General features: G+C 70.8%; 54 protein-coding genes, 3 pseudogenes and 1 riboswitch (1 of these 58 cut by a window edge). Of the genes and pseudogenes, 32 read left to right on the top strand and 25 right to left on the bottom strand.

The features are described from left to right. On the top strand, positions 1-419 hold the 3' portion of the coding sequence (locus ACFY9E_RS35390) for a TetR family transcriptional regulator (protein WP_390991371.1). The gene continues 193 nt to the left of window position 1, outside the view; the window shows 419 of its 612 coding nt (coding positions 194-612); its start codon lies beyond the left edge, outside the window; the stop codon is at positions 417-419. Between the two features lie 7 nt (positions 420-426). Here ACFY9E_RS35390 and ACFY9E_RS35385 read toward each other — a convergent pair whose 3' ends face one another. The 4 genes from ACFY9E_RS35385 to ACFY9E_RS35370 form a co-directional block, all read right to left on the bottom strand. Beyond that, complete coding sequence (locus ACFY9E_RS35385) at positions 427-750, bottom strand: SMR family transporter (protein ID WP_390991368.1); 324 nt, start codon at positions 748-750, stop codon at positions 427-429. Between the two features lie 155 nt (positions 751-905). Further along, positions 906-1,916, bottom strand: a complete 1,011-nt coding sequence (rsgA, locus tag ACFY9E_RS35380) for a ribosome small subunit-dependent GTPase A (RefSeq protein ID WP_390991365.1) — start codon at positions 1,914-1,916, stop codon at positions 906-908. A gap of 17 nt (positions 1,917-1,933) precedes the next feature. Beyond that, entirely contained in the window at positions 1,934-3,250 is a 1,317-nt protein-coding gene (gene aroA, locus ACFY9E_RS35375) for a 3-phosphoshikimate 1-carboxyvinyltransferase (protein WP_390991362.1), read from the bottom strand. A gap of 110 nt (positions 3,251-3,360) precedes the next feature. Beyond that, the gene (locus tag ACFY9E_RS35370; protein WP_390991359.1) at positions 3,361-4,083 is read right to left on the bottom strand and encodes a M50 family metallopeptidase; all 723 of its coding nucleotides are present in this window, start codon (positions 4,081-4,083) and stop codon (positions 3,361-3,363) included. Positions 4,084-4,133: 50 nt separating this feature from the next. On the opposite strand from ACFY9E_RS35370, the gene ACFY9E_RS35365 reads away from it, so the two are divergent. From ACFY9E_RS35365 to ACFY9E_RS35320, 10 genes are all read left to right on the top strand, one after another. Then, a complete protein-coding gene (locus tag ACFY9E_RS35365) occupies positions 4,134-4,949 on the top strand; it encodes an SOS response-associated peptidase family protein (protein WP_390991356.1) in 816 nt (271 codons plus the stop codon). A 10-nt stretch (positions 4,950-4,959) separates the two neighbouring features. Next, complete coding sequence (locus tag ACFY9E_RS35360; RefSeq protein WP_390991492.1) at positions 4,960-5,607, top strand: alpha/beta family hydrolase; 648 nt, start codon at positions 4,960-4,962, stop codon at positions 5,605-5,607. 256 nt (positions 5,608-5,863) lie between these two features. Further along, complete coding sequence (sigR, locus tag ACFY9E_RS35355; protein WP_142166727.1) at positions 5,864-6,550, top strand: RNA polymerase sigma factor SigR; 687 nt, start codon at positions 5,864-5,866, stop codon at positions 6,548-6,550. Then, positions 6,547-6,858 (top strand): mycothiol system anti-sigma-R factor, encoded by a 312-nt coding sequence (gene rsrA / locus ACFY9E_RS35350; RefSeq protein WP_390991353.1) that lies wholly within the window; start codon positions 6,547-6,549, stop codon positions 6,856-6,858. The genes sigR and rsrA overlap by 4 nt, the downstream gene beginning before the upstream one ends. Before the next feature lie 154 nt (positions 6,859-7,012). Beyond that, entirely contained in the window at positions 7,013-8,350 is a 1,338-nt protein-coding gene (locus ACFY9E_RS35345) for an HD domain-containing phosphohydrolase (protein ID WP_390991350.1), read from the top strand. After that, positions 8,347-9,594 (top strand): HD domain-containing protein, encoded by a 1,248-nt coding sequence (locus ACFY9E_RS35340; RefSeq protein ID WP_390991347.1) that lies wholly within the window; start codon positions 8,347-8,349, stop codon positions 9,592-9,594. The genes ACFY9E_RS35345 and ACFY9E_RS35340 overlap by 4 nt, the downstream gene beginning before the upstream one ends. 117 nt (positions 9,595-9,711) lie before the next feature. Then, positions 9,712-10,692 carry a tetratricopeptide repeat protein gene (locus ACFY9E_RS35335; protein ID WP_390991489.1) on the top strand — a complete coding sequence of 327 codons (981 nt, stop codon included), beginning with the start codon at positions 9,712-9,714 and terminating at the stop codon, positions 10,690-10,692. A 132-nt stretch (positions 10,693-10,824) separates the two neighbouring features. Next, a complete protein-coding gene (def, locus tag ACFY9E_RS35330; RefSeq protein WP_390991344.1) occupies positions 10,825-11,475 on the top strand; it encodes a peptide deformylase in 651 nt (216 codons plus the stop codon). A 295-nt stretch (positions 11,476-11,770) separates the two neighbouring features. Further along, positions 11,771-12,856, top strand: a complete 1,086-nt coding sequence (gene cyc1 / locus ACFY9E_RS35325) for an epi-isozizaene synthase (RefSeq protein ID WP_390991341.1) — start codon at positions 11,771-11,773, stop codon at positions 12,854-12,856. Next, entirely contained in the window at positions 12,853-14,223 is a 1,371-nt protein-coding gene (locus ACFY9E_RS35320) for a cytochrome P450 (RefSeq protein ID WP_390991338.1), read from the top strand. The genes cyc1 and ACFY9E_RS35320 overlap by 4 nt, the downstream gene beginning before the upstream one ends. A 12-nt stretch (positions 14,224-14,235) precedes the next feature. Here ACFY9E_RS35320 and ACFY9E_RS35315 read toward each other — a convergent pair whose 3' ends face one another. The 6 genes from ACFY9E_RS35315 to ACFY9E_RS35290 all read right to left on the bottom strand — a co-directional run bounded on the left by ACFY9E_RS35315 (position 14,236) and on the right by ACFY9E_RS35290 (position 22,066). Beyond that, positions 14,236-15,198: a helix-turn-helix domain-containing protein gene (locus ACFY9E_RS35315; protein WP_390991335.1), complete on the bottom strand. Its 963-nt coding sequence runs from the start codon at positions 15,196-15,198 to the stop codon at positions 14,236-14,238. 248 nt (positions 15,199-15,446) lie between these two features. Further along, on the bottom strand, positions 15,447-16,454 hold the full coding sequence (locus ACFY9E_RS35310) for a ribonucleotide-diphosphate reductase subunit beta (protein ID WP_390991332.1): 1,008 nt from the start codon (positions 16,452-16,454) through the stop codon (positions 15,447-15,449). Next, positions 16,454-18,805, bottom strand: a complete 2,352-nt coding sequence (locus ACFY9E_RS35305; protein ID WP_390991329.1) for a ribonucleoside-diphosphate reductase subunit alpha — start codon at positions 18,803-18,805, stop codon at positions 16,454-16,456. The genes ACFY9E_RS35310 and ACFY9E_RS35305 overlap by 1 nt, the downstream gene beginning before the upstream one ends. A gap of 123 nt (positions 18,806-18,928) precedes the next feature. Further along, positions 18,929-19,062, bottom strand: a riboswitch (cobalamin riboswitch). Positions 19,063-19,251: 189 nt separating this feature from the next. Then, a complete protein-coding gene (gene mctP / locus ACFY9E_RS35300; protein ID WP_390991326.1) occupies positions 19,252-20,880 on the bottom strand; it encodes a monocarboxylate uptake permease MctP in 1,629 nt (542 codons plus the stop codon). Further along, a complete protein-coding gene (locus ACFY9E_RS35295) occupies positions 20,877-21,143 on the bottom strand; it encodes a DUF3311 domain-containing protein (RefSeq protein ID WP_107455520.1) in 267 nt (88 codons plus the stop codon). The genes mctP and ACFY9E_RS35295 overlap by 4 nt, the downstream gene beginning before the upstream one ends. Positions 21,144-21,301: 158 nt before the next feature. Next, positions 21,302-22,066 (bottom strand): GntR family transcriptional regulator, encoded by a 765-nt coding sequence (locus ACFY9E_RS35290; RefSeq protein ID WP_363117207.1) that lies wholly within the window; start codon positions 22,064-22,066, stop codon positions 21,302-21,304. 312 nt (positions 22,067-22,378) lie between these two features. Here ACFY9E_RS35290 and ACFY9E_RS35285 point away from each other — a divergent pair, with 312 nt between their 5' ends. The 6 genes from ACFY9E_RS35285 to ACFY9E_RS35260 all read left to right on the top strand — a co-directional run bounded on the left by ACFY9E_RS35285 (position 22,379) and on the right by ACFY9E_RS35260 (position 28,301). Next, on the top strand, positions 22,379-23,659 hold the full coding sequence (locus ACFY9E_RS35285; RefSeq protein WP_390991322.1) for an extracellular solute-binding protein: 1,281 nt from the start codon (positions 22,379-22,381) through the stop codon (positions 23,657-23,659). Positions 23,660-23,746: 87 nt separating this feature from the next. Next, on the top strand, positions 23,747-24,736 hold the full coding sequence (locus tag ACFY9E_RS35280; RefSeq protein WP_390991319.1) for an ABC transporter permease subunit: 990 nt from the start codon (positions 23,747-23,749) through the stop codon (positions 24,734-24,736). Further along, entirely contained in the window at positions 24,733-25,578 is an 846-nt protein-coding gene (locus ACFY9E_RS35275; RefSeq protein ID WP_390991316.1) for an ABC transporter permease subunit, read from the top strand. The genes ACFY9E_RS35280 and ACFY9E_RS35275 overlap by 4 nt, the downstream gene beginning before the upstream one ends. Before the next feature lie 9 nt (positions 25,579-25,587). Beyond that, positions 25,588-27,126, top strand: coding sequence for a glycoside hydrolase family 3 N-terminal domain-containing protein (locus ACFY9E_RS35270; protein ID WP_390991313.1), 1,539 nt, complete (start codon positions 25,588-25,590; stop codon positions 27,124-27,126). Positions 27,127-27,510: 384 nt separating this feature from the next. After that, positions 27,511-27,759 carry a helix-turn-helix transcriptional regulator gene (locus tag ACFY9E_RS35265; protein ID WP_030851643.1) on the top strand — a complete coding sequence of 83 codons (249 nt, stop codon included), beginning with the start codon at positions 27,511-27,513 and terminating at the stop codon, positions 27,757-27,759. Next, positions 27,756-28,301 (top strand): hypothetical protein, encoded by a 546-nt coding sequence (locus ACFY9E_RS35260; RefSeq protein WP_390991310.1) that lies wholly within the window; start codon positions 27,756-27,758, stop codon positions 28,299-28,301. The genes ACFY9E_RS35265 and ACFY9E_RS35260 overlap by 4 nt, the downstream gene beginning before the upstream one ends. Before the next feature lie 76 nt (positions 28,302-28,377). On the opposite strand, the gene nagB is transcribed toward ACFY9E_RS35260, so the two are convergent. Next, positions 28,378-29,163: a glucosamine-6-phosphate deaminase gene (gene nagB, locus ACFY9E_RS35255; RefSeq protein ID WP_390991307.1), complete on the bottom strand. Its 786-nt coding sequence runs from the start codon at positions 29,161-29,163 to the stop codon at positions 28,378-28,380. A 321-nt stretch (positions 29,164-29,484) separates the two neighbouring features. Here nagB and ACFY9E_RS35250 point away from each other — a divergent pair, with 321 nt between their 5' ends. Beyond that, positions 29,485-30,555, top strand: coding sequence for an SIS domain-containing protein (locus ACFY9E_RS35250; protein WP_390991304.1), 1,071 nt, complete (start codon positions 29,485-29,487; stop codon positions 30,553-30,555). Between the two features lie 112 nt (positions 30,556-30,667). On the opposite strand, the gene ACFY9E_RS35245 is transcribed toward ACFY9E_RS35250, so the two are convergent. Then, the gene (locus ACFY9E_RS35245; RefSeq protein ID WP_390991301.1) at positions 30,668-31,420 is read right to left on the bottom strand and encodes an SDR family oxidoreductase; all 753 of its coding nucleotides are present in this window, start codon (positions 31,418-31,420) and stop codon (positions 30,668-30,670) included. 96 nt (positions 31,421-31,516) lie between these two features. Here ACFY9E_RS35245 and ACFY9E_RS35240 point away from each other — a divergent pair, with 96 nt between their 5' ends. Further along, the gene (locus ACFY9E_RS35240; RefSeq protein ID WP_390991298.1) at positions 31,517-32,203 is read left to right on the top strand and encodes a TetR family transcriptional regulator; all 687 of its coding nucleotides are present in this window, start codon (positions 31,517-31,519) and stop codon (positions 32,201-32,203) included. A gap of 351 nt (positions 32,204-32,554) precedes the next feature. After that, positions 32,555-34,021, top strand: a complete 1,467-nt coding sequence (locus ACFY9E_RS35235) for a histidine kinase N-terminal domain-containing protein (protein ID WP_390991487.1) — start codon at positions 32,555-32,557, stop codon at positions 34,019-34,021. 204 nt (positions 34,022-34,225) lie between these two features. Here the strand turns inward: ACFY9E_RS35235 and ACFY9E_RS35230 are convergent, their stop codons facing one another. Together ACFY9E_RS35230 and ACFY9E_RS35225 are read right to left on the bottom strand one after the other, a co-directional pair. After that, entirely contained in the window at positions 34,226-34,483 is a 258-nt protein-coding gene (locus ACFY9E_RS35230; RefSeq protein WP_003992873.1) for a WhiB family transcriptional regulator, read from the bottom strand. Positions 34,484-34,805: 322 nt separating this feature from the next. Next, positions 34,806-35,774 carry a diacylglycerol kinase family protein gene (locus tag ACFY9E_RS35225; protein ID WP_390991295.1) on the bottom strand — a complete coding sequence of 323 codons (969 nt, stop codon included), beginning with the start codon at positions 35,772-35,774 and terminating at the stop codon, positions 34,806-34,808. 116 nt (positions 35,775-35,890) lie between these two features. Here ACFY9E_RS35225 and ACFY9E_RS35220 point away from each other — a divergent pair, with 116 nt between their 5' ends. Beyond that, the gene (locus tag ACFY9E_RS35220; RefSeq protein ID WP_390991292.1) at positions 35,891-36,340 is read left to right on the top strand and encodes a hypothetical protein; all 450 of its coding nucleotides are present in this window, start codon (positions 35,891-35,893) and stop codon (positions 36,338-36,340) included. A 3-nt stretch (positions 36,341-36,343) separates the two neighbouring features. Here ACFY9E_RS35220 and ACFY9E_RS35215 read toward each other — a convergent pair whose 3' ends face one another. The 3 genes from ACFY9E_RS35215 to ACFY9E_RS35205 form a co-directional block, all read right to left on the bottom strand. Then, positions 36,344-37,477 (bottom strand): SigB/SigF/SigG family RNA polymerase sigma factor, encoded by a 1,134-nt coding sequence (locus ACFY9E_RS35215; RefSeq protein WP_390991290.1) that lies wholly within the window; start codon positions 37,475-37,477, stop codon positions 36,344-36,346. Between the two features lie 17 nt (positions 37,478-37,494). Beyond that, entirely contained in the window at positions 37,495-37,908 is a 414-nt protein-coding gene (locus ACFY9E_RS35210; RefSeq protein ID WP_003992877.1) for a hypothetical protein, read from the bottom strand. 259 nt (positions 37,909-38,167) lie between these two features. Beyond that, positions 38,168-38,428, bottom strand: a complete 261-nt coding sequence (locus ACFY9E_RS35205) for a UBP-type zinc finger domain-containing protein (protein WP_078615354.1) — start codon at positions 38,426-38,428, stop codon at positions 38,168-38,170. A gap of 62 nt (positions 38,429-38,490) precedes the next feature. On the opposite strand from ACFY9E_RS35205, the gene ACFY9E_RS35200 reads away from it, so the two are divergent. After that, positions 38,491-40,089, top strand: coding sequence for a Na+/H+ antiporter (locus tag ACFY9E_RS35200; protein ID WP_390991287.1), 1,599 nt, complete (start codon positions 38,491-38,493; stop codon positions 40,087-40,089). Between the two features lie 15 nt (positions 40,090-40,104). Here ACFY9E_RS35200 and ACFY9E_RS35195 read toward each other — a convergent pair whose 3' ends face one another. Then, entirely contained in the window at positions 40,105-41,013 is a 909-nt protein-coding gene (locus ACFY9E_RS35195) for a pyridoxal-phosphate dependent enzyme (RefSeq protein WP_390991285.1), read from the bottom strand. A 256-nt stretch (positions 41,014-41,269) separates the two neighbouring features. Between ACFY9E_RS35195 and ACFY9E_RS35190 the strand changes: the two genes are divergently transcribed. The 3 genes from ACFY9E_RS35190 (at position 41,270) to ACFY9E_RS35180 (ending at position 44,937) form a co-directional block, all read left to right on the top strand. Further along, positions 41,270-42,676 carry a family 2B encapsulin nanocompartment shell protein gene (locus ACFY9E_RS35190; RefSeq protein WP_390991282.1) on the top strand — a complete coding sequence of 469 codons (1,407 nt, stop codon included), beginning with the start codon at positions 41,270-41,272 and terminating at the stop codon, positions 42,674-42,676. 111 nt (positions 42,677-42,787) lie between these two features. Beyond that, complete coding sequence (locus ACFY9E_RS35185) at positions 42,788-43,957, top strand: family 2 encapsulin nanocompartment cargo protein polyprenyl transferase (protein WP_390991279.1); 1,170 nt, start codon at positions 42,788-42,790, stop codon at positions 43,955-43,957. Between the two features lie 365 nt (positions 43,958-44,322). After that, positions 44,323-44,937: a GNAT family N-acetyltransferase gene (locus tag ACFY9E_RS35180; RefSeq protein ID WP_390991277.1), complete on the top strand. Its 615-nt coding sequence runs from the start codon at positions 44,323-44,325 to the stop codon at positions 44,935-44,937. Positions 44,938-45,076: 139 nt separating this feature from the next. On the opposite strand, the pseudogene ACFY9E_RS35175 reads toward ACFY9E_RS35180, so the two are convergent. Continuing rightward, positions 45,077-45,515: pseudogene (locus ACFY9E_RS35175) on the bottom strand (TetR/AcrR family transcriptional regulator); the annotation flags it as partial. Positions 45,516-45,989: 474 nt separating this feature from the next. On the opposite strand from ACFY9E_RS35175, the gene ACFY9E_RS35170 reads away from it, so the two are divergent. From ACFY9E_RS35170 to ACFY9E_RS35160, 3 genes are read left to right on the top strand one after another with little or no spacing between them, the layout of a single operon-like run. After that, positions 45,990-46,403 carry a YciI family protein gene (locus ACFY9E_RS35170; RefSeq protein WP_390991274.1) on the top strand — a complete coding sequence of 138 codons (414 nt, stop codon included), beginning with the start codon at positions 45,990-45,992 and terminating at the stop codon, positions 46,401-46,403. A 29-nt stretch (positions 46,404-46,432) separates the two neighbouring features. Then, on the top strand, positions 46,433-47,653 hold the full coding sequence (locus ACFY9E_RS35165) for a sigma-70 family RNA polymerase sigma factor (protein WP_390991272.1): 1,221 nt from the start codon (positions 46,433-46,435) through the stop codon (positions 47,651-47,653). A gap of 10 nt (positions 47,654-47,663) precedes the next feature. Beyond that, positions 47,664-47,900 carry a hypothetical protein gene (locus tag ACFY9E_RS35160; RefSeq protein WP_390991269.1) on the top strand — a complete coding sequence of 79 codons (237 nt, stop codon included), beginning with the start codon at positions 47,664-47,666 and terminating at the stop codon, positions 47,898-47,900. On the opposite strand, the gene ACFY9E_RS35155 is transcribed toward ACFY9E_RS35160, so the two are convergent. Then, on the bottom strand, positions 47,897-48,631 hold the full coding sequence (locus ACFY9E_RS35155) for a VOC family protein (RefSeq protein ID WP_390991266.1): 735 nt from the start codon (positions 48,629-48,631) through the stop codon (positions 47,897-47,899). The two genes, ACFY9E_RS35160 and ACFY9E_RS35155, sit on opposite strands and share 4 nt — an antisense overlap. Before the next feature lie 104 nt (positions 48,632-48,735). On the opposite strand from ACFY9E_RS35155, the gene ACFY9E_RS35150 reads away from it, so the two are divergent. Both ACFY9E_RS35150 and ACFY9E_RS35145 read left to right on the top strand, forming a co-directional pair. Beyond that, positions 48,736-49,890 (top strand): inorganic phosphate transporter, encoded by a 1,155-nt coding sequence (locus ACFY9E_RS35150; RefSeq protein ID WP_390991264.1) that lies wholly within the window; start codon positions 48,736-48,738, stop codon positions 49,888-49,890. 17 nt (positions 49,891-49,907) lie between these two features. Next, positions 49,908-50,135 (top strand): hypothetical protein, encoded by a 228-nt coding sequence (locus ACFY9E_RS35145; protein WP_390991261.1) that lies wholly within the window; start codon positions 49,908-49,910, stop codon positions 50,133-50,135. Between the two features lie 62 nt (positions 50,136-50,197). On the opposite strand, the gene sodN is transcribed toward ACFY9E_RS35145, so the two are convergent. After that, positions 50,198-50,593 (bottom strand): superoxide dismutase, Ni, encoded by a 396-nt coding sequence (sodN, locus tag ACFY9E_RS35140; protein ID WP_020136639.1) that lies wholly within the window; start codon positions 50,591-50,593, stop codon positions 50,198-50,200. On the opposite strand from sodN, the pseudogene sodX reads away from it, so the two are divergent. Then, positions 50,505-50,987, top strand: a pseudogene (gene sodX, locus ACFY9E_RS35135) (nickel-type superoxide dismutase maturation protease); the annotation flags it as partial. The gene sodN and the pseudogene sodX sit on opposite strands and share 89 nt — an antisense overlap. A 65-nt stretch (positions 50,988-51,052) precedes the next feature. Here sodX and ACFY9E_RS35130 read toward each other — a convergent pair. Beyond that, positions 51,053-51,712: an ABATE domain-containing protein gene (locus tag ACFY9E_RS35130; protein WP_390991258.1), complete on the bottom strand. Its 660-nt coding sequence runs from the start codon at positions 51,710-51,712 to the stop codon at positions 51,053-51,055. 224 nt (positions 51,713-51,936) lie between these two features. On the opposite strand from ACFY9E_RS35130, the pseudogene ACFY9E_RS35125 reads away from it, so the two are divergent. Further along, positions 51,937-52,225: pseudogene (locus tag ACFY9E_RS35125) on the top strand (SAM-dependent methyltransferase); the annotation flags it as partial. 113 nt (positions 52,226-52,338) lie between these two features. Here ACFY9E_RS35125 and ACFY9E_RS35120 read toward each other — a convergent pair. From ACFY9E_RS35120 to ACFY9E_RS35110, 3 genes are read right to left on the bottom strand one after another with little or no spacing between them, the layout of a single operon-like run. Then, positions 52,339-53,100, bottom strand: a complete 762-nt coding sequence (locus ACFY9E_RS35120; RefSeq protein ID WP_390991255.1) for an ATP-binding cassette domain-containing protein — start codon at positions 53,098-53,100, stop codon at positions 52,339-52,341. Further along, the gene (locus tag ACFY9E_RS35115; RefSeq protein WP_390991252.1) at positions 53,097-54,038 is read right to left on the bottom strand and encodes an ABC transporter permease subunit; all 942 of its coding nucleotides are present in this window, start codon (positions 54,036-54,038) and stop codon (positions 53,097-53,099) included. The genes ACFY9E_RS35120 and ACFY9E_RS35115 overlap by 4 nt, the downstream gene beginning before the upstream one ends. Before the next feature lie 32 nt (positions 54,039-54,070). After that, a complete protein-coding gene (locus ACFY9E_RS35110) occupies positions 54,071-55,021 on the bottom strand; it encodes a transporter substrate-binding domain-containing protein (protein ID WP_390991250.1) in 951 nt (316 codons plus the stop codon). Positions 55,022-55,097 lie beyond the last annotated feature (76 nt).

The following is a 55,097-nucleotide window of genomic DNA, read 5'->3' as shown; positions in this document are numbered from 1 at the left end:
CCGGGGTGGACCGCGCTCTCGCCGGGTACAGCGATCCCCGCGACCGGCTCACCGCCACCGCCGAGTGGACCACCTCCGCGGCCCGGGACAACCTCCTCGTCCGCGCCATGCTCACCGGCTGCTGGAGCGAGCGGCTGCCCGCCCCCGCCCTGGTGTCCGTGCCGACCACCTCCGCCGTACCGGCCCAGCGCCGCGCCGACGGGCCGCTGCCCTCACCAGGCGACTTCGTCGCCCTCGTGCGCGACCGGGCGGTCACCGTCCTGGCCGGCCCCGGCACGCCCCAGTCCGACGCCGCCGACCTGGCCCGCACCTGTGAACTCGCCGTCCGGCTCGCCCTGTCCTGCGTGGCAGCACCACCGGGCGAGGGCGGCGTGGCCGAACTGGTCCGCGGCGCCCTTCAGCGGCAGCAGCCGGGCTGACAGGCAGTCAGTGCGCCGACCCCGACAACTGGAGCCCGATCACGCCGACGATGACGAGACTGATCGACACGAGCTTCAGCGTCGAGACCAGGTCACCCAGGAAGACCATGCCGTAGATCGCCGTCCCCGCCGCCCCGATGCCGGTCCACACCGCGTACGCGGGGCCCACGTCGAGTTTCCTCAGCGCGAGCGTCAGCAGCCCGAAGCTGCCGAGCGCGAAGACGCAGAACGCGACCGTCGGCCAGAGCCGGGTGAAGCCGTGCGAGAGCTTCAGACACACCGCGAAGCCGGTCTCGAGCAATCCGGCCACGATGACCAGCAGCCACGCCATGAGTCGTCCTCCCGTATCCCACGTTCAGTGACCGCTTCGTCAGTTTCACCGCGTGCACAGCGATATGACGCCCGTCCGGCTCCGGCCGGCCCCGCATCCGGCTTGGGTGCGATTATGCACTTACCGTCCGCGCGCCAGGACAAACAACGCGGAGGTCAGTCGCCTTCCGTCCGCTCCCGCGTGGCCAGCAGCCGCCGCAGCGAGTACAGGCGCGCCGGATCCGCGTGCCCCGCGGCCACCCACGCGTCCAACGCGCAGTCCTGCTCGTCGTGGCTGCACGCGCGCGGGCAGCCCTCGGTGCCCGGCTCCAGATCGGGGAAGGCGTGGATCACCTGGGACGGATCCACGTGGTGCAGTCCGAAGGACCGCAGGCCCGGGGTGTCGATCACCCAGCCGTCACCGCCCGACAGCGGTAGCGCCAGCGCCGAGGTGGTGGTGTGCCGGCCCCGGCCCGTCACCGCGTTCACGTGTCCCGTCGTACGTCGTCGTTCCTCCGGGACGAGTGCGTTGACCAGGGTCGTCTTGCCGACACCGGAGTGGCCGATGAACGCGGTGATCTTGCCGTCGAGCTGCTCGCGCACCCGGGCGACGGCGCTGCCGTTCTGCAGTTCCTCGCGGCTGGTGACGACGTGGGGGATGTCGAGGTGGCCGTACAGCTCCAGGAGCTTGTCGGGCGGGGCGAGGTCCGACTTGGTCAGGACCAGCAGCGGGTCCAGGCCGCCGGCGTAGGCCGCGACCAGGCAGCGGTCGATCAGCCGGGGGCGGGGCTCCGGGTCGGCCAGGGCGGTGACGATCGCCAGCTGGTCGGCGTTGGCGACGATCACGCGCTCGTACGGGTCGTCGTCGTCCGCCGTGCGGCGCAGGACCGAGCTCCGCTCCTCGATGCGCACGATCCGCGCGAGCGTGTCCTTCTTGCCCGACATGTCACCCACGAGGGCCACCCGGTCGCCGACCACGGCCGCCTTGCGGCCCAGCTCGCGGGCCTTCATCGCCATGACCACGCGGTCCTCGACGAGGCAGGTCAGGCGGCCCCGGTCGACGGTGAGGACGAGGCCCTCGGCGGCGTCGTCGTGCTTGGGGCGAAGGTTCGTCCGGGGCCGGGTGTTGCGGCGGCCGGGACGGGTGCGGATGTCGTCCTCGTCGGTGTGCTTGCCATAGCGGCGCATGACGTGATCCCTGCGTCCTACGCCCCGAGCATCCCGGTCCACAGGTCGGGGAAGTCCGGCAAGGTCTTGGCCGTCGTCGCCACGTTCTCGATCTGCACGCCCTCGACCGCGAGGCCGATGATCGCGCCGGCCGTGGCCATGCGGTGATCGTCGTAGGTGTGGAAGATCCCGCCGTGCAGCCGGCGCGGGCGGATGTGCAGACCGTCGGCGGTCTCCGTCACGTCGCCGCCGAGTTCGTTGATCTCCTTCGTCAGCGCGGCCAGCCGGTCCGTCTCGTGCAGCCGCAGATGGGCCACGCCGCGCAGGGTCGACGGCGAGTCCGCGAGGGCCGCGACCGCGGCGATGCCCGGCGTCAGCTCGCCGACCTCGCTCAGGTCGACGTCGATGCCGTGCACCGAGCCGGAGCCGGTGAACGCCAGACCGTACTCCGTCAGTTCGCAGGAGCCGCCCATCTCGGTGAAGATCTCGCGCAGCCGGTCACCGGGCTGCGTGGTGCGGGAGGGCCAGTCCGGGACCACGACCTTGCCTCCGGTCACCAGCGCCGCCGCCAGGAACGGCTGGGCGTTCGACAGGTCCGGCTCGATGACCAGGTCCCGGCCGAGCAGGGCACCCGGCGAGACCCGCCAGACGTTCGGTTCGCCGCCCGACTCGGGCGTGTCCACCTGGGCGCCGACCGCACGCAGCATGTCGACGGTCATGCGGATGTGCGGCATGGACGGCAGCGTGGCGCCGGTGTGGCGGACCTCGACACCCTGGTTGAAGCGCGGGCCGGACAGCAGCAGGGCGCTCACGAACTGCGAGGAGGAGGAGGCGTCGATGGCGACCGTGCCGCCGTCCAGGGCGCCGCTGCCGTGCACGGTCATCGGCAGCGCGCCGCGGCCGTCGTCGTCGATGCGGGCGCCGAGCTGACGCAGCGCGTCGATGACGCCGTTCAGCGGACGCTCGTAGGAACGGGGGTCGCCGTCGAACCGGACGGAGCCGTCGGCCAGCGCGGCGACCGGCGGCAGGAATCGCATCACCGTGCCGGCGTTGCCGACGTCGACCCGGGCCGGGCCGCGCAGGCCCGTGGGGAGCACCCGCCAGGCCTCGCCGGTGCCGTCGGGGCCCACGCCTTCCTCGATCTCGATGCCCATCGCGCGCAGCGCCCCCGCCATCAGCAGGGTGTCGCGGGAGCGCAGGGGCCGGCGCAGCCAGCCGGGCTCGGAGGCCAGCGAGGCGAGGACCAAGGCGCGGTTGGTGACGGACTTGGACCCGGGCACGTGGACCGTCGCGTCGACGGCTCCGCTCGCGTGCGGGGCGGGCCAGAGGGCGGTGTCTGCGGTGTTCGGGGCCATGCCTTTACTTTATAAGCAGGCCGTGGTCCGAGTGCGGCGCCGTCGGGGCCGGTGGCGCCGCGAGCGCGCAGCCGCGCACGAGGGCGGCCCCGCATCCCTCGGGCCGGCTGTCACAGACCGAGGAGCCAGCGCCCGCCACCGAGCAGCGAGCACAGCGACACCGCGTGGAACAGGAAGAACCACAGCGCCGCCGGTACGTGCGTCAACCGCGACAACTGGTCCGCGTCCGAGTCTCCGGCCCCGCCCCGGGCGCGCTTCGCCTGGAGTTCGAAGGCCGGGCGGACCCCGCCGAGCAGCAGGAACCACACCACCGCGTACGCGAACGCCGCCTGCACCTGCGGGCCGGCCAGCCAGGACACCATCACGAACAGGCCGCCGGTGACGAGCATGGTCAGGGCGCCGTAGGCGTTGCGGATCATCACCAGCATGGCGAGCAGCAGCGCCGTGGCCAGCCACAGCAGGAGCGTGATGCGGCCGGAGCCGAGCAGGGCGGCACCGCCGAGGCCCAGCAGGGGCGGGGCGGTGTAGCCGGCGGCGGCGGTGAGGATCATGCCGATGCCGTGCGGCTTGCCGCGGCTGACCGTCAGGCCACTGGTGTCCGAGTGCAGCCGTATGCCGGTGAGGGTGCGCCCGGTGAGCAGGGCCACGAGCCCGTGGCCGCCCTCGTGGGCGATGGTGATGGCGTTGCGGGAGATGCGCCACAGGCCGTGCGGGATCACCACGGCGAGCGCGGCGCCCAGGGTCGCGATCACCACCCACAGATCGGGGTCGGGCTGCGTGCCGGACACCTCGTCCCAGAGGGAGGGGAGCGAGGCGATTGCGGTGCTGTCCATGTGGGGCGTCGGCTCCCTGTGGTCGGATGGAATCTGGCAGTGTGGCACGTATGTGCGGACGGTATTCAGCGAGTCGTAGGCCAGAGGATCTCGCAGGAATCTTTGAGGTCGAGAAGTGGGAGCCCGAGGAGACCCTCGAGCCGGACTACAACGTGGCGCCCACCAAAGAGGTCTACGCCGTCCTCGACCGCCCCCTGAAAGACGCGGACGACCCGCGGCCGGTTCGGCAGCTGCGCACGCTGAAGTGGGGACTCGTCCCGTCCTGGTCGAAGACCCCCGAGGGCGGCGCCCGGATGATCAACGCCCGCGCGGAGACCGTCCACGAGAAGCCGTCCTACCGTCGGGCCTTCACCTCCCGGCGCTGCATCCTGCCCGCCGACGGCTACTACGAGTGGGTCACCGGCAGCCAGGAGCGCGAGCTGGAGGTCGAGGGCAAGAAGAAGCGCCCCCGCAAGCAGCCGTACTTCGTGACGCCGGCGGACGGGTCGGTCTTCGCCATGGCCGGGCTGTACGAGTTCTGGCGGGACGAGACGCTGCCGGACGACCACCCGCGGGCCTGGTGGGTGACGTGCTCGGTCATCACCACGGAGGCCGAGCGGAGCCCGCTCGCGGTGTCCCCGGCCGACGGGCCGCGGGCGCTGGCCGACATCCACCCGCGGATGCCGCTGATGCTGACGCCCGACCGCTGGGACGCCTGGCTGGACCCGTCCCGCACGGACGCCGGCGAGCTGCGCGACCTGCTCGCCCCGCCGCCCGCCGGGCTGATGCGCGCCTACCCGGTCGCCACGGCCGTCAGCAACGTCCGCAACAACGGGCCGGAGCTGCTGAAGGAGCTGGAAGGCCCGGAAGAGGGCACACTCTTCTGACGTGACGAACGTGACGAAGGCGGCCGGTGAGACGACCGGGACCGTCGAGACCGAGGCCGGAACCGCCCGCATCACCTGGCACCCGGCCAGGAAGGCCCGGCTGGTCCTCGCGGTCGGCCACGGCGCGGGCGGCGGCATCGAGGCCCGTGACCTGAAAGCCCTGGCCGAGGTCCTGCCCGCGCACGGTGTGACCGTGGCCCGGGTGGAGCAGCCCTGGCGGGTGGCCGGGAAGAAGCTGGCACCCGCCCCCAGGACCCTGGACACCGGCTGGCGCGGCATCTGGCCCGCGCTGGCCGCTCCCGGGCTGCCGGTCGTCGCCGGCGGGCGCAGCGCCGGGGCCCGGGTCGCCTGCCGTACCGCCACCGAGCTGGGGGCCCACGCCGTGCTCGCGCTCAGCTTCCCGCTCCATCCGCCGGGCAAGCCGGAGAAGTCCCGCGCCGACGAGTTGCTGGGCTCCGGGGTGCCCACCCTGGTCGTGCAGGGCGGCAACGACCCGTTCGGGAAGCCGGAGGAGTTTCCCGAGGGGGCCTACGAACTCGTGGAGATCCCGTACGGAGATCACGGCTTCGCCGTGCCGAAGCGTGCGGAGATCTCGCAGGACGCGGCCGTGGCCCTCATCACGGACGCGGTCGTGCAGTGGACCGGGTCACTCGGGTAAAGCTTCGGGAATGCCGGGGCGGCCGCCACTGTTGTGCGGGGCGTACGTGCTGGAGACCAGCACCGACGCCGTAGGAGAGGAAGTCCGCCGCATGGGTTCGACCATCTGCCCGACCCGCAGCAGCCGCGCCGACCTGGACTGGACGGTGCTGCACGCGGCCAGGACCGCCCCTATTCGGGCGGCGGGCGGACCGGATCGTCGTCTATCCTCCGATTCGGGTGAGACCGGTCTCGGTCTCACGAGAACACTCGAGGAGGTGGGTCCGGTCACTGGGACCGACGCAGGGACCGAAAACGGCCAGGCGGAGCAGCCCGAGGGCCAGGGCGGCACGGGCGCGGAGACGGCCGCGGAGCGCAGTGCGCGCTTCGAGCGGGACGCGCTCGAGTTCCTCGACCAGATGTACTCGGCCGCGCTGCGCATGACGCGCAACCCGGCCGACGCCGAGGACCTGGTGCAGGAGACGTACGCCAAGGCGTACGCGTCCTTCCACCAGTTCCGCGAGGGCACCAACCTCAAGGCGTGGCTGTACCGGATCCTCACCAACACCTTCATCAACTCGTACCGCAAGAAGCAGCGTGAACCTCAGCGCTCCGCGGCCGAGGAGATCGAGGACTGGCAGCTCGCCCGCGCCGAGTCGCACATGTCGACGGGCTTGCGCTCCGCGGAGTCGCAGGCGCTCGACCACCTGCCCGACTCGGACGTGAAGCAGGCGCTCCAGGCCATCCCCGAGGAGTTCCGCATCGCCGTGTATCTCGCGGACGTCGAGGGGTTTGCCTACAAGGAGATCGCCGACATCATGGGGACGCCCATCGGTACGGTGATGTCCCGGCTGCACCGGGGCCGCCGTCAGCTGCGCGGCATGCTGGAGGACTACGCCCGTGACCGCGGGATGGTTCCGGCCGGTGCCGGAGAGTCGAACGAAGCGAAAGGCTCGGGGTCATGAGCTGCGGAGAGCCGCACGAGACGGATTGCAGCGAAATCCTCGATCATCTCTACGAGTTCCTCGACCGTGAGATGCCGGACTCGGACTGCGTGAAGTTCGAGCACCACTTCGAGGAGTGCTCGCCCTGCCTCGAGAAGTACGGGCTCGAGCAGGCTGTGAAGAAGCTCGTCAAGCGCTGCTGCGGGCATGACGACGTGCCGGGCGACCTGCGGGACAAGGTCATGGGGCGGATCGAGCTGATCCGCTCCGGCCAGGCCGTCCCCGACCAGGACGTCACGGCCTCGCCCGCCGCGTCCCAGGAGTCCTGACACTCCTGCGCTTTTCAACTACCCACCCTCCGAGCGGGGTAGTCCCCTCGAACACGTCACTCGAACGTGCTAACCCGCGGGCTATCCGCCCGCGGACCCCCCTGCCGCCGCCCTAGGCTCCGGGCCTGACGGGACATGGCCGGGGGAGGGGCTCATGAAAGCGGTACCGGCACGGGCACGTGTCTACATCGCCTGTGTCGTGATGGCCGCGCTGCTCTGTCTGCTGCCGCCGCCGGGCGTGCGCACGCCCTGGTGGGTGGTCGCGCTGCTCGCCGCGCTGTACGCCGGCTGCGAGCGCGTCGCCCGGTCCCGGTTCGTGGGGCTCTCCCATCCGGCCGGGACCTTCTACCCCGTGCTGCTCGCCGGTGCCTTCCTGCTGCCGGCACCCGCCGCTGCGCTGGTGGCCGTCCCCGGGGCGCTGCTCTCGCAGGTCGGGCAGCGGCCCGTGGCGCTGCGGCGCATCTGGCGGGCCGCCCAGCTCGTCCTGGGGGTGTGGGCCGCGGGCACGACGCACCGGCTGCTCGGCGGGCGGGACGCGGTCGTCGCGGGCGACGTCCCCTACGCCCTCGGGCCCGCCGGGGCGGCCGTGCTGATGTTCTGCCTGGTGCTGGCGCTGCTGGACGGCGGGATCCTGGCCGTGGCGGAGCGGGTGCCGCTGCGGCGGGCCTGGCGGGGACTGGTGGCGCGCTCCCTCGCGCCGATCGCCGTGCACGGCCTCGCCGGGCTGATGATGGCCGTCCTGTGGCGCAGCCCGTACGGTCCCGTCGCCGCGCTGCTCGTGCTGCTGCCCATGTGCGTCTCGTGGTGGGCGTTCGCGCAGTACCACCGGGAACGTGCCGCCCACCAGGCGACCATCCGGGCGCTGGTCCAGGCCGTCGACATCAAGGACGGGTACACCCGCGGGCACAGCGAGCGTGTCGGCCAGGCCTCCATGATGATCGCGCGCGAGCTGGGCATGGACGACGAGCGCGTCGAGGTGCTCCGCTTCGCCGGGATCCTGCACGACGTGGGGAAGCTGGGCGTGCCCACCCGGCTGCTCAGGAAGGACGGGCCGCTGACGCCCGAGGAGCGGCGGGTGATCGAACTGCACCCCGAGTACGGGCACGAGATGGTGCGCGGCATCGGCTTCCTCGGCGAGGCCCGCGCCGCCGTGCTGCACCACCACGAGCGACTGGACGGCAGCGGCTACCCGTACGGTCTGGTGGGGCGTCAGATCCCCGAGTCCGCACGGGTCGTGGCCGTCGCGGACGCCTTCGACGCCATGACCTCCACCCGGAGCTACAGCAGGGCCCGGCCCGTCGCCGTGGCCCTGGCGGAACTGGAGCGGTGCGCGGGCAGCCAGTTCGACCCGGTGATGGTCACGGCCCTCGTCGAGGCCGTCGGGCGCACGGGATGGCACCCCGCCGTGACCGCCGACGACGAGGAGACCCGCCCGGCCCGGGTGCCCCCGCCCGGCGCGCCCCTGTCCAGCCGGCCGGGGGCACACCGATGAGCGCGGACCGGCCGCCACCGCTCCTCACCCTCGTCCACGCCTGCGCCGCCCTCCTCGCGGCCGCCTCCCTCGCCGCCACCCTCCACCAGGGGCTGGAGGAACGCCGGGTCGCCCTCGCCTTCGGCGTCCTCGTCACCGTCGGCGAGCTCACCCGCCGCAACGGCGCGCAGGTACGGGAGCCGGCACCGCTCGGCGCCGCCGCGGCCCTGTCCTACGCGCTGCTCGGGGAGGCCGGTGGGCGGGCCACGCACCACGGCCCGGCCCAGGTCGTCGCCGTCGTGCTGGCCGCCTCGCTGCTCGGCAGCGTGCCGCACATCGCTCGCGGGCAGGGGCCCACGCTCGACCACCTGGCGCGCCGCGTGCTCACCGCCGGGTTCGTCTCCCTGTGCTTCCAGCCCCCCTACAACCGGGGCATGTTCGACGACTGGGGCGGCCCCGCCTACGCGCTGCTGCTGCTCGCGCTGCTGTCCCTGACCGCGCTGTGCGACGCGGTGCTCGCCGCCGCCCTGGCCCACACCCGCACCGGCTGGCCCTTCGGACCGGTGCTGCGGGACGAGCTGCGGGGCGTCTGCGGCATCGGGTCCGCCGTCATCGCCACCGGGGCGGTGATGGCGCTGGCGGTCGCCGTCGTGGGGCTGTGGGCACTGCCCGTCTTCTCCGTGCCGCTGCTGCTCGCCCAGATGTCGTTCCGGCGCTACGCCGCGGTCCGGGCGACCTACCGGCAGACCATCGCCTCCCTCGCCCGGGCCACCGAGGTCGCCGGCTACACCCCGGCCGGGCACGCCCGGCGCGTCGCCGCGCTCAGCCAGGCCGTGGGGCGGGACCTGGGGCTGACCGAGCCCGAGCTGGACGTGCTGGAGTACGCCGCGCTCATGCACGACATCGGCCAGCTGAGCCTCGTCGATCCGGTGCCGGCGGGCGCCACCGCCGCGCTGCCCGCCGCCGAGCAGCGGCGGATCGCGCTGCTCGGCGGGGCCGTCGTACGGCAGACGGGCGTCGACGAAGCGGTGGCCGTGGTGGTGGAGCGGCAGGCCGACCCCTACACCGAGCAGCCGCTCGCCGCGCGAATCGTCCGGGCCGTGAATGCGTACGAGGAGAAGTCTCGGGAAGGAGGGCCCGGCGGGCCGCTGACGGCGCTGGAGGAACTCCGGCTCGCCACCGCCGGGACATACGCCCCGGAGGTGGTGGAATCACTGGCCCGGGTACTGGCAAGGAGCAGTCTGACCCTGCCCGTGGCTGGGTAACCCATGGGTAATGAGCGCCCTCGAGGCCGTACGTGGTTGGATGCGAAGGAGAAGGTGTCCGGGGGCTCGAAACACAGCTACGGCCAGCCCACCGCACGGAACTGGCAGGCGGGAATCGTGAGGATCTTCGGCAAGGGACGGCACCGGCCCTCCGCCTCCTGGCGGCAGGCCACAGACCGGGCGTTCACCCTCATCGGCGACGGCCGGTACGAGGACGCAGGCGCACTGCTGACACGTGCCGCCGATCTGGAGCCCTGGCTTTCGGAGTCCTGGTTCAACCTCGCGCTGCTGCACAAGTTCCGGCACGACTGGGAGCAGGCGCGGGCGGCCGGACTGCGGGCCGTGGCGCTGCTCGACCGGGACGCCGGCGCGCCCGACTGGTGGAACGTGGGCATCGCCGCGACCGCGCTCCAGGACTGGCCGCTGGCCCGGCGCGCCTGGCAGGCCTACGGGCTGCGGGTGCCGGGAGCGGCCAACGACTCCGGTGAGCCCGTCGGCATGGACCTCGGCAGCGCGGCCGTACGGCTCTCCCCGGAGGGGGAGGCCGAGGTCGTGTGGGGACGGCGGCTGGATCCCGCCCGGATCGAGGTGCTGTCCATTCCGCTGCCCTCGTCGGGGCGGCGCTGGGGCGAGGTCGTCCTGCACGACGGTGTGCCCCACGGGGAGCGGACCACGGCCGTCGGGCACACGTACCCGGTGTTCGACGAGATCGAGCTGTGGGCGCCGTCGCCCGTGCCGACGTGGGTGGTACTCCTGGAGGCCGCGACGGAGGCGGACAGGGACGCTCTGGAGCAGCTCGCCGGGGACGCCGGGTTCGCGGCGGAGGACTGGTCCTCTTCGGTGCGGTTGCTGTGCCGGATGTGTTCGGAGTCCCGCATGCCCTCCGACGAGGGCGACGGGGAGCACCTCGATCCGCACGATCACAGTGAGCCGGGGCACCCCGGGCCGCTGGGGCACCGGACGGACGGGCAGCTGTGGGTGCCGGAGCGGGAGTGCGGGTTGGCTGCGCCGGCTTCGCTGGTTCGGGGGTTGCTGGACGGGTGGGTGGCCGACAGTCCGGATTCTCGGGATTGGCGGGATTTGGAAGAGGTGTGCTAGCGCCGTCGTCGGGTGCGGCTGTGCCGCGGTGGCTCGCGCAGTTCCCCGCGTCCCTGAAAGCGGGGCGTTTCACCCGCGTACCCTGTATCAGCATCTCAGCCCGGTCAGTTTCAGGAAGGCGTACGTAACGTCATGGCTCAGCAGGACACCGATCAGCAGCGCTCGGGCGTGCTCCCCGTCGATGACGAGGGGTACGTGATCGACACGGAGGACTGCGAGGAGCGCGAGGCGGCCTGGCGGGAGCGGGGGACCTCGCGGCCGATCACAGTGGTCGGGAACCCGGTGCTGCACAAGGAGTGCAAGGACGTCACCGACTTCGGCGACGACTTCCAGCAGCTCGTCGCGGACATGTTCGCCAGCCAGCGGACCGCCGAGGGCGTGGGCCTCGCCGCCAACCAGATCGGGGTCGACGCGAAGGTCTTCGTCTACGACTGCCCCGACGACGAGGGCGTCCGGCACACCGGTGTGGTCTGCAATCCCAAGCTCGTCGAACTGCCCGCCGACAAGCGCCGGCTGGACGACAGCAACGAGGGCTGCCTGTCGGTGCCGACCGCGTACGCGCCGCTCGCGCGGCCCGACTACGCCGAGGTGACCGGGCAGGACGAGAAGGGCAACCCGATCAAGGTGCGCGGCACCGGATACTTCGCACGGTGTTTGCAGCACGAGACGGACCACCTGTACGGCTACCTGTACATCGACCGGCTGTCCAAGCGCGAGCGTAAGGACGCGCTGCGGCAGATGGCCGAGAACGAGCCCCGCTACCCCGTGGTGGCCAACGACTGAGACCTCAGCCTCACCAGGCGCACGGCGTCTGTTCGGGTTTCCCACCCCGAACAGGCGCCGTTCGTCTGTGTCGTTCGCCTGTCCGTCGCACGTTCGATCGCCTCTGCTCTCCTGGCGATCCACCGGTAGTCACTCAACGGGGGGTTCCCGGCACTGTTGGGTAGTGAATGAAGCAAATACGTTCCCAGAACGGTCAGTTGTAGTGCTGAATGGGATGAGCGGGGTATGCAACGGCGCACGCCCGGCACGAAGGGAGGGGCGCCCGCGCCAACTGGCGGCTGAGAGGGGTTAGTTCGTGCATGCTTTGACACACGGCACCACACCGGCACCGGCCACGATCGCAGTTCCACCGTCGCTCTCTCTCCCGGTGATCGAGGCGGCGTTTCCCCGGCAACTCCACCCGTATTGGCCGAAGTGCCAGGAGAAGACCCGGGCCTGGCTGCTCGAAAAGCGGCTCATGCCCGCGGACAAGGTGGAGGAATATGCCGACGGTCTTTGCTACACCGACCTCATGGCCGGGTACTACATCGGCGCCCCCGATGAGGTCATGCAGGCGATCGCCGACTACAGCGCATGGTTCTTCGTCTGGGACGACCGTCACGACCGCGACATCGTGCACGGCCGTCCTGCCGCCTGGCGGCTGCTGCGGGACCGGCTGCACTCGGCCCTCGACTCCCCGGGGGAGCACCTGCACCACGAGGACTCACTGGTCGCCGGGTTCGCGGACAGCGTGCTGCGGCTGTACGGGTTCCTGCCCCAGACGTGGAACCTCCGGTTCGCCCGGCACTTCCACGCGGTGATCGACGCGTACGACCAGGAGTTCCACAATCGCACCCAGGGGATCGTGCCGACGGTCGAGGAATACCTCCGGTTGCGCCGGCTCACCTTCGCGCACTGGATATGGACGGACCTGCTGGAGCCGACCGCCGGCTGTGAACTTCCCGAAGCCGTCCGGAAACACCCGGCATATCGACGGGCGGCATTGCTGAGCCAGGAATTCGCCGCCTGGTACAACGATCTGTGCTCGCTCCCGAAGGAGATAGCGGGCGACGAGGTGCACAATCTCGGAATCAGTCTCATCACCCATGAGGGGCTGACTCTGGAACAGGCGGTCGTGGATGTGAGGGGCCGCGTAGAGAAAAGCATCACCGATTTCATCGATGCCGAGCAGGAAGCCTTACGGTTCGCCGAAGACCTCGCCGACGGCACCGCGCGCGGCAAAGAGCTGAACGCCGCCGTGCGGGCCTGCCTGAGCAATATGCGGAACTGGTTCAGCTCCGTCTACTGGTTCCACCACGAGTCCGGCCGGTACATGGTCGACAGCTGGGACGACCGGTCCACGCCCCCGTACGTCAACAACGAAGCGGCAGGTGAGAAATGACCGTCGAGTCCGTGAAGCCCGAGACCCCGTCGGCGCTGGAGCTGCGGGAGCCGCCCCGGGCGGGTGGTGGAGTCCCCGTCCTCGGCCACGGCTGGAGGCTGGCGCGCGACCCGCTGGCGTTCATGTCCCGGCTGCGCGACCACGGCGACGTCGTACGGCTGAAGATCGGGCCGAAGACGGTGTACGCGGTCACCACCCCGGACCTGACCGGCGCCCTGGCGCTGAGCAACGACTTCATCATCGCCGGACCGCTGTGGGAGTCCCTGGAGGGCCTGCTCGGCAAGGAGGGCGTGGCCACGGCCAACGGCCCGCGGCACCGGCGCCAGCGGCGCACCATCCAGCCCGCCTTCCGGCTCGACGCCATCCCCGCCTACGGCCCGATCATGGAGGAGGAGGCGCACGCGCTCACCGAGCGCTGGAAGCCCGGCGAGACGATCGACTGCACCTCCGAGTCCTTCCGGGTGGCCGTGCGCATCGCGGCGCGCTGCCTGCTGCGAGGCGACTTCATGGACGAGCGGGCGGAGCGGCTGTGCGTCGCCCTCGCCACCGTCTTCCGCGGGATGTACCGGCGGATGGTGGTCCCGCTGGGGCCGCTCTACAACCTGCCGCTCCCGGCCAACCGCGAATTCAACCGGGCCTTGGCCGATTTGCATCTCCTGGTCGACGAGATCGTTGCCGAGCGCCGGGCATCCGGTCAAAAGCCGGACGATTTGCTGACGGCATTGCTGGAGGCGACGGACGAGAATGGCGACCCGATCGGGGAACAGGAGATCCATGATCAGGTCGTCGCCATCCTCACCCCCGGCAGCGAAACCATCGCCTCCACGATCATGTGGCTGTTGCATATGCTCGCGGAGCACCCGGAACACGCCGACCGTGTGCGTGACGAAGTACAGGCCGTCACCGGTGGAAGGCCGGTGGCATTCGCAGACGTCCGAGGACTCAGGCACACCAACAATGTCGTCGTCGAGTCCATGCGTTTGAGTCCGGCCGTCTGGATTCTCACGCGCCGGGCGGTACGGGACACGGAACTCGGTGGATACCGTATTCCGTCCGGGGCGGACATCATCTACAGCCCGTACGCGATCCAGCGCGACCCGGAGTCGTACGAGCGGCACCTGGAGTTCGACCCCGACCGCTGGCTTCCTGACCGGGTGAAGGACATCCCCAAGCACGCCATGAGCCCCTTCAGCGTGGGCAACCGCAAGTGCCCGAGCGACCACTTCTCGATGGCCCAGCTGACGCTGGTCACGGCGGCGCTGGCGACCAGGTACCGCTTCGAGCAGGTGGCGGGGTCGAGGGACGACACACGGGTGGGGATCACGCTGCGGCCGCACGACCTGCGGGTGCGGCCGGTGGCGAGGTGACGGCCCCCGGCCTCAGGCCGCCTCGGGGCCCCTGAACGTCCGCCGGTAGGCGTTCGGTGTGGTCCCGACCGTCCGGACGAAGTGGTGGCGCAGTGTGGCCGCGTTGCCGAACCCCGTTCGGCCGGCGATCGCGTCCATGGTCTCGTCCGTCGCTTCCAGCAGCCGCTGGGCCAGCAGCACGCGCTGGCGCAGGATCCAGCGGTAGGGAGTCGTACCCGTCTCCTGCTGGAAGCGGCGGGCGAACGTCCGGGGGGACATGTGGGCGCGCTCGGCCAGCTGCTCGACGGTGACCTCCTCGTCCAGGTGCCGTTCCATCCAGGCCAGGACCTCGCCGATCGTGTCGGCCTCGGAGTGCGGCAGCGGGCGCTCGATGTACTGGGCCTGGCCGCCGTCGCGGTGCGGCGGCACCACCATCCGCCGGGCGATCTTGTTGGCGACCTCGGAGCCCTGCTCCTTGCGCACCAGGTGCAGGCAGGCGTCGATCCCGGCGGCCGTGCCGGCGGAGGTGATCACCGGGTCCTCGTCGACGTAGAGCACGTCCGGCTCGACGGCCACCCGCGGGTACTGACGGGCGAGGTCCTTCGCGTGCTTCCAGTGCACGGCGCAGCGGCGGTCGTCCAGCAGACCGGCAGCGGCCAGCACGAAGGCGCCGGAGCACACGCTGAGCACCCGGGCGCCGCGGTCGACCCCGCGCCGCAGGGCGTCCAGCAGCTCGGGTGGGAACTCACGGGACGCATAGCTCTGCCCGGCCGGCACGGCGATCAGGTCGGCCCTCTCCAGCCGCTCCAGACCGTGTTCGACGTGCAGCGAGAAGCCCGAGTTCATGCGCAGGACCGGGCCCTCGGCCGAGGCGACGGCGAAGTCGTACACCGGCAGGCCGTCGTCACTGCGGTCGGTGCCGAAGACCTCGCACACCACACCGAGTTCGAAGGGGTTCACGCCGTCGAGCAGGGCGACGGCCACGTTCTGCAGCATGCGTCCAGTGTGCCTCGCCGGTGGCAGTAATTCGAGGGTCTACGGCAGTACTGCCACTGACGGTAAGGAGTATTCAGCGCGACAGTGGTGTCCATGGACACGAACCAGACGCAGACACTCATCGCAATGATCTTCGTACTCGGGACGCTGGTCCTCCTGGTCCTCCCGTCAGTGATCGGCCTGGTGCGCGAGCGGCGCATCGACCGTCAGATCCGGGAGGCCCAGGAGGCCCGGGAGAGCGAACCGGCTCAGAAGTCCTCGTCCAGGTCGACGGTCCCCTCGACCGCCACCTGGTACGCGGAGGGCCGCCGCTCGAAGAAGTTGGTCAGCTCCTGAACCCCCTGGAGCTCCATGAAGGAGAAGGGGTTCTCGGAGCCGTACACCGGAGCGAAGCCCAGGCGGGTGAGCCGCTGGTCGGCGACGCACTCCAGGTACTGCCGCATCGACTCGGTGTTCATGCCCGGGAGACCGTCCCCGCACAGGTCGCGCGCGAACTGCAGCTCGGCCTCGACGGCCTCCCGGAGCATGTCCGTCACCTCCTGCTGGAGCCGGTCGTCGAACAGGTCCGGCTCCTCCTTGCGGACGGTGTCGACCACGTCGAAGGCGAAGGACATGTGCATCGTCTCGTCGCGGAACACCCAGTTGGTGCCGGTGGCCAGGCCGTGCAGCAGGCCCCGGCTGCGGAACCAGTACACGTAGGCGAAGGCGCCGTAGAAGAACAGGCCTTCGATGCACGCGGCGAAGCAGATCAGGTTGAGCAGGAAACGCCGGCGGTCGGACCGGGTCTCCAGCCGGTCCATCTTCTCCACCGAGTCCATCCACTTGAAGCAGAACGAGGCCTTCTCGCGGATGGACGGGATGTTCTCCACCGCCGCGAAGGCCGCCGCACGGTCCTCCGGGTCGGGCAGATAGGTGTCGAGCAGGGTCAGATAGAACTGGACGTGCACGGCCTCCTCGAAGAGCTGCCGGCTCAGATACAGCCGCGCCTCGGGGGAGTTGATGTGCTTGTACAGCGTGAGCACCAGGTTGTTCGCGACGATCGAGTCACCCGTCGCGAAGAAGGCGACCAGGCGGCCGATCAGGTGCTGCTCCGCCGGTGACAGCTTGGCGAGGTCGGCGACGTCCGAGTGGAGGTCGACCTCCTCCACCGTCCAGGTGTTCTTGATGGCGTCCCGGTAGCGCTCGTAGAAGTCCGGGTAGCGCATGGGGCGCAGGGTGAGCTCGAAGCCGGGATCGAGAAGGTTCTGGGTGCTCATTACTGGCAGGCCTCGCAGGACTCGGGGTTTTCCAGGGAGCAGGCGACCGCTTCGGGATCCGGGGTGGCCTGCACGGGGACGGTGGCCTGGGCGGCGCGGGCGATCCGGGTCGCCGGGCGCGAGCGCAGGTAGTACGTCGTCTTCAGCCCGGACTTCCAGGCGTAGGCGTACATCGAGGAGAGCTTGCCGATGGTCGGCGTCTCCAGGAAGAGGTTCAGGGACTGGGACTGGTCCAGGAACGGGGTCCTGGCCGCCGCCATGTCGATCAGGCCGCGCTGCGGGATCTCCCAGGCCGTGCGGTAGAGGGCGCGGACGTCCTCGGGGATCCAGGCGAAGTCCTGCACCGAGCCGTTGGCCTCGCGCAGGGCCTCCCGGCTGCGGGCGTCCCACACGCCGAGCCGCTTCAACTCGTCCACCAGGTAGGAGTTGACCTGGAGGAACTCACCCGACAGCGTCTCGCGCTTGAACAGGTTGGACACCTGCGGCTCGATGCACTCGTACACGCCCGCGATGGAGGCGATCGTGGCCGTGGGCGCGATGGCGAGGAGCAGGGAGTTGCGCATGCCGGTCGTCGCGATCCGCTCGCGCAGGGCCGCCCAGCGCTCGGGCCAGGCCAGTTCCACGTCGTAGTGGTCGGGGTGCAGCACGCCCCGGGCCGTACGGGTCTTCTCCCAGGCCGGCAGCGGGCCGCTCCGCTCGGCGAGGTCGGCCGAAGCCTCGTAGGCGGCGAGCATGATGCGCTCGGCGACACGGGTGGACAGCGCCTTGGCCTCGGGCGAGTCGAAGGGCAGGCGCAGCTTGAAGAAGACGTCCTGCAGGCCCATGGCGCCGAGGCCGACCGGACGCCAGCGGGCGTTGGAGCGGCCCGCCTGCTCGGTCGGGTAGAAGTTGATGTCGACGACCCGGTCGAGGAAGGTCACGGCCGTGCGGACGGTCTCGTCCAGGCGCTCCCAGTCGAGGTCCCCGTCGCTCACGAAGGCACCGAGGTTGACCGAGCCCAGGTTGCAGACCGCCGTCTCCCCGTCGTCGGTCACCTCCAGGATCTCCGTGCAGAGGTTGGAGGAGTGGACGACGTGGCCAGGCTCGGCCGTCTGGTTGGCGGTGCGGTTGGCGGCGTCCTTGAAGGTCATCCAGCCGTTGCCGGTCTGCGCGAGGGTGCGCATCATCCGGCCGTACAGCTCGCGTGCGGGCAGCGTCTTCTTCGCCAGCCCCTTCGCCTCGGCCGCCCGGTAGGCGGCGTCGAACTCCTCGCCCCAGAGGTCGACCAGCTCGGGCACGTCCGAGGGGGAGAACAGCGACCACTGCGCGTCGGCGTTCACACGCCGCATGAACTCGTCCGGCACCCAGTGCGCGAGGTTCAGGTTGTGCGTACGGCGGGCGTCCTCACCGGTGTTGTCACGCAGCTCCAGGAACTCCTCGATGTCGGAGTGCCAGGTCTCCAGGTAGACGGCGGCGGCGCCCTTGCGACGGCCTCCCTGGTTCACGGCGGCGACCGAGGCGTCGAGGGTCTTCAGGAACGGGACGATGCCGTTGGAGTGCCCGTTGGTGCCGCGGATCAGCGAACCGCGGGCGCGGATGCGGGAGTAGGCGAGTCCGATGCCGCCGGCGTGCTTCGACAGCCGGGCCACCTGGTGGTAGCGGTCGTAGATGGAGTCCAGCTCGTCCTTGGGGGAGTCGAGGAGGTAGCAGGACGACATCTGCGGGTGCCGGGTGCCCGAGTTGAAGAGGGTGGGGGAGGAGGGGAGGTAGTCGAGGCGGCTCATGAGCGCGTAGAGCGCGGCGACTTCGTCCACCGAGCGGCTGGTGTCGTCCTCGGCCAGACCGGCGGCGACGCGCAGCATGAAGTGCTGCGGCGTCTCGACGACCTTGCGGGTGATCGGGTGCCGGAGCAGGTAGCGGCTGTGCAGGGTGCGCAGGCCGAAGTAGCCGAAGCGGTCGTCGGCGCCGGTGTCGATGAGCGCGTCGAGCCGGGCGGCGTGCAGCCGCACGAACTCGGCGGTGCGGTCGGCGATGAGGCCCTCGCGGTGGCCGACCGCGACGGACTCGGTGAAGGAGGTGACGCCCTGCGAGGCGGCCTCGTCGCGGATGCCGATGGTCAGCAGCCGGGCGGCCAGCCGGGAGTAAGCGGGGTCCTCGGAGATCAGACCGGCCGCGGCCTCCGTCGCCAGCTCCCGCAACTCCGTCTCGTCCGCCCGGGCGGACCGGCCGCGCAGTGCGGCGGCGGCGACCCGGCCGGGGTCGGTGTCGGGGAGGTCGGCGGTCAGCTCGGTCAGGGTCCGCAGCAACGCGGCTCCGGGAGCGTCCTGCACTTCTTCGGCGGCTGAGACCGGTTCGGCTGGCGCGATGGTCACGTGGGGCTCTCCCTCGCTCGGCACGGGGGCCTCGTCGAGGGCAGGGGGCAGCACGCGAACGCACACGGCGCCGCGTCCACCGGCCCATTCCACGAGGCCCGGACGTCAGGGCACACCGGCCGGGTGGCCGGGTGCGCTGTCGGCAGGTCCTCGGACTGACTCCTGTGCACGAAACATGCACAAGTACACCGTTGCGGGACAGTTCCGGATTCGCACCGGATTCCCCTGCGGCGACAGCGAGCATGAGCATACATCTTGTGCCAGGCGCGCATGGCACCCCCAGATGTTGTGTCGCGCTGGTTTCAGAGCGTCAACTGGTAGGTCACCAGAGTGATGTCCGGGAGCCGCGTGAGAGACCCCGGGCATCACATACGACAGCGGGCCACCGTGACGGTCGGTCACGGTGGCCCGCTGCGGGTGGTGTGCGCTGGTTGGTGCCCCTGACGTCAGTGGGCCGAACCGGCGGTGGCGGGCGGGAGTTCCACCTGGACCCCGGGGTCGCCCGCGTCCGCCGTGTAGTCCTCCGGCTCGGTCTCGTCGATGCCGTCGGGAGCCTTCACGGCCCTCAGGACGAAGGTCAGGACGACGGTGACGACGACGTTCAGGACGAACGCCGTGAGGCCGATGTAGCCGATCTCCCCGATGCCGGGGATCTCCTTCGCGGAGCCGCCGAAGTGCTTCTGGGTCGGGGAGGCCACACCGTACGCGGCGACCGTGCCGTAGATCATGCCGACCGCCCAGCCCGCGAGCAGCGCCCAGCGGTGGAACCAGCGGGTGAACAGGCCGCCGACCAGGGCCGGGAAGGTCTGCAGGATCCAGATGCCGCCCAGGAGCTGGAAGTTGATGGCGACCGTCTTGTCCATGGTGAGGACGAAGGCCAGGGCGCCCACCTTCACCAGCAGGGAGACCAGCTTGGAGACCTTGGTCTCCTGCGCCGGTGTGGCGTCCGGCTTGATGAAGTCCTTGTAGATGTTGCGGGTGAAGAGGTTCGCGGCCGCGATGGACATGATGGCCGCGGGCACCAGCGCGCCGATGCCGATCGCCGCGAACGCCACGCCCGCGAACCAGTCCGGGAACATCGTCTCGAACAGCTGCGGAATGGCCAGCTGCCCGTTCTGCACCTTGATGCCGGCCGCGATCGCCATGAACCCGAGCAGCGCGAGCAGCCCCAGCATCAGGGAGTACAGCGGCAGGATCGTGGTGTTGCGGCGGATCACCTCACGGCTCTTCGAGGACAGCGTCGCCGTGATCGAGTGCGGGTACATGAAGAGGGCCAGGGCGGAGCCCAGCGCCAGAGTGGCGTACGTCCACTGGCCCGCCTCCGCCGGCACCAGCGCGCCGCGCGGCGCACCCGTGGCCGGGTTGGTCTGGCTGTAGGCCTCGCCGGCCTTGGCGAAGATCTCGTCGAAGCCGCCCAGCTTGATCGGGATGTAGATGATCGCCACCGCGATGACGATGTAGATCAGCGTGTCCTTCACGAACGCGATGAGCGCGGGGGCCCGCAGACCCGACGAGTACGTGTACGCCGCCAGCACGCCGAACGCGATCAGCAGCGGCAGGTCCTTGATGAACCAGTTGGTGTTCTCGCCGCCGCCGACACCCATCACGTCCAGCACGGCCTGGATGCCGACCAGTTGGAGCGCGATGTACGGCATCGTCGCCAGGATGCCGGTCACGGCCACCGCGAGCGACAGGCCCTTCGAGCCGAAGCGGCCGCGCACGAAGTCGGACGTCGTGACGTACCCGTGCTTGTGGGAGACCGACCACAGGCGGGGGAGGAAGGTGAAGATCAGCGGGTACACCAGGATCGTGTACGGCACCGCGAAGAAACCGGCCGCGCCCGCCGCGTAGATCGCGGCCGGGACGGCGACGAAGGTGTACGCCGTGTACAGGTCGCCGCCCAGCAGGAACCACGTGATCCAGGTGCCGAACGAGCGGCCGCCCAGGCCCCATTCGTCGAGGCTGTGCTCGTTCTCGGCCTTGCGCCAGCGCGCGGCCAGGAAGCCCATGACCGTCACGGCCAGGAAGAAGAAGATGAAGACGCCGAGTGCGACGCCGTTCACGCCGTCCTTCACTGCGACGCACCGCCCTTCGCGGCCGAGCGGGCGCGCTGGTCACGCTGCCACAGCTTGTAGGCGATCATCGTCAGGACGGTGGAGATGAGCACCCACGCCATCTGGTACCAGTAGAAGAACGGGATCCCGATGAAGGCCGGGTCGGTCTTCGCGTACGAACCGACCCACAGCATGGCCACGAACGGCGCTATGAGGCAGACGGCGATGACGACGCGCATGGGCGTCACCACCGGCCCTCTGCTGACTTCTGGGGCTTGCGACATCAGGCGGCTCCGTCCCCTTGGTGATCACCTGTGTAATGCGCAGGCAATCTAGGTCAGGGTGTGGCGATAACGGAACCCCTCGTCCGCAATGCGGTACCCAACCGAAACCAGGCCCCGGCAGCAGCCCTCAGCAGCGGCGAAACCCCTGCCCGGGGCCCCTAGTCGGCGGGCCGCTTCAGCCGGGCCACGAACTTGTACCGGTCGCCCCGATACACCGACCGCACCCACTCCACCGGCCGGCCGTCCCGGTCCAGCGAGTGCCGGGAGAGCATCAGCATCGGCAGGCCGACGTCCGTGCCGAGCAGGCCGGCCTCGCGCGGGGTGGCCAGGGACGTCTCGATGGTCTCCTCGGCCTCGGCGAGACGGACGTCGTAGACCTCGGCGAGCGCGGTGTACAGGGACGTGTACTTCACCAGGGAGCGGCGCAGGGCGGGGAAGCGTTTGGCGCTCAGGTGGGTGGTCTCGATGGCCATCGGCTCGCCATTGGCCATGCGCAGCCGCTCGATGCGCAGCACGCGCCCGCCGGGCGTGATGTCGAGCAGCCCGGCCAGACGGTCGTCGGCGGTGATGTAGCCGATGTCCAGCAGCTGCGAGGTGGGTTCGAGGCCTTGGGCGCGCATGTCCTCGGTGTACGAGGTCAGTTGCAGCGCCTGCGAGACCTTCGGCTTGGCGACGAACGTGCCCTTGCCCTGGATGCGCTCCAGCCGGCCTTCGACGACCAGCTCCTGCAACGCCTGGCGCACGGTCGTGCGTGAGGTGTCGAACTCCGCCGCCAGTGTGCGCTCGGGCGGGACCGGTGTGCCGGGCGCCTGGGTTTCCGTCATGTCGAGCAGGTGCTTCTTCAGGCGGTAGTACTTGGGCACGCGCGCGGTACGGACGGGCACCCCGTTCTCGTTCTCCGCACTGCTGACGTCGGTGCTCATGCTCCGCCTTCCCGGCTCGGTCTGCCGACACGATCCCACTTGTATACCGTCGGCGCCTCTTTTGGTCTAGTCCACCATTCCCTGTGGTCTACCCGCAGTATGCCGTGTCCACCCGGGTTTCCGCTGGCTTCTTACTTAAAGGTTCCTGCATATGTAGGTCGCATAACGGCTGGTCAGGGCTGTATCGGGAGCCTTGACAGGCCTGCTGGTCTGGTCCAAGCTCCCCGTACTGGTCTACACCATTGGTCCAGGCCCGGCCCCACGTTCACTGCGGGGAGCCAGGGGGGTTGTGGGATCCCTGAGGAGGGTGGCGTGAAGCGCAAGCTGACAGCCGCGATCGGTATCGCGGGCATGATGGTCTCCATCGCGGCGTGCGGCGGCGAGGGCGGCGGGGGTTCCGACAAGGGCGCTGACGCCAAGGAGCTGACCGTCTGGCTCACCGTCGACGCCCAGAACAACTGGCCGGAACTGGTGAAGGCCGCCGACGCGGCGGTGAAGAAGAAGCACCCCGGCGTCAAGATCAACCACGAGTACTACGGCTGGCCCGACAAGAACGCCAAGCTCGACGCCGTCCTCGCCACCGACAAGGCCCCCGACGTGGTCGAGATGGGCAACACCGAGATGCTCGGCTACATGGTCAAGGGTGCCTTCGCCCCCCTCGACCAGGGCACGTTCGACAACGCGGATGCCTGGCTGGACGGCCTCAAGGCCTCGGTGACCTACGAGGGCAAAACGTACGGCGTCCCGTACTACGCCGGCGGCCGCGTCGCCAACTGGCGCAAGGACGTCGCCGCCTCGGTGGGGGTGAAGTCCACGCCGAAGACCTACAAGGAACTGACCGGCGCCCTGGACAAGATCCAGAAGAAGCAGGGCGACAAATACAACGCCTGGTACCAGCCCACCCGCGACTGGTACGCGGCCATGTCCTTCGTCTACGACGCCGGCGGCGCCATCGCCACCGAGTCGGGCGGCCAGTGGAAGGCCTCCCTCTCCTCACCCGAGTCCCTCAAGGGCCTCACCGAGTTCAAGAACGTCGTCGACCGCTACATGCACGGCGACAAGACCAAGGACGAGTCCGACCGCTACATCGTCTACGGCCAGGGCAAGTCCGCCATGATCTTCGCGGCCGCCTGGGAGGGCGCCACCGCCGAGGACCCGAAGAACGACAAGACCGGCAAGCTCAAGGGCAACCTCGAGAACTTCGTGATGCCCGGCCCGTCCGGCAAGAACATGCCCGTCTTCCTCGGCGGCTCCGACCTCGCCGTGCCGGTGAAGTCCGACGCGCAGGCCCTGGCCGCCGAGTGGATCAACGCGTTCACCGGCTCCTCCGGGCAGAAGGGCCTGATGGCCAAGGGCAACCTGCCCAACAACAAGACCGACCTCGCGACGCTCAAGAACGACCCGAAGACGGCGGTGCCCGCCACCGCGGCCGAGTCCAACTGGTTCGTCCCGATGGCCCCCGGCTGGGGCCAGGTCGAGAAGGCCCAGATCCTGCAGACCATGCTGCAGAGCATCGGCACCGGCAAGAAGTCCGTCGAGGCCGCCGCCAAGGACGCGGACGCGGCGATCGACAAGGTCATCAACACCAAGTGACCTGAGCACAGGGCCCCGTCGCCTCCCCGCAGTCCGGGACGGGGCCCTGATTCTCGTACGACCTGAGGGACCGCCAAGGAGCGCGCGATGAGTGCCGCAGACACCACCACCCCCGCCAAGGTGCCGCCACCGCGGCAGGCACCGCCGCCGCCCTTGAAGGACCGGCGGCCCCGCGGGCAGCGCACGTCGGGCGGGGCCTTCGCCCCCTGGCTGCTGCTCGCGCCCTGCCTGCTGATCCTCGCCCTGGTCATGGGCTATCCGCTGGTCCGGCTGGTCACCCTGTCCTTCCAGAACTTCGGGCAGTCCCAGCTGTGGGGCTTCCAGCCGGCCGAGACGGTCGGGTTCGACAACTTCGCCAAGGTGCTGGGCGACGGCGAGTTCTGGGCCGTCGTCCTGCGCACGATCGTCTTCGCGGCCGGCGCCGTCGTCTTCACCATGGTGATCGGCATGACGCTCGCCCTGCTGCTCCAGCGGGTCTCCGGCTGGCTGAAGATGCTCATCAACATCGTGCTGGTGGCCAGCTGGGGCATGCCGGTGATCGTCGCGACCACGGTCTTCAAGTGGCTCTTCGACTCGGACTACGGCGTCTTCAACGCCCTGCTCAGCAAGCTGCCCGGCGTCGAGATGATCGGCCACAACTGGTTCGCGAGCGGCCCCGAGGGCCTGGCGGTGATCATGCTGCTGGTGATCTGGGGAGCCGTGCCGTTCGTGGTCATCACGCTCAGCGCCGGCCTCACCCAGGTCCCGAAGGAACTGGAGGAGGCCGCACGCCTGGACGGCGCCGGCTCCTGGGGCGTCTTCCGCTATGTCACCCTGCCCGTCCTCAAGCCGATCATCGTGATGCTCACGACCCTGTCGGTCATCTGGGACATGGGCGTCTTCCCCCAGGTGTTCGTCATGCGGGGCGGCCACCCCGAGCCGGAGTTCCAGGTCCTCAACACCTACTCCTACGACCGGGCGTTCGTGGTCAACGACTACGCCCAGGGATCGGCCATCGCGCTGGTCACCGTCCTGCTGCTGCTCGGCGTCGTCGCCGTCTACATGCGGCAGATGCTGAAGATCGGAGAGGTCGAATGAGCACGCTCGCCCGAGCCGGCCGCCGGAAGAACTCGCGGCTCGGCTGGAACCTCCTCGGCCTCCTCGTCTTCGTCACCGCGGGCTTCCCGCTCTACTGGATGCTCAACACGGCGTTCAAGCCCGCCGAGGACGCCATCGACGCGGATCCGAGCCTGCTGCCGACCGGCATCACCTTCGACAACTTCACCCGGGCGCTGGACATCGCCGACTTCTGGGGCCCGGTGGGCCGCAGCCTGGTGGTGTCGCTGGCCGTGGTCGTCATCGGCATGGTCGTGGGGCTGCTGGCCGCGCTCGCCATCTCCCGGTTCGCCTTCCGCGGCCGCAAAATCGTGATCGTGGGCATCCTCGCCGTCCAGATGGTCCCGCTGGTCGCCATGATCATCCCGGTGTTCCTGCTCCTCAACGACCTGGGCCAGTACGACCGGCTCACCGGCCTCATCATCACGTACCTGACCTTCATCCTCCCGTTCACGGTGTGGACGCTGAGGGGCTTCATCGTCAACATCCCGAAGGAACTGGAGGAGGCCGCCATGGTCGACGGCTGCTCCCGCACCGGCGCCTTCCTGCGGGTCGTCTTCCCGCTCCTGGCCCCCGGCATGGTCGCCACCTCGGTCTACGGTTTCATCCAGGCCTGGAACGAGTACCTCTACGCCCTGATGCTGCTCAGCCAGAAGAACCAGACCGCGACCGTCTGGCTCGGCAACTTCACCACCAAACACGGCACCGAATACGCCCCGATGATGGCCGGCGCCACGATGATGGCCGTGCCGATCGTCGCCCTCTTCCTCCTCGTCCAGCGCAAGATGGCCGCGGGCCTGACCGCGGGCGCCGTGAAGGGATGACCCCACCCCATGACGACACTCGCCAGCGGCACCGACACACTCACCCGCGACGCCCTGACGGTCCTCCAGCCCGGCTTCACCGGCACCACCGCCCCCGACTGGCTGCTGCGGCGGCTCGGTGAGGGCCTCGCCTCCGTCGGACTGTTCGGCCGCAACATCGCCTCCCCCGGCCAACTGGCCGCCCTGACCGCCCAGCTGCGGGCCGAGCGCGACGACGTCCTCGTCGCGATCGACGAGGAGGGCGGTGACGTGACCCGCCTGGAGGTGCGCAGCGGCTCCTCCTTCCCGGGCAACCACGCCCTCGGCGCGGTCGACGACGTGGAACTGACCCACCAGGTCGCCCACGAGCTGGGCCGCCGCCTCGCCGCCTGCGGCGTCAACCTCAACTGGGCCCCATCCGCCGACGTGAACTCCGACCCGCGCAACCCGGTCATCGGCGTCCGCTCCTTCGGCGCCGACACCGCACTGGCCGCCCGGCACACCGCCGCCTATGTGACCGGCCTGCAGTCCGCCGGGGTCGCCGCCTGCACCAAGCACTTCCCGGGCCACGGCGACACGGCCGTCGACTCCCACCACGCCCTGCCGCGCATCGACATCTCCGCCGACGTTCTGGCCGAGCGCGAACTGAGCCCGTTCCGCGCCGCCATCGCCGCCGGCACCCGGGCCGTCATGAGCGCCCACATCCTGGTCCCCGCCCTCGACCCCGACCGCCCGGCCACCCTCTCCCGGCGCATCCTCACCGGCCTGCTCCGCGGCGAGCTCGGCTACGACGGCCTCATCGTCACCGACGGCATGGAGATGCGCGCCATCGCCGGCACCTACGGCATCGAACGCGGCAGCGTCCTCGCCATCGCCGCGGGCGCCGACGCGATCTGCGTGGGCGGCGGCCTGGCCGACGACGCGACCGTACTGCGCCTGCGCGACGCCCTCGTCGGAGCCGTGCGCGCCGGTGAACTCGCGGAGGAGCGCCTGGCCGAGGCCGCCGACCGGGTACGCGCCCTGGCCCGCTGGGCGGGCACGACGGGCCGCCCGGCCGAGGACACCCAGGGCTCCGAGGTCGGCCTGCACGCCGCCCGCCGCGCCCTGACCGTGACCGCCGCACCGGGCCTCGGCAGCCCCGACGCCTTCGAGCCCCTCACCGAACCGCCCTACGTCGCCGCCCTCACCCCCGTCGCCAACATCGCCGTGGGCGACGAGACCCCGTGGGGCGTCGCCGCGGAACTCGTCCACCTCCTGCCGGGCACGGTGACGGGCAGTTTCTCCGCCGGGGACGGCCCGGAGAACGAGGCAGGGGAGAACGCCGGCAGGGCGGCCCTTCAGGCGGCCGGCCCCCGCCGCATCGTCGCCGTCGTCCGCGACGAACACCGCCACCCCTGGATGGCCTCCGCCCTCGACACCCTGCTGGCGGCCCGCCCCGACACCATCGTCGTCGAGATGGGCGTCCCCCAGGCCGTCCCGCGCGGCGCCCTGCACCTCGCCACCCACGGCGCGGCCCGCGTCTGCGGCCGGGCGGCGGCCGAGGTGATCGCCGGGATCACGGGATGGTGAGAGAACGCGCGTGAAGCGGCCGGTCGGCCGCGTTCCGTGCGGGTCCGGCCGAGGGCATCCGCGCCGTGGCGATGAGTTCCGGCCGGGCCGTGAATCTCCTCCGGTGACCGCCGCCGCGGCGCCAGACGCCGTCGGGAGGACAACCACGAGGGCCGGCTCGAGGGAAGCGGCCCGTGCCGGTCCTGACGCTCGGACGCCGAGGGCACCGCCGGCCGGAGCCCGACCGGCCGCCCCCTACCGACGTGGCCCCGCCGGGGCGCGAATACGGATGCCGTGGAGACCCTCGGGCCGGCGCGGCCCTCACCACTGACCCGTCTTCGCTCGCAGCGGCCGTGATCGGGCGCACGGTTGTAAGGCTGCATCCGAATGTAGTACTTCTTATACATGAGCGAGCAGGTGCACAACAGGTTGGCCGTGGTGCGCGCCGAGCACAAGGTGTCGCGCCAGAGCCTGGCCGAGGCAGTGGGAGCCCACTACCAGACCATCGGCTACATCGAGCGGGGACAGTACAACCCGAGCCTCGACCTGGCGCTGAAGATCTCCAAGTTCTTCGGCCTGCCGGTCGAGGCCCTCTTCTCCCTCGAACCGTTCCGGCCGCTCACGGACGAGGTCTACGGGAGGAACCAGCCATGACGACGACACGCCTGACCCGCTACGACCGGAGCATGCTGCGGCTGATGAACGACCGCCGCGCGGCGGCCTGGTACGCCACGGCGGCACGCCGCCGCCTGGCCGTCGCCGCCCATGTCACCCTCACCGTGGCCCTCGGCGCTCTCATGACCCACTTCTTCCTCGCCGAGGGCGAGCCACTGTGGACCGTGGCCGTCATGGCGGTGCTGCTGCTGCCGTGGATGGTCGCGACCGGAGTGATCAACGGCGCCACCCGAGGCCTGCTGGAACTGCGCGAACGCGCGCTGGACGAGCGCCAGTCGGCAGAACGCAGCCGCGTCCTGGCCCGGGCCCACCGCGTGACGACCCTGCTCCTGGCAGCGGTGGTGGTCACCCTGCTGATCACGGGCGGGGTCGCCGGCGACGCCCCGAAGGCCTATGCCGCACCCCTGCTCATCGCCGTCCTCGTCGTCCACTGGGTGATGCCCCTGTGGGTGGCCGGCTGGCGCGCCCAGGACGAACCGGCCGAGGACGACGTACTCGAGGCGGAGGTACTCGGCCACTAGGGCTCTCGGTCGCCAGGCTGTCGTTCGGACCGGGCGGCAGGGGCGTGACGATGCAGTCCGGCTCGGCCGGGAGGCCCTAGATCCCCTGCCACTCCGGCTTGTTGGCGTAGGTGTGCCGGAAGTAGTCCGCCAGCTTCAGCTTCGACGCGGCGGCCTCGTCGACGACGACGGTCGCATGCGGGTGGAGCTGGAGCGCGGACGCCGGGCACACCGCGGCGATCGGCCCCTCCACGGTCGCCGCGACCGCGTCGGCCTTGCCCTCGCCGGTGGCGAGCAGCACCAGATGCCGGGCCTCCAGGATGGTGCCGATGCCCTGCGTGATCACGTGGTGCGGCACCTGATCGATGTCGCCGTCGAAGAAGCGCGCGTTGTCGATCCGGGTCTGCTCGGTCAGCGTCTTGATCCGCGTCCGCGACGCCAGCGACGAGCACGGTTCGTTGAACCCTATGTGCCCGTCGGTCCCGATCCCCAGCAGCTGAAGGTCCACACCTCCGGCGTCCGACAGCGCCTTGTCGTACGCCTCGCACGCCCCCTGCACGTCCTCCGCCGTGCCGTCCGGGCCCGTGAACTGGTCCATTCCGATCCCCAGCGGCTCCAGCACCTCACGTCGCAACACCGAGCGGTAGGACTCCGGGTGGTCGGCGGGCAGTCCCACGTACTCGTCGAGCTGCGCGATCCGCGCCCGCCCGACGTCCACGGCACCGGAGCGCACCTTCGCCGCCAGTGCCTCGTACACGGGCAGCGGCGTCGAGCCGGTGGCCACGCCGAGCAGAGCACCGGGCTTGCGCCGGAGCAGCTGCGCCATGGCCTCGGCGATGAGCTCGCCGCCCGACTTGGCGTCCGGAACGATGACAACTTCCACGCTGGGCCTGCCGATCTGAGAGGAGTGCCGATCTGAGGGGAGTGCTCAACTGGGACTGGACCCCGGGGTGGGTCACGTGGTTTAGACCAATCTAACAGAGGAGACCCGCCCCTCCCAGGGTCGGCACCGCCGCTCCCACGCGGGCGACGCCGCCGTGCCGACCAGGTCGCCAGGGGGTGAACAGTGCCGCTCCGCACTGCCCTCGGAGGCACCGCCCTCGGAGGAGGAGCGGAGGGGACATCGAGGGCCCCGGGCGGGCACTGTCCGGCCCGAGGGGGTGGAATGGGGTCTGCAGCCGCCCCGCCCCCGGAAGGACTCGCGATGACCGCCGCCACACCGGATCACCTCAGCGAGCTCCCCGGCCGGACCATGGCCCGGGAGATGGCGGAACAGCCCGCCGTCCTGCGCCGGATCCTGTCCGAAGGTGCCCCCGCCATTCAGGACGTGGCCCGGCAGATCGCCGAGCGCGCACCCCGCTTCGTCCTGCTCACCGCGCGAGGCACCTCAGACAATGCCGCCCTGTACGCCAAGTACCTCCTGGAGATCCGGCTCGGCCTGCCCTGCGGACTCACCTCGATGTCCACCACCACGGCCTACGGCGCCCGGCCCGACCTCACCGACGTCCTCGTCGTCACCGTCAGCCAGTCCGGCGGCTCACCGGACCTGGTCGCCTCGACCCGGGCCGCCCGTGAAGCCGGCGCGATCACGCTGGCCGTCACCAACAACCCTGACTCACCGCTCGCCGGCGTCTCCGAGTACCACATCGACATCATGGCCGGGCCGGAGAAGGCCCTCCCCGCGACCAAGACCTACACCGCCTCCCTTCTCGCGCTCTACCTCTTCGTCGAGGGGCTGCGCGGCGGCGACGGCGCGCCCGCGCAGGTGCTGCCGGACCTCGCCGAGCAACTGCTCGCCCGGCAGGGAGAGGTGCGTGCCCTCGCCGCCCGCTACCGCTTCGCCGAGCGCATGGTGATCACCTCGCGCGGCTACGGCTACCCCACGGCCAAGGAGGCCGCGCTCAAGCTGATGGAGACCAGCTACATCCCCGCCCTCTCCTACTCCGGCGCGGACCTGCTGCACGGACCTCTCGCCATGGTCGACAACGTCTCCCCGGTCATCGCCGTGGTCACCGACGGCAAGGGCGGCGAGGCGCTCCAGCCCGTCCTGGACCGGCTGCGCGCCCGCGGCGCCGACCTCGTCGTCATCGGCCCCGGGAACCAGGTCGAGCAGGCGTCGGCCGGTTTCGTCCTGCCGACGGGCGACGTGGCCGAGGAGGTCCAGCCCGTGCTGGAGATCATCCCCCTCCAGCTCCTGGCCTACGAGGTCACCATCGCCCGGGGCCAGGACCCGGACGCGCCCCGGGCGCTGGCGAAGGTGACGGAGACGCACTGAGGGCGGGGGCGTTCCAGAGCGTCACCACGGGCCTCACGACTTGGCCGTCGCGGCCACCGTGCCCTACCGGGCTCTCACGGCCGCCGTGCAACCACGAGCCACCCCGCCACGCCTACGTGAGCGAACCCCCCGTCACATCCACCCAACTCCCCGTCACCCATCGCCCCCCGTCCGACACCAGGAACGCCACCACATCGGCGACCTCGGCGGGCTCGCCGACCCCGCCCAGTGCCGATAGCGCCGCGGCCTTCGCCCAGCCGTCGGGGCTGCCGCGCAGCAGTTCCGCCGTGTTGTCCGTGTCGATGATGCCCGGGGCCACCGAGTTCACCGTGATGCCCCGGCGCCCCAGCACCTTGGACAGATCCCGCGAGAAGACGTCCAGGGCGCCCTTCGTCATCGCGTACGCCATGTTGTCCGGCATCGCCGCCGTCCGGGCCAGCCCCGACGAGATGTTGACGACCCGGCCGCCGTCCCGCAGGCGCGTCATGCCGTGCTTGAGGATGAAGAACGGCGCCTTCACGTTCACCGCGAAGACCTCGTCGTACTCCCGCTCCTCCAACTGTCCGATCGGCCGCGTGTTACCGATCCCCGCGTTGTTCACCAGGATGTCCAGCCCGTCCGCGTGCCGGTCGAACTCCTCCCACAGTGCCTCGGCGTCCCCCGGCACCCCCAGCTTCACGCCCACCGTGAACGCCGAACCCCCGGCCCTCTCGATCGCCGCGACCGTCTCCTTCGCCGCCGTCTCGTTCCTGCCGTAGTGCACCGCGACCCGTGCGCCGTCGCGGCCCAGCCGCTCGGCGATTCCCCGCCCGATGCCCCTGCTCGCCCCCGTGACGAGTGCCGTCCTGCCCGTGAGTACGCCCATGTCGGCGCCCCCTCCCATTTACCTAGCGATCGATACAGAAATGACCGTACAGCAGTCCGCCGACATTTCTCTAGTGCCCGCTATAAAATGCATCCCATGGTGAACGACGACGGAACCGCGAAGGTCCCGAAGGAGCCCGACGCGAGCGCGAGGGCCACCGGGGGTGGCAAGGTCAAGGCCAGGCCTCGCGGCCGCCCCCGCTCCTTCGATCGTGAGACCGCGCTGGAGAAGGCCCTGCTGGCCTTCTGGGAGCACGGTTACGAGGCCACGTCCGTCTCCGACCTCACCCGTGTCATGGACATCGGCGCCCCCAGTCTCTACGCGGCTTTCGGGGACAAGCGCTCCCTCTTCGAAGAGGTCGTCCGCGTGTACGGCACGCGGCACGGATCCTTCACCGACCGCGCCCTCGCCGAGGAGCCCACCGCGCGCGCCGCCGTCGCGCGCATCCTGCGCGAAGCCGCCGTCGTCTACACCGAACCCGGCCACCCGCACGGCTGTCTCGTCGTCCACGCGGCCGCGAACTGCTCCAACCCCGAGGTGGAGCAGTCGCTGCGGGACCGCCGCAACGCCAACATCGCCGCGTTCGAGAGCCGTATCAGAGCCGATGTCGCCGCCGGCGTGCTGCCGCCGGCCACCGACGCCGCCGCCCTGGCCCGCCACGCCGGGGCGATGATCCAGGGCATGTCACAACAGGCGCGCGACGGGGCGAGCCGGGAGGAACTGGAGGCCGTCGCGGAAATTGCCCTGTCCATCTGGCCCCGCACAGGAACCCACACGGGTTAGGCTGCCTGCTGGGCGCCGGTGCGTCCGACGTGCCGCAGAAATGACAACAACGAACAGCCTCCCACGCATGGACACCCATAAGTGGTCTAGTCCACAATGCGTAGCGAGCGCGCGTGTGCAACGCGCACCAGCCTCCGTCTTCCCCGCACAGGAGGACGGACCGAGGAACCGAGGCTCTCTGCCCTGACTGCCCCGGCTCCTCATCCTTCGGCCGACCGGGACCGCACACCCCACGGCCGATGTTGCTCCGGGCTGCGGTGCCGGGAGGGTTGAGGGTCCCTCTCAGGCGCCGCGGCCCGCGGGTGTTTCAGGGCCGTACCAACCCCCGGGTACGCTCGCAACGTGCCCTCCATGAACGAACTCGTACGCCAGCACACCGCCCTCGACGACACCGACCTCGAGTGGCTGCACCTGCTGGTCTCGGAGTGGCAGCTGCTCTCCGACCTCTCCTTCGCCGACCTGGTCCTGTGGGTCCCCACCAGCGACGGCGCCCGGTACGTCTCGGTCGCCCAGATGCGGCCCAACACCGGCCCGACCTCGTACCAGGACGACATGGTGGGCCACCTCGTCCCGCGCGGCCGCCGCCCGATGCTGGACGTAGCTCTCGACGAGGGCCGCATCGTGCGCGAGGGCGACCCCGAGTGGCGCGAGGAGGTACCCGTCCGGGTCGAGTCGATCCCCGTGCGGCGGGAAGGGCGCGTCCTGGGGGTCATCGCGCGCAACACCAACCTCCTCACCGTGCGCACCCCGAGCCGTCTGGAGCTCACCTATCTGCAGAGTGCGTCCGACCTCGCGCAGATGATCGCGGCCGGGTCCTTCCCGTTCGCGAACCAGCAGCTCGACATGGACGCCTCGCCCCGGGTGGGCGACGGACTCATCCGGCTCGACGCGGACGCCATCGTGCAGTACGCCTCCCCGAACGCCCTGTCCGCCTACCACCGGCTCGGCCTCGCCTCCGACCTCGTCGGGCAGCACCTGGGCAAGACCACCGCCGAACTCGCCCCGACCCGGGGCCCGGTGGACGAGGCGCTCGCCAAGGTCGCCAGCGGCTGGGCGCCGCGCGAGTTCGAGATCGAGGCCACTGACGGAGTCATCCAGTTCCGCGCCATCCCGCTCAAGCCGAAGGGCACCCGGATCGGCTCCCTCGTCCTGCTCCGCGACGTCACCGAACTGCGTCGCCGCGAGCGCGAGTTGATCACCAAGGACGCGACGATCCGGGAGATCCACCACCGCGTCAAGAACAACCTCCAGACGGTGGCGGCGCTGCTCCGCCTCCAGGCCCGGCGCATCGAGTCCGACCGTGGACGCGAGGCCCTCGAAGAGGCGGTGCGCCGCGTCGGATCGATTGCGATCGTGCACGAGACGCTCTCCCAGAACCTGGATGAGCGTGTCGAGTTCGACGACATCGCCGACCGCGTGCTGGCCATGGTCGCGGAGATCTCCCCGGGCAAGGTCGCAGGCCGGCGCACCGGACGCTTCGGCATTCTCGACGCCGAGGTCGCCACCCCGCTGTCGATGGTGCTGACCGAGGTGCTGCAGAACGCGCTGGAGCACGGTTTCCGCGAAGGCGACACCGGCACGGTCGAGGTCTCGGCGGTCCGTGGCGGCACCACCAAGGAAGCCCGGCTGCTGGTCACGGTCCAGGACGACGGGGTCGGCCTGCCGGAGGGGTTCGATCCGCACACCGCCGGCAATCTCGGCCTCCAGATCGTGCGGACGCTGGTGGAGGGCGAGTTGGGCGGCACCTTCGACATGGTCCCGGCCCCGGACCGCGGCACCCGCGTGATCCTCGACATCCCCGTGCGAGCGCAGAAGTAGCGGAAACCACAGTCCTGGAAGAGGGGCCGCAAAGCGAAGAGGGGCCGGAAAGCGATGAGCCCCGGGCCACCAAGTGGCCCGGGGCTAAAGCTCGTTGCTGCTTAACTAAGCGCATCGGGGGAACTGCGCGCTGCGGCTCGGGGGCGGGAGATGCGTACTCGCTGTACGCGCCGCCAAGCTCAGGCTGTCAGCAGGGGTGGGTTGTCAGGCGGAGGCCTGACGGGCCCGGTTGCGGGCGGCGCGGCGCTTCATGGCGCGGCGCTCGTCCTCGCTGAGACCACCCCAGACGCCGGAGTCCTGACCGGACTCGAGCGCCCACTGCAGACACTGCTCGATCACCGGGCAGCGACGGCAGACGGCCTTGGCTTCCTCGATCTGCAGCAGCGCAGGACCGGTGTTGCCGATGGGGAAGAAGAGCTCGGGGTCTTCCTCGCGGCAAACGGCGTTGTGACGCCAGTCCATGGCTGCTACCTCTCCTTGGTATTACGTGCAGGGCTTGCTTGTGAATGTGAACGCTTTCACGAATCCCTCAACAAGTGAAGGGCCGACTGCCAGGTTCCCCGGCGAAGGTCCTGTGAGTTGAAGAGGGGTTCTGGTGATCAGTGGAGGCCGGTGTTGCGGGCCGTCTCGATCGCCACGTAGAGACTCGCAAACCTCAGCGGCGGATACAACCCCTTCTGGAAAGTTTTTTTTGATTCTTCGGTGTCGACTAGGTCACAGCCGTACTTCCATGGGGTGGACCCTGGCCTAAACGTTCGAGTGAAAGGACTTTAGCCAGTTCTGCTCACACAATCACACGCAGTGCACGGCGTACGCCTGTGAACGTCACGCTTGTTCGCAGGCCCAGGTGGTCACCGTCCATCTGGAGGGGGAGCGGGACCTTCGAATGCAAGGTGAACTCGGTCAAGTCATGCAGAGAGGTGGCGTGCTTGCCGTGCGGTCCCCGCTCGGGGGACGAAGTGAGCAACTGGGTGCCATACCGGGCAACCGCCGCGGTGGACAGGCGGCTGAGACCGAAGAGATCGAGCCCGGTATCGAACGAGGCTTTAGGTGCCGCGTAGATCGGGCGATTCCCCAGAAACGTCCAGGGGGAGGTGTTCGAGACTATGGAGAGCACCAGATCGGTGATCGGGTCCTGGCCGGCCCGCTCCAGCGTGATCGTCCCGTTGCGGCGGTTCGGCTCACCCAGGAGCTGACGCACGACCTGGCGCACGTAAAGAGCATGTGTGGATTTCCGGCCGCGTTCGCGGTGCTGCTCCACACGACCCACCACACCGGCGTCGAAACCCAGGCCCGCGTTGAAGGTGAACCAGCGGGACGGCACCGCCTCGTCCTCCGTGCCCGGCGTGCCCGAGGTCAGACCCAGGCCGACCGTGCGTTCGCTGCCGTCGCGCAGGGCGTCCAGCAGGGCGCCGGTGGCTTCCACGGCGTCGTTGGGCAGGCCCAGGGCGCGGGCGAAGACGTTCGTGGAACCGCCCGGGACCACGGCGAGACCGGGCAGATGCCCCGGAGCGGGGCCGGCGTGCAGAAGGCCGTTGACCACTTCGTTGACCGTGCCGTCGCCGCCGAGGGCCACCACCAGGTCGATGTCGTCGCTGTCGGCGGCGTGCCGGCCCAGGTCGCGCGCATGGCCGCGGTACTCGGTGGTGACCGCCTCCAGCTTCATCTCGCTGGCGAGCGCATGGATCAGTACGTCGCGTGTGCGCGCACTTGTGGTGGTTGCCGCCGGATTGACCACGAGAAGTGCACGCATGACTGGCAGCGTACCTACTGGGTGGTACCTGGCCCATACCGAGGTAGGGATCGGGTAAGAGAGTGGGGGTGAACCGGACCACGGGGGGCGTGTACGACGGGGGCTACCCTTCAGGGGTGAGCAGTGAGCAGACCCGCACCACCGAGGAAACCACCGGCCCCCGCCCCCGGCGTCTGACGTACGCCGCGCTGCTGGCCGCACTGGAGGGGCTCGCGCTGGTCGTCGGTGGCGTCTGGATCCTCGTCCTCGGCCTCACGGGGCATCCGGACGACCGGCAGCAGGCGGTCACCGGAGGCATCACGCTGGTCGTGCTCGCGCTGCTGCCGTTGCTCGCGGCCCGCGGCCTGCTCGCGCTGCGCAGCTGGAGCCGCGGTCCGGCGGTGATCACCCAGCTCATGGCGCTGCCGGTGGCCTACAACCTGCTGCAGGCCGACAGCATGGCCATTCCGGCCGGGATCGCCCTCGCGGTCGTGGCCGTCGCCTCGCTCGTGCTGCTGGTGAACCCCGAGACGACCCGGGCCCTCGGAATCCGCGGGCCCGGCAACCCAGGCAACCTGGAGAAGTAGCCGTCACTCCTCGACGAGGAGCTTCTCCCGCAGCTGCGCCAGTGTGCGCGCCAGCAGCCGGGAGACGTGCATCTGCGAGATGCCGACCTCCTGCGCGATCTGCGACTGGGTCATGTTGCCGAAGAACCGCAGCAGCAGGATCCGCTTCTCACGTGGCGGGAGGTCCTCCAGCAGCGGCTTGAGGGACTCCCGGTACTCCACGCCCTCCAGCGCCTCGTCCTCGGCGCCGAGGGTGTCCGCGACCGCCGGGGACTCGTCGTCGGTGTCGGGGACGTCCAGGGACAGCGTGGAGTACGCGTTGGCGGACTCCAGGCCCTCCAGGACCTCCTCCTCCGAGATCGCCAGCTTCTCGGCGAGCTCGTGGACCGTGGGGGAGCGGCCGTGCAGCTGCGAGAGCTCGGCCGTGGCCGTCGTCAGCGCCAGGCGCAGCTCCTGCAGCCGGCGCGGGACGCGCACCGCCCAGCCCTTGTCGCGGAAGTGCCGCTTGATCTCACCGACGACCGTGGGGGTCGCGTACGTCGAGAACTCCACGCCGCGGTCCGGGTCGAAACGGTCCACCGACTTGATCAGGCCGATCGTGGCGACCTGGGTGAGGTCGTCCAGCGGCTCGCCGCGGTTGCGGAAGCGGCGCGCGAGATGCTCCACGAGCGGCAGATGCATCCGGACCAGCTGGTTGCGCAGCTCCGCGTACTCCGGGCTGCCACTGCTCAGGGTGCGCAGCTTGAGGAACATCTCGCGCGCCCCGCTGCGGTCCGGGGAGCCGTGGTGCGCATTCTGTGCGTGGTGCGTGCGCGGCGCCTGATCCTCGGAGTGTCGCTCGTGCTCGCTCATCGTCCCGCCCGTCGCCCTTCCCCGAGCCCTCGCCTCCTCCGCCACTCTCGACTCCGCGGGAGTGGGGGGACCCCCCTGGGCCGGGGATGCGGCGATCCCCCCGCCCGGAGGCGCGCTCCGCACGGCACCGTCCTGGTCCCGCCCGCCGCCCGGGAGGACGGCCCCCGCGGAGTCGTCCTCGGGATGCGGGCGGGCCTGCTCGGGGATGCCGTCGATGCCGTCCGCCATGCGCCGGGCACTGCTCGGGCCGCTCGTGCCCGTGGCCTCGGCCGGCAGCTCTCGTGTGCCGCGCTCTTCGTCCCGCACCGGCCCGTCCTCGCTCCTCACGCCGGCCCGGGTCCCGCGCCGCGCTGTTTGTAGAGGCTGATCGAAACGGTTTTGTCCTTGTCCACGGCGGAGGAGACCTTGCCCGCGAGAGCGGACAGGACGGTCCATGCGAAGGTGTCCCGTGAGGGGGCATGGCCATCCGTGGTCGGTGCCGAGACGGTGACCTCGAGCGAGTCGTCGACGAGGCGGAAAACACAACTGAGCACCGAGCCGGGCACGGCCTGCTGAAGCAGGATCGCGCAGGCCTCGTCCACCGCGATGCGCAAGTCCTCGATCTCGTCGAGGGTGAAGTCCAAACGGGCCGCGAGACCGGCCGTGGCCGTACGCAGCACCGACAGGTAGGCACCCGCGGCCGGCAGCCGGACTTCGACGAAGTCCTGGGTCGCGGGCTCGCCTGCGATCTGGGACACCCTCACCTCCATGGTGGTACAAGCGTTTCAGGGCCGGGGGTCGCCCCCCGGGGTAACGCGATACGTGGTTCAGCGGTGACGCTATCGCGCTCTCGACGATCCTGTCCCCGGGACCCCAACCCCTGTCGTTACTCACAGTAAACCTGTGGATACGCTCCGTGTCTAGGGGTTGGGCGGGCCCAAATGGGAAGAGCGCGGGCCGGGTTGACGTACCCAGACGTCAGACGGTCGAACCGTCCGGCGCCAGGGGCCCGTCGCGTCACACCAGGACATGGTCGACGAAGCACCAGCGCCAGGTTTCCCCGGGCTCGTGGGTCCGCATCACGGGGTGACCCGACTCCTTATGATGCTCCGCCGCGTGCCGTCCCGGCGAGGAGTCGCAGCAGCCGACGTGACCGCAGCTGAGGCACAGCCGCAGCTGCACCGGGTCCAGGCCCTCCGCCAAGCACTCCGGACACGTCTCGCTGAGCGGGCCGGGCTCGGGGTGCGGCAGCGCGTCGGCGTGCGTGCACTGTTTCATGATTGCCAGGTTACGACGGTCGGGCGGAAGACCGCGTCGAAAGATGAGGGTGGGCGAGAACGATGGACGTGATGCCACTGCTGCTGCTCGTGGCGGGCAGTGCGGCGATCGCCGCGGCCGCACGGCGCACCCCGGTGCCGGCGCCGCTGCTGCTGGTGGCCGTGGCGCTGGCGGTCAGCTACGTCCCAGGGGTGCCCGAGTACACGCTCGACCCGCACATCGTCCTGCCGCTCATCCTGCCCCCGCTGCTGCACACCGCCGCCACCGACAGCTCCTACCTCGACCTGCGGGCGCAGCTGCGGCCGGTCGCGATGCTGTCCGTCGGGTACGTGCTGTTCGCGACCTTCGTCGTCGGCTGGGCCCTGTACGTGATCGTGCCGGGCATGCCGCTGACCGCGGCCCTGGTCTTCGGGGCGGTGGTGGCGCCCCCGGACGCGGTCGCGGCGACGGCGGTGGCCCGCCGGGTCGGGCTGCCGTCGCGGATCACCACGATTCTCCAGGGCGAGTCCCTGCTGAACGACGCCACCGCGATCACCGCGTACCGGGTGGCCCTGGCCGCCGCCGTCGGCGAGGGCGCGACCTGGGCCGGGGGCGTCGGCGAGTTCCTGCTCGCGGCGGTCGGCGGCGTCGTGGTGGGCCTGCTGCTGATGGCGCCGATCCACTGGCTGCGCACGCACGTGAAGGAGGCGCTGCCACAGAACACGCTCTCCCTGCTGATCCCGTTCGTCGCGTACGCCGTCGCCGAGCAGGTGCACGCCTCCGGTGTCATCGCGGTCGTGGTCGTCGCGCTCTACCTGGGGCACCGCGCGTGGGAGGTCGATTTCGCGACGCGTCTGCAGGAGGAGGCGGTCTGGAAGATGGTCGCCTTCGTCCTGGAGTCGGCGGTGTTCGCGCTGATCGGACTGCAGCTGCCGGTGGTCCTGAAGGGGCTCGGTGAGTACGAGGGAGCCGAGGCCGCCTGGTACGCGGTCGCCGTCTTCCTGGTCGTCGTCGCGACCCGGTTCGTCTGGGTGTATCCCGCCACCTTCCTGCCGCGGCTGCTGTCGGCCCGGGTCCGGGAACGGGAGGACGACCCGACCTGGAAGGGGCCGTTCGTCATCGCCTGGGCCGGGATGCGGGGCGTGGTCTCGCTGGCCATCGCCTTCTCGATCCCGCTCACCATGCACGGCGGCGAGGAACCCTTTCCGCAGCGCAACCTCATCCTCTTCCTGACCTTCACGACGGTCATCGGGACCCTGGTCGTGCAGGGCCTGACCCTGCCCCCGCTGATCCGGCTGCTGAAGTTCCCCGGGCGCGACGCGCAGACCGAGACGCTCGCCGAGGCCAACGCCCAGGCGCAGGCCTCCCGGGCTGCCGAAAGGCGCCTGGACGAACTCCTCGCCGACGAGCGCAACGCCCTGCCCGCCCCGCTCGCCGACCGGCTGCGCATCGTCCTGGAACGCCGCCGCAACGCCGTCTGGGAACGGCTCGGGCAGGCCAACCCGATCACCGGGGAGTCCGTCGACGACACCTACCGGCGGCTGTCGCGGGAGATGATCAGCGCCGAGCGTGAGGTGTTCGTCAAACTCCGGGACGGCCGCTACATCGACGACGAGATGCTGCGGATCCTGCTGCGCAGGCTGGACCTGGAGGAGGCCGCGGCCTTCCGGGAAGCGGCGTGACGGCGGAGCTCCGCCTCAGGGAAAGGGGCGCCCGGTGACCACGGCCGCGACCGCCGTCCCGCGCGGGAAGGCGCCTTCGCCGGCCAGGGCGACGAGCCCGAACAGCAGCTTGGCGACGTACAGGCGTTCGACGGGCAGGTCGTGCCGGTCCTCGAAGTCCGCCGCGAAGGCGTCGAGCTCGGCGGGCACGCGCGCGTAGCCGCCGCCATGGAAACGGTCGTCCAGGCTCCAGGTGCCGCGCCGGGCACCGAAAGCCTCACGCTGCAGGGCTTCCGTCTCGGCGGCCAGGAACCCGCCCTTGAGGACCGGCACGCCCAGGGCCCGCTGGCCGGGCGCGAGGCCGGCGGCCAGCCCCGCGAGCGTGCCGCCGGTGCCGCAGGCCACCGCGACGACATCGGCTCGGCCCCGCAGCTCGGCGCCGAGGGCCCGGCAGCCGCGTACGGCCTCGGCGTTGCTGCCGCCCTCGGGGACGACGTACGCCCCTTCCGCGTCCGCCGCGCGCAGGATGCCGGCCAGGGTCCGCGGCTCGGACTTGCGGCGGTAGGTCGCCCTGTCGACGAAGTGCAGCCGCATGCCGGCGGCGGCGCAGCGGGTCAGTGAGGGATTGAGGGGCCGGCCGGCCAGTTCGTCGCCGCGTACGACACCGACCGTGGGGATACCGAGCAGGCGGCCGGCCGCGGCCGTGGCGCGCAGGTGGTTGGACCAGGCGCCGCCGAAGGTGACGACGGTACGGCCGGCCGCCGCGGAAAGGTTCGGCGCGAGCTTGCGCCACTTGTTGCCGATCAGCTCCGGGTGGATGAGGTCGTCCCGCTTCAGCAGCAGCCGCACGCCCCGGCGCTCGAACCGGTCGTCCACGACCTCCTGCACCGGCGAGGGCAGCCGGGGGCCGAGTGCGGCGAGTCCTGGGGTGTCGGGGCTGGTCACCGGGCCATTGTCACCCGTGAGGTGGCAGACGGAGGCTCGGGGCTGACGCGCTTGTCGGCGGAAGGGCGCCCGGGCCGAGGAGCCGGGAAAGCGTGCGCTGCCGCACCGCGAACGGGCCCCCTCTGCCCAGCCGGGCGAAGATCCATTCCCGCTCTTTCGGGTAATAGCACCACGACGCCGAGTGAGGAAGGCTTGCCCGTGCACATCGATGCCCGAGGCATATGGGCGTCGGTCACAACCGGGAGGGCAGTTCTCTATGTCGGTAGGCGAAGAGGTCCGCACGGAGCAGACCAAGCCGCAGCAGAGTCTCGGCACGGCGGCCGCGCGGAACCTGGCCACCACGACCAAGTCCGTGCCACAGATGCAGGAGATCAGCTCCCGCTGGCTGCTGCGGATGCTGCCGTGGGTCGACATCCAGGGCGGTACGTACCGGGTGAACCGGCGGCTGACGTACGCCGTGGGCGACGGCCGGCTGACGTTCGTGAAGACCGGCGACCGCGTCGAGATCATCCCCGCGGAGCTGGGCGAGCTGCCGGCACTGCGGTCGTACGAGGACGAGGAGGTCCTCTTCGAGATCTCCCGCCGCTGCGAGCAGCGGGAGATCCCGGCGGGCGAGGTCATCGTCTCGTTCGGCAGCCCGTCCGACGAGGTGTACCTCCTGGCGCACGGCAGGGTGGAGAAGGTCGGCACGGGCCCGTACGGGGACGACGAGTCCCTCGGAGTCCTCGCCGACGGCGCCTACTTCGGCGACGACGCGCTGCTGAACGAGGACGCCATCTGGGAGTACACGGCCCGTGCGCTCACCGCGTGCACCGTGCTCGTGCTGCCCCGCCAGGAGTTCGGGCAGATCGCGGAGCGCTCCGACACCCTGCGCGAACACCTCCGGCAGCTTCGCTCGATCCCCTCGCAACGCTCCAACAGGTACGGCGAGAAGGAGATCGACCTCTCCTCCGGCCACTCCGGCGAGCCGGACATCCCGCACACCTTCGTCGACTACGACGCCCGGCCCCGTGAGTACGAACTGAGCGTCGCCCAGACCGTGCTGCGCATCCACACGCGCGTGGCCGACCTCTACAACCAGCCCATGAACCAGACCGAGCAGCAGATCCGGCTGACGGTCGAGGCGCTGAAGGAGCGCCAGGAGCACGAGCTCGTCAACAACCGCGACTTCGGGCTCCTGCACAACTGCGAGTACGACCAGCGGATCCAGCCGCACGACGGCGTGCCCAGCCCGGACGACATGGACGAACTGCTCAGCAGGCGCCGCGGCACCAAGATGCTCCTCGCGCACCCTCGCGCCATCTCCGCGTTCGGACGCGAGCTCAACAAGCGCGGACTGGTCCCCGAGACCATCGACATGGGCGGCAACCGCATCCCCACCTGGCGGGGTGTGCCGATCTTCCCGTGCAACAAGATCCCGGTGTCGGACGCCCGTACGACGTCCATCATCGCCCTGCGTACCGGGGAGGCCGACCAGGGTGTCATCGGCCTGCGCGCCTCCGGCATCCCGGACGAGATCGAGCCGAGCCTGTCGGTGCGCTTCATGGGCATCAACGAACAGGCCATCATCAAGTACCTGGTCACGGCCTACTACTCGGCCGCGGTGCTGGTACCGGACGCGCTCGGCGTCCTGGAGAACGTCGAGATCGGCCGCTGGCAGTGACGCTCCCGGTGTGCCGGCCGTGTTCCCGCCCGTCAGGGCGGGTACATCCTCCGGGTGTGAGCCCAGCGGCAGCGGAAGCGCCACCCTCCGCTCCTTTCCCGAGGCGGTCCCATGGGTGAGTCCCTCACGGAGTCCAGGACGGAGACGACGCTGCCCACCCCCGGTGGACAGCGTGGCGCCGAGCCCCGGCAGGCGGCCGGGGCCGCGGACAGGCGGGGGGCCATCGGGACACAGCGGGACCGCGGGCCGGAGCCGGCCGAAGGGCACGAGGCGGTCATGCTGCTGGAGCGGGCCCGGGCGGAGGTCGGCCCGGTGCTGCGGGCCGCGCTCGGCTCGCTGCCCGGGCCGATGCGCCGGATCGCGCTCTACCACTTCGGCTGGGAGCAGGCCGACGGCACCCCTGCGGACGGGGGTTCGGGCAAAGCGATCCGGCCCGCGCTGGTGCTCGCCGCGGCAGCCGCTCTCGGGGGGCCCGAGGCGCGGGCGGGGGCGGCTCGGGCGGCAGCGGCCGTGGAGCTGATCCACAACTTCACGCTGCTGCACGACGACGTGATGGACCGGGACACCACCCGACGGCACCGGCCCACCGCCTGGACGGTGTTCGGTGACACCGACGCCATCCTCGCGGGAGACACTCTGCAGGCGCTGGCCCTGCGGCTGCTCGCGCAGGACCCCCATCCGGCGTCCCCGGCCGCCGCCGCCCGGCTCGCGGACTGTGTGGTCGAACTGTGCGCCGGGCAGCACGCGGACACGGCCCTGGAGCGGTGTGGCCCGACCGAGGTCACGCTCGACGAGGTGCTCGCCATGGCGGAGGCCAAGACGGGCGCCCTGCTCGGAGGCGCCTGTGCGATCGGCGGGCTCTACGCGGGTGCCTCGGACGCGGAAGTGGCGGCGCTGGACGCGTTCGGCCGGGAGGCCGGGCTCGCCTTCCAGCTCATCGACGACGTCATCGGCATATGGGGCGACCCGCACCGCACCGGCAAGCCCGTCGGTGCCGACCTGGCCGCCCGCAAGAAGTCCCTGCCGGTGGTCGCGGCCTTCACCTCCGGCACCCCGGCGGCAGCCGAACTCGCCGAACTGTACGCACGGCCCAGCGAGAAGGAGGACCTGGACCACATCGCCCTGACCGTGGAGCGGGCGGGCGGCCGAGACTGGGCACAGGGCCAGGCCGCCGACCGGATGGCGCGGGCGATGCAGCAGCTGGCCCGCGCGGTGCCGGACCCGGAGGCGGCGGGCGGGCTGCTGGCCCTCGCCGAGTTCGTGACCCGGCGCACCAGTTGACGACCGGTGGCGTCGTTCGGGCGGCAGCGGTCGAAGGGCGCCGGTGATGGCCGGCCGACCGGTTGCCGGGCGGCAGCAGGCGATGGCCGGCCGTTGAGCGGCAGCACCTGTGACGGCCTTCGGGCGACCGAAGGGCCAAGAGCCCCGGAGTGCCGGGGCCGTGCGGCTCCTGACCCCGCACGGTCACCGGCCTCCGGTCGGCGGGTCCCGCACTGCCCCACGGTGTGCGGGGCCCGCCCCCTTCCCGTAGCGGTCGAGTTTGGGCAAACGTTCGATCGAATCCCGCCAAGATCCCGCGCGTGCCCCTGCGCGAGGGCCAACCGCCCTACGATCGACGCCCGTCGGGACGAGCGAAGGGGCGGGGCATGGGCGTGGCCATCCGGACGGCGGGCGAAGGGGACAGGGAGCTGATCGTCCGGCTTCTGGACGAGGCGTTCCAGGACGACCCCGTGAGCCGCTGGGTCTTCCCCGGGGCGGAGGACCGCCGTGCCAAGCACCCCGGGCTCATGGCCGCTTTCACCGACATCGTGCTCGCGGCCGGCCGCATCGACGTCACCGAGGACGGCTCGGCCTGCGCATTGTGGCTTCCCGTGCCCGCGGGTGAGGACCATGACGGTGACGCAGAGGACGAAGGGCCGTCCCAGGTGCGGGAGGCCGTCGATCCGGAGAACGAACGCATCGAGATGATCGGCCGGCTGACGGACGCCGTCCATCCCACCGGGCGGGCGCACGAGTACCTGTGGATGATCGGGGTGGCCCCCGGCCGCCAGGGCGAGGGCCTCGGCACCGCGCTCATCGAAGAGGTCCTCGACCGCTGCGACCGCGAGGGTCTGCCCGCTTACCTGGAGGCCAGCAGCGCCCGCAGCCGCAAGCTGTACGAGCGCCTCGGCTTCGAGGCGGCCGGCCCGGCCCTCGACCTCCCCGACGGCCCGGCGATGTGGCCCATGTGGCGCGAGCCCGCACCGCACCGGCCCGCGTAGACCCTGTCGCGAGAGGCCGCATGCCGCGAGGCGCTGCCCGGCGCACCCTCTTGCCCCCGCTCCTCGGTCGCCGACGGCACTTTCGCAGCCGGTGCCGGGCCCCCAGCAGCCCCCTACGGCCCTGGGGTCTCGTCCGGCCGCCCCCCGGCAGTACCGTCGCCACGACCCCCGACACCAGACCGTCGGGCATTCCCACCCCCGGCCGGGGCAGATGCTCCAGGATCAGCCCGGGCATGGCCAGATACAGCACGGCGACGGACCCGTCGCCACCGGCAGCCCGGCCGTGCGGCGGAACTCCACCACGAGGTCGTGCATGAAGGCCGTAACCGGCGAACGGTCCTTCGGCCGCGTCATCAGCCGGGCGACCACGTCGGGGTCGGGTGCGAGCCGTACGCGCGGCCGGGTGTCGATCTGACGACAGCAGGTCGGCGCGTCCGGTGAAGTAGGTGGAGGCGGTCCCGCGGGCACCCCGGCCTTGGCGTCCACCGCGCGGAACGTCAGCTGGCGCGCCCCCCGCGTGCGAGCACCTCGACACCGGCGTCGACGAGCGCGGCCCGGCGTCCAGGGTTGCCGACCATGCGGAGTCCCTCACCCTGGAGGCGGTGCGCACGTTCGGCAACGGCGCGCTGGTGCGCGCGTACAGCAGGAAGCGCTGAGCTCCCGACCGGCCTACCCTGAGGACATGGGCAGCGAACAACACGTCTGTCCGGCCTGCGGACAGCCAGTGGAAACAGTCGTCCGGCGCCACAAGACGCTGGGTACATGGGTCCCGCGATGGGTGGCGGGACCGTGCCGCAACCCCGAGTGCGGCGCCTACGACACGGAGGGCGCCGGCAGCGGCGGTACCGGCGAGGACACCCGGCCCGCCGACGGTCCTCAGCGGGCCGAGCCCGCACGGCCCGCCGCCACGCCCACCACGACCCGGCCCGAAACGGCCCCTGGAGAAACCGTCCCGAAAAACTCCTGAGTCCGTGTCGAGATGCGCGGCCCGGCTCCGACGTCCCCTGTGAAGAGCCGCCCGGCAGGGCGGTGAGAGCCGAAGGAGCGGACTGATGAAGTACCTGGTCATGGTGCAGGGCACACAGGCGGACTACGAAGCCATGCGCGGCAGGACGTCGGCGGACTCCCCGGCCTGGAGCGAAGAGGAACTCCAGACCATGTTCGCCTACATGGGCGCCATCAACGACGACCTGGCCGAGACGGGCGAGCTCGTCGACGGGCAGGGCCTGGCCGAGCCGGCGCAGACCCGGCACGTCACCCTCGGTGACGACGGCAAGGCCGTGATCACCGACGGGCCGTACAGCGAGACCAAGGAGCTGCTGGCCGGCTACTGGGTCCTGGAGTGCGAGAGCCTGGAGCGGGTCACGGAGATCGCCGCCCGTGTCGCCGGCTGCCCGCAGCCGGCCGGCGCCCCCGACCATCCCGTCGTGATCCGCCCGATCATGGACGGTTCCGGGGACATCTGAGAAACCGGCCGGCACCGACGGACACGCTGGTGAGGAACACACCCGAGACCGAGGACCTGCTGCGCCGCCACGCGCCACAGGTCCTCGGCGCGCTGGTCAGGCGGTACGGGCACTTCGACGCGGCCGAGGACGCCGTGCAGGAGGCGCTGCTCGCGGCGGCCGGGCAGTGGCCCTCGGCGGGCGTGCCCGGCAACCCTCGCGGCTGGCTGATCAAGGTCGCCGCACGGCGGCTCACCGACGCCCTGCGCAGCGAGGAGGCCCGGCGGCAGCGCGAGGAGCGGGTGGCGGCGCTCACACCCCGCGACGCCTTCACGGCGCCGCCGCCCGGCGAGCGGGCGCCCCGCGAGGACGACACCCTCTCGCTGCTGTTCCTGTGCTGCCATCCGGACCTGACGCCTCCCGCCCAGATAGCGCTCACGCTGCGTGCCGTCGGCGGTCTCACCACGGCGGAGATCGCCCGGGCCTATCTGGTTCCGGAGGCGACGATGGCGCAGCGCATCAGCCGGGCCAAGCAGAAGGTGCGGGGTGTGCGCTTCGGCCGTCCCGACCGCTGGGAGCAGCGGCTGCCGTCCGTGCTGCAGACCCTCTACCTGATCTTCAACGAGGGCTACACGGCCACCTCCGGCGCCGCGCTCCAGCGCCGCGACCTCGCCGGCGAGGCCGTGCGGCTGGCCCGCACGGTCCACCGGCTGCTGCCCGACGACTGCGAGGTGGCCGGTCTCCTCGCGCTGATGCTGCTCACCGACGCCCGGCGTGAGGCGCGCAGCGGACCGCACGGCGAGCTCGTTCCCCTCGACGAGCAGGACCGGGACCGCTGGGACAAGGCCGCGATCGAGGAGGGCGTCGCGCTGGTCACCCGGGCCCTGTCCCGCGGCAGGCCGGGGCCGTACCAGCTGCGGGCCGCGATCGCCGCCGTCCACGACGAGGCGCCCGCCCCCGACGCCACGGACTGGGCCGAGATCCTGGGCCTGTACGACGTCCTGGTCGGCCTGATCCCCGGCCCGGTCGAACGCCTGAACCGTGCGGTCGCCGTCGCCATGGTCCACGGCCCGCGCGCCGGCCTGGCCGAGCTGGACGCCTTGGCCGACGAGTTGAGGGGCCACCGCCTGGACGCCGTACGAGGGCATCTCCTGGAGCGCGCGGGCGAACCGGCAGCCGCCCGGGCCGCGTACGAGTCGGCGGCCGCCCGGACCCTCAGCCTGCCCGAGCAGCGCTACCTCCGGGCCCGGGCGGCACGGTTGACCGACTAGCGTGTGCGGCATGGGCGGACCGGGGGAGCGGCGCAGCAGGGTGTGGCGCCTGGTCGTGATCGTGTGGGCGTTGGTCGTGGCCGTCACCGGCGGGCTGACGCTGTGGATGCAGGACTCCACGGAACCCGGGGGGCCGTACGTCTGGGAGAACGCGGACCCCGACGAGTCGCCGGACCTGCCGCCTTGTCCGAGGCCTGACGAGGGCCTGGCTGTCGACTGCGCCTACGGCGAGTTCGAGGCCCGCTAGCCGACCAGCCCGCCCGTCACCGGATTCCGGGTGGTCAGGCAGTACGGGCCGCCCGCCGGGTCGCGCATCACCGTCCAGCCGGAGAAGGCGGACACGAAGGCGGCCCCGAGTTCCTCGTGCCGCGCCCGGGTCGCCTCGACGTCCGCGCAGGCGAGGTCGAGGTGGGCGGAGGCCGGACGTTCCTCGTCGAGCCGTTGCAAGAGCAGACGGACCGGCAGACCGGGCGGCGGCTTGACCACGTGGAACTCGGGCAGGGAGCCCGGCAGCGACTCCCAGCCGGCGAGCAGCGCGCTCCAGAAGGCGACTTCGGCGTCGTAGGCCGAGGGCGCGATGTCCACGCACACCTGGTCGAGCCGGCTGCCCCGCACCACGCCCGGGCGCGACGACTGCCCGCGCCAGGGATCCGCGCAGAACAACTGTCCGGCCGGCGAACGCAGCACGACGAGCGAGCCGAGGTCCGCCACGACACTCGCGCCGAGCCGTACCGCCGCGGCGGCGAACTCCGGTACGTCGTCCACGCAGAAGTCGAGGTGCGCGCCGCCGGAACGCGGCCCGACCGCCTGTATCTTCACGCATGCGTCGGCGCCGTCGGGCAGCAGGGTGACGAACTCGTCGTGGTCTCCACGCAGTTCGGACAGCCGGGTGTCCGTGACCGCCGTCCAGAAGTCGCAGGCGGCGCCGAAGGCCTCACGCGGGCGGTCGATGAAGGCGTACGTCCAGCTGATCCTCATGGGCGCGATCGTAGAGGGCGCGCGCCACGGCCACCCGCGTGAACCTTGACCAGCCGTTGCGCACCGTTCCCCGCCCATCGGCCCGCGCTTGTTTGCATGCAGGAATGGACCACATCCCGTTCCTCGTGGCGGTCGTCATCGTCACGGCACTCGCCTTCGACTTCACCAACGGATTCCACGACACGGCGAACGCGATGGCCACGTCCATCGCCACCGGCGCGCTCGCTCCCCGTACGGCGGTCCTGATCAGCGGTGCCCTCAACGTCGTCGGTGCCTTCCTGTCCACGGAGGTCGCCAGGACCATCTCGGGCGGCATCGTGGACGACACCCTCGTCTCCCCGGGCATGATCTTCGCGGGGCTCGTCGGCGCGATCCTGTGGAATCTGCTGACCTGGCTGGCCGGTCTGCCCTCGAGCTCCTCGCACGCGCTGTTCGGCGGGCTGATCGGGGCCGTGTGGGTCGGGGCGGGCAGCCACGGCGTCGACTTCGACAAGGTCGTCGAGAAGGTGCTGGTGCCGGCGGTGGCCTCGCCGGTGGTGGCCGGTGTCGCCGCGCTGCTCGCCACCTGCCTCGCCTACCGGCTCACCGACCGCGCCGGCAAGGACTCCGTCACCCGGGGCTTCCGCATCGGCCAGATCGCCTCCGCCTCGCTGGTCTCCCTCGCCCACGGCACCAACGACGCGCAGAAGACCATGGGCGTCATCACCCTCACCCTGATCTCGGCCGGCGCGCTCGGCCACGACGCGGGGCCGCCCCTGTGGGTCATCGCGTCCGCGGGCCTCGCCATCGGTCTCGGCACCTACCTGGGCGGCTGGCGGATCATCCGCACCATGGGCAAGGGCCTCACCGAGATCCAGTCGCCCCAGGGCTTCGCGGCCGAGACGGCCTCCACGACCGTCATCCTGACCTCCGCCCACCTCGGCTTCGCCCTGTCCACCACCCAGGTGGCCTCGGGCAGCATCCTGGGCGCGGGTCTCGGCCGCAGGCTCGCGGAGGTCCGCTGGGATGTGGCGGGCCGGATGGCGGTCGCCTGGACGGTCACCCTGCCCGCCGCCGCACTGGTGGGCGGTCTGGCCGCCGCGGTCGTGCAGCACGGCGGGGACACCGGCACGGCGGTCGTCGCACTGGTCGGCGCGGTCCTCGCCGCGGGCATCGTGGTCATCTCGCGCCGTAACCCGGTGCACGCGCACAACGTCAACGACGCGCACGAGGTCAGCATCCGCACCGAGCCGCCGGCCAAGGTCGGCACGGCCGCCTGAGAGACAGGGAGCCGGACATGCATCTGGACTGGACCGCACTCGGCCGGGTCGCCGCGGTGAGCGTCGGGGGCACCGTCACCGTGGTCGTCGTCTTCGCGCTCGGCGTCCTCGGCCTCGCCCGGCCGGAGGGCATGCGCGAACAGCGGGGCGGCGCGTGCGCCCTCGGTCTCACCCGGGCCACCCTGTGCTTCCTCGCCTGCACGGCCGTGGTGGCGTACGGGATACACCTGATCGTCCCTCAGTAGGGGCGCCACGACGAAGGGGCCCGGCCGGTTCTCGGTCGGGCCCCTCCGTCGTACGAAGGCGGTCAGGCCTTCTTGGTCTCCCAGAAGATCTTGTCGATCTGGGCGATGTAGTCCAGCGCCTTCTGGCCGGTGGCCGGGTCGGTCGACGCCTTGGCGGCCGAGAGGGCCTTCAGGGTGTCGTTGACCAGCTGGTGCAGCTCCGGGTACTTCTCGAAGTGCGGGGGCTTGAAGTAGTCGCTCCAGAGCACCGAGACGTGGTGCTTGGCGAGCTCGGCGCGCTGCTCCTTGATGACGGTGGCGCGCGCCTGGAAGTGCGGGTCGTCGTTGGCGGCCATCTTCTCCTGCACGGCCTTCACCGACTCCGCCTCGATGCGGGCCTGGGCGGGGTCGTACACACCGCAGGGAAGGTCGCAGTGCGCACTGACCTTGACCTTGGGGGCAAACAGGCGGGAAAGCATGGAGCATTCCTTCCTCGTGATCGTCTTCTCACAGGGGACATTACTCCGTGAGGGACGGCTTTTGGCGGGTGCCCCCATGGGCTTAGGACAAAAGTCCGGGGTGAGACTGAGACTGGTGGACGAAGAACCGGGGAGGTGCCGGGTGATGCCGGAGCTGTCGCAGGAGTCCGAGCGGGGGAGGCCGGCGCCCTTCGGGCTGGCCGAGGTGACCGGGCCGTCCATGGTGCCCACGCTGCACCACGGGGACCGGCTCCTGGTGCACTACGGGGCCAGGGTCAGGCCCGGGGACGTCATCGTGCTGCGGCACCCCTTCCAGCAGGACCTGCTGGTCGTCAAGCGGGTCGCCCAGCGGCGCGAGAGCGGCTGGTGGGTGCTCGGGGACAACGCGTACGCCGGCGGCGACAGCACCGACTACGGCGTCGTGCCCGACGAACTGGTCCTGGGGCGGGTCCGGTTCCGCTACCGGCCGCGCAGGCCGGACCGGCGGTCGCCGTGGGCGCTGCTGGGCTGGGCGCTCTCGGCGGCCAGGCCGGTCCTCTCGGGCAGGTCGGGCCGGGCGGCCTCCAGGCGTTTGCGGGCGCGGTAGGCCGCCACGTTGGCGCGGGTCGCGCAGCGGTCGGAGCAGTAGCGCCGGGAGCGGTTGGTGGAGGTGTCGAGGTAGGCGTTGCGACACGGCGCGGCCTCGCACAGGCCGAGGCGGTCCACGCCGTACTCGGTCAGGTGGAACGCCAGGCCCATCGCCGCGATCGCCGCGTAGCCCGCGGTGGCGTTCGACGGGTGGTCCGCCAGGTGCATGTGCCACAGGGGGCGGCCGTCGTCGTCACGGACGTCGTGCCCGGAGATCTGCGGGCTCACCGGGAACTCCAGCAGCAGCGAGTTCAGCAGGTCGACGGCGAGCCTCTCGTCGCCCGAGTCGGCCGCCTCGAAGACCGCGCGCAGCCGGGCCCGGACCGAGCGGAAGCGGGTGACGTCCGCGTCGGTGGCGCGGCGGGCCGCGGACTGCTGGCCGCCGAACAGGTCGCGGATGGCCTCGACCGACGTCAGGGCGTCCTTGCCCCGGGCCGGCTCCTCGGTGTTGACGAGGCGCACGGCGTAGTCCGAGTAGTAGGCCAGTTCCACTTGTAGTCCTTACGGAGGGGCTTCATGGTCGAGGGTGTGCACTGGTAACAGCTGACGGCACTTCCAGGGTATTACGAGGGAGGGGCTCGGCGGCGGACGCCGACATCATGAGGGCCGCCGCCGGCCGGCCCGCCCGGCACAAGAGCCGGGACCTGCGGCAGGAGTGGTTCCCGAGCGTGCTCGAGACCTTCGCGGGCACCGCCCCGCGCGCCCTCGACCTCGCCGGCGGTGTCTTCCTGAACGCGGACCACATGATCGACCAGACGACGCCCCGGATCAACGCGGCGGAGCGGGCGCAGCGGCGCGCCCGCACGGATCAGGCCAGGCGGAACGGCACCCTCGGCCGGACCGAGGGGTGGCAGCCGGCCGCGAAGGACCCGGTCCTCGTCGGCCCCTCGGCCCGGCGCCACGAGATCCACGGGGAGCACGCGGGCGGCGACACGCGGTCGGCCCGGTGTCCCGCACGGGCTGAGCGAGGAGGGGTTCGGCCAGACAGGGCCGGTGTGGGCCTCGCAGGCCGGGCCGGTGTGGGTCTCGTCCTCGGACACCTGCTGCCGTCCGGGAAGCAGCGCAGACGAAAGGGGGCGGTACGGATACCCCGTACCGCCCCCTCGCCGTGCGTGGCGTCAGAGCACCTTGGACAGGAACGACTTCGTCCGCTCGTGCTGCGGGTTCGTCAGCACCTCGCGCGGGTGACCGGATTCGACCACCACACCGCCGTCCATGAAGACCAGGCTGTCGCCCACCTCGCGGGCGAAGCCCATCTCGTGGGTGACGACGATCATCGTCATGCCCGACTCGGCCAGGTCGCGCATGACGTCCAGGACGTCACCGACCAGCTCCGGGTCCAGCGCCGAGGTCGGCTCGTCGAACAGCATCAGCTTCGGGTCCATGGCGAGGGCCCGGGCGATGGCGACGCGCTGCTGCTGACCGCCGGAGAGCTGCGAGGGGTAGCTGCCCGCCTTGTCGGCCAGGCCCACCCGGTCCAGCAGTTCCAGGGCGCGCTCCCGCGCCTTGGCCCTGTTCACGCCCTTGACCTGGACCGGCGCCTCCATGACGTTCTCCACGGACGTCATGTGCGGGAACAGGTTGAAGCGCTGGAAGACCATGCCGATGTCCCGGCGCTTGACGGCGACCTCGCTGTCCTTCAGCTCGTAGAGCTTGTCGCCCTTCTGCCGGTAGCCGACCAGATCGCCGTCGACGTACAGACGGCCGGCGTTGATCTTCTCCAGGTGGTTGATGCACCGGAGGAAGGTCGACTTGCCGGAGCCGGAGGGGCCGATGAGGCAGAACACCTCGCCGGACTTCACCTCCAGGTCGATGCCCTTGAGGACTTCTACGGGGCCGAAGGACTTGTGGACGCCCTCGGCCTTGACCATGGCGGTCATGCGGTGCCTCCCGTCGACGCCGAGCGGTTGGACAGGGACAGCACGTTCGCCTTGATCTTCTGGAGCGGCGTGGCCGGGAGCGACCGGCTGGAGCCACGCGCGTAGTACCGCTCCAGGTAGTACTGGCCGATGCTGAAGACCGACGTCATCAGCAGGTACCAGGCCGCCGCCAGGAACAGCATCTCGGCGGGAGCTCCGGAGGTCTGGCCGATGTCCTGAGCCGCGCGGAGCAGCTCGGGATACTGGACGACCGAGACCAGCGAGGTCGTCTTCAGCATGTTGATGACCTCGTTGCCCGTCGGCGGCACGATCACGCGCATCGCCTGCGGGATGACGATCCGGCGCAGCGTCTTGGAGTGGCTCATGCCGAGGGCGTGCGACGCCTCGGTCTGGCCCTCGTCGACCGAGAGCAGACCGGCCCGGCAGATCTCCGCCATGTACGCGGCCTCGTTCAGGCCGAGGCCCAGCAGCGCCGTCAGGAACGGGGTCATGAAGTCCGACCACTCGTCCTTGTAGAACGGCCCGAGGTTGATGTACTCGAAGACCAGGCCCAGGTTGAACCAGACGATCAGCTGGACCAGGACCGGGGTGCCGCGGAAGAACCAGATGTAGAACCACGCGATCGACGAGGTCACCGGGTTCTTCGACAGGCGCATCACGGCGAGCAGGACGCCGCCGATGATGCCGATCGCCATGGACAGCACGGTCAGCAGGAGCGTCTTGCCGACGCCGTCGAGGATGCGGTCGTCGAAGAAGTAGTCCGGGATCGCGTCCCAGTTGATCTTGCCCTGGGAGAACGCGTAGACGACCCCGACCAGCAGGGCGATGGCGACGACGGCGGACACGTACCGCCCGTAGTGCCGGACCGGGATGGCCTTGATGGCCTCCGGTCCGGCCGGGGGCGTGTCGGCCGGTGTCTTGTCGATGTCAACAGTCACGGGTGTTGCCTTTCAGTGCCGCTGCGTCGCGGTCACTTGCCGCCGTTGATCGTGGCTTCCTCGATGGCGCCGTCCGTGACGCCCCACTTCTTCATGATCTTCTCGTACTCGCCGTTCGCGACGACGGCGTCGAGAGCGGCCTTGAGGGCGTCCCGCAGCTGCGTCTGGTTCTTGGCGACCGCGATGCCGTACGGAGCGGCCTCGACCTGCTCGCCGACCAGCTGGAAGTCCTTGCCGCCGCCGGAGGTCTTCACGGCGTACGCGGCGACCGGGAAGTCGGACGAGCCGGCGTCGGCGCCGCCCGCGCGCAGGCGGGTCTGGGCCTGCTGGTCGTTGTCGAAGGGCTCGATGGCGATCTTCTTGCCGGCCGGGCACTTCTTCGACTCCGCCTTGGCGAGGTCCTCGGAGACGGTGCCGCGCTGGAGCACGATCTTCTTGCCGCACAGGTCGGACCAGGTCTTGATGCCCTGGTCGTCGCCCTTCTTGGTGTAGATCGAGACACCGGCGGTGAAGTAGTCCACGAAGTCGACGCCCTCGCCGACCTTCTTGCCGGTGTCGGAGTCGATGCCCTCCTGGCGGTCCTTGGTGTCGGTCATCGCGGACATGGCGATGTCGTACCGCTTGGAGCGCAGACCCGTGATCAGCGTGTCGAAGGTGCCGTTCTCGAACTGGAACTCGACCCCGAGCTGCTTGCCCATGGCGGCGGCGAGGTCGGGGTCGATGCCGACCACCTTGCCGGAGCTGTCCTTGAACTCGACCGGGGCGTAGGCGATGTCGGAGCCGACCTTGATGACACCCTTGTCGCGGATGGCCTTCGGCAGCTTGTCGGCGAGCGGGGCCGAGGCCGCGGTGTCGCTCGAGCCGGTGTCCTTGGTCTGGTCACCGCATCCGGTGAGCATCAGCGCGCCTGCGACCGCGATCGCACCGACCGCTGCTAGCCGGGAGTGCGCGGCGGTCGTACGACGGGTGGAGCTTGCGGTCATGGTGGGTTCCTCCGGCGGATGGGTGGAGTTGCCGATGGGGCGGGCCGCTGCCGATGGGTTCGACACGGCCGTGGCA

This window comes from Streptomyces sp. NPDC012466 (assembly GCF_042955215.1).
Classification (GTDB): Bacteria; Actinomycetota; Actinomycetes; order Streptomycetales; family Streptomycetaceae; genus Streptomyces.
Note: the sequence above shows the minus strand (reverse complement) of the source record. Positions and strands in the feature narration are given on the sequence as shown.

Bases quoted from the DNA above. Each gene is read 5' to 3' on its own strand.
- ACFY9E_RS35385 (WP_390991368.1), bottom strand. From the start codon at position 750: ATGGCGTGGCTGCTGGTCATCGTGGCCGGATTGCTCGAGACCGGCTTC.
- ACFY9E_RS35340 (WP_390991347.1), top strand. From the start codon at position 8,347: ATGAGCGCGGACCGGCCGCCACCGCTCCTCACCCTCGTCCACGCCTGC.
- ACFY9E_RS35160 (WP_390991269.1), top strand. From the start codon at position 47,664: ATGGGCGGACCGGGGGAGCGGCGCAGCAGGGTGTGGCGCCTGGTCGTG.
- ACFY9E_RS35150 (WP_390991264.1), top strand. From the start codon at position 48,736: ATGGACCACATCCCGTTCCTCGTGGCGGTCGTCATCGTCACGGCACTC.
- rsgA (WP_390991365.1), bottom strand. From the start codon at position 1,916: ATGCGCCGCTATGGCAAGCACACCGACGAGGACGACATCCGCACCCGT.
- ACFY9E_RS35225 (WP_390991295.1), bottom strand. From the start codon at position 35,774: ATGCGTGCACTTCTCGTGGTCAATCCGGCGGCAACCACCACAAGTGCG.
- ACFY9E_RS35180 (WP_390991277.1), top strand. From the start codon at position 44,323: ATGGGCGTGGCCATCCGGACGGCGGGCGAAGGGGACAGGGAGCTGATC.
- ACFY9E_RS35320 (WP_390991338.1), top strand. From the start codon at position 12,853: ATGACCGTCGAGTCCGTGAAGCCCGAGACCCCGTCGGCGCTGGAGCTG.
- ACFY9E_RS35205 (WP_078615354.1), bottom strand. From the start codon at position 38,428: ATGAAACAGTGCACGCACGCCGACGCGCTGCCGCACCCCGAGCCCGGC.
- ACFY9E_RS35315 (WP_390991335.1), bottom strand. From the start codon at position 15,198: ATGCTGCAGAACGTGGCCGTCGCCCTGCTCGACGGCGTGAACCCCTTC.
- ACFY9E_RS35110 (WP_390991250.1), bottom strand. From the start codon at position 55,021: ATGACCGCAAGCTCCACCCGTCGTACGACCGCCGCGCACTCCCGGCTA.
- ACFY9E_RS35275 (WP_390991316.1), top strand. From the start codon at position 24,733: ATGAGCACGCTCGCCCGAGCCGGCCGCCGGAAGAACTCGCGGCTCGGC.
- rsrA (WP_390991353.1), top strand. From the start codon at position 6,547: ATGAGCTGCGGAGAGCCGCACGAGACGGATTGCAGCGAAATCCTCGAT.
- ACFY9E_RS35365 (WP_390991356.1), top strand. From the start codon at position 4,134: ATGTGCGGACGGTATTCAGCGAGTCGTAGGCCAGAGGATCTCGCAGGA.
- ACFY9E_RS35290 (WP_363117207.1), bottom strand. From the start codon at position 22,066: ATGAGCACCGACGTCAGCAGTGCGGAGAACGAGAACGGGGTGCCCGTC.
- ACFY9E_RS35280 (WP_390991319.1), top strand. From the start codon at position 23,747: ATGAGTGCCGCAGACACCACCACCCCCGCCAAGGTGCCGCCACCGCGG.
- ACFY9E_RS35345 (WP_390991350.1), top strand. From the start codon at position 7,013: ATGAAAGCGGTACCGGCACGGGCACGTGTCTACATCGCCTGTGTCGTG.
- ACFY9E_RS35200 (WP_390991287.1), top strand. From the start codon at position 38,491: ATGGACGTGATGCCACTGCTGCTGCTCGTGGCGGGCAGTGCGGCGATC.
- ACFY9E_RS35250 (WP_390991304.1), top strand. From the start codon at position 29,485: ATGACCGCCGCCACACCGGATCACCTCAGCGAGCTCCCCGGCCGGACC.
- sodN (WP_020136639.1), bottom strand. From the start codon at position 50,593: ATGCTTTCCCGCCTGTTTGCCCCCAAGGTCAAGGTCAGTGCGCACTGC.
- ACFY9E_RS35120 (WP_390991255.1), bottom strand. From the start codon at position 53,100: ATGACCGCCATGGTCAAGGCCGAGGGCGTCCACAAGTCCTTCGGCCCC.
- def (WP_390991344.1), top strand. From the start codon at position 10,825: ATGGCTCAGCAGGACACCGATCAGCAGCGCTCGGGCGTGCTCCCCGTC.
- ACFY9E_RS35155 (WP_390991266.1), bottom strand. From the start codon at position 48,631: ATGAGGATCAGCTGGACGTACGCCTTCATCGACCGCCCGCGTGAGGCC.
- ACFY9E_RS35185 (WP_390991279.1), top strand. From the start codon at position 42,788: ATGGGTGAGTCCCTCACGGAGTCCAGGACGGAGACGACGCTGCCCACC.
- aroA (WP_390991362.1), bottom strand. From the start codon at position 3,250: ATGGCCCCGAACACCGCAGACACCGCCCTCTGGCCCGCCCCGCACGCG.
- ACFY9E_RS35240 (WP_390991298.1), top strand. From the start codon at position 31,517: ATGGTGAACGACGACGGAACCGCGAAGGTCCCGAAGGAGCCCGACGCG.
- ACFY9E_RS35310 (WP_390991332.1), bottom strand. From the start codon at position 16,454: ATGAGCACCCAGAACCTTCTCGATCCCGGCTTCGAGCTCACCCTGCGC.
- ACFY9E_RS35295 (WP_107455520.1), bottom strand. From the start codon at position 21,143: ATGTCGCAAGCCCCAGAAGTCAGCAGAGGGCCGGTGGTGACGCCCATG.
- ACFY9E_RS35170 (WP_390991274.1), top strand. From the start codon at position 45,990: ATGAAGTACCTGGTCATGGTGCAGGGCACACAGGCGGACTACGAAGCC.
- ACFY9E_RS35190 (WP_390991282.1), top strand. From the start codon at position 41,270: ATGTCGGTAGGCGAAGAGGTCCGCACGGAGCAGACCAAGCCGCAGCAG.
- ACFY9E_RS35265 (WP_030851643.1), top strand. From the start codon at position 27,511: ATGAGCGAGCAGGTGCACAACAGGTTGGCCGTGGTGCGCGCCGAGCAC.
- ACFY9E_RS35145 (WP_390991261.1), top strand. From the start codon at position 49,908: ATGCATCTGGACTGGACCGCACTCGGCCGGGTCGCCGCGGTGAGCGTC.
- ACFY9E_RS35235 (WP_390991487.1), top strand. From the start codon at position 32,555: ATGAACGAACTCGTACGCCAGCACACCGCCCTCGACGACACCGACCTC.
- ACFY9E_RS35260 (WP_390991310.1), top strand. From the start codon at position 27,756: ATGACGACGACACGCCTGACCCGCTACGACCGGAGCATGCTGCGGCTG.
- ACFY9E_RS35245 (WP_390991301.1), bottom strand. From the start codon at position 31,420: ATGGGCGTACTCACGGGCAGGACGGCACTCGTCACGGGGGCGAGCAGG.
- ACFY9E_RS35230 (WP_003992873.1), bottom strand. From the start codon at position 34,483: ATGGACTGGCGTCACAACGCCGTTTGCCGCGAGGAAGACCCCGAGCTC.
- ACFY9E_RS35270 (WP_390991313.1), top strand. From the start codon at position 25,588: ATGACGACACTCGCCAGCGGCACCGACACACTCACCCGCGACGCCCTG.
- ACFY9E_RS35370 (WP_390991359.1), bottom strand. From the start codon at position 4,083: ATGGACAGCACCGCAATCGCCTCGCTCCCCTCCCTCTGGGACGAGGTG.